The 56,383-nt window shown below is 66.3% G+C and carries 48 protein-coding genes, 1 tRNA gene, 1 pseudogene and 1 riboswitch (1 of these 51 cut by a window edge); of the genes and pseudogenes, 17 read left to right on the plus strand and 33 right to left on the minus strand.

Annotated features, from left to right (window positions below; genetic code table 11):
- Window positions 1–1,290: 1,290 nt before the first annotated feature.
- The 4 genes from ACQR0Z_RS32350 to ACQR0Z_RS32365 all read right to left on the minus strand — a co-directional run bounded on the left by ACQR0Z_RS32350 (window position 1,291) and on the right by ACQR0Z_RS32365 (window position 5,227).
- Entirely contained in the window at window positions 1,291–2,793 is a 1,503-nt protein-coding gene (locus ACQR0Z_RS32350) for an ammonium transporter (protein WP_434857857.1), read from the minus strand.
- 39 nt (window positions 2,794–2,832) lie between these two features.
- The gene (locus tag ACQR0Z_RS32355; protein WP_006611147.1) at window positions 2,833–3,171 is read right to left on the minus strand and encodes a P-II family nitrogen regulator; all 339 of its coding nucleotides are present in this window, start codon (window positions 3,169–3,171) and stop codon (window positions 2,833–2,835) included.
- A gap of 322 nt (window positions 3,172–3,493) precedes the next feature.
- Window positions 3,494–4,804 (minus strand): ammonium transporter, encoded by a 1,311-nt coding sequence (locus ACQR0Z_RS32360; protein ID WP_434921338.1) that lies wholly within the window; start codon window positions 4,802–4,804, stop codon window positions 3,494–3,496.
- Window positions 4,805–4,888: 84 nt separating this feature from the next.
- Window positions 4,889–5,227 carry a P-II family nitrogen regulator gene (locus ACQR0Z_RS32365; protein WP_257167498.1) on the minus strand — a complete coding sequence of 113 codons (339 nt, stop codon included), beginning with the start codon at window positions 5,225–5,227 and terminating at the stop codon, window positions 4,889–4,891.
- A 217-nt stretch (window positions 5,228–5,444) separates the two neighbouring features.
- On the opposite strand from ACQR0Z_RS32365, the gene ACQR0Z_RS32370 reads away from it, so the two are divergent.
- On the plus strand, window positions 5,445–6,320 hold the full coding sequence (locus ACQR0Z_RS32370; protein ID WP_434921339.1) for a DUF4339 domain-containing protein: 876 nt from the start codon (window positions 5,445–5,447) through the stop codon (window positions 6,318–6,320).
- A 5-nt stretch (window positions 6,321–6,325) separates the two neighbouring features.
- On the opposite strand, the gene tesB is transcribed toward ACQR0Z_RS32370, so the two are convergent.
- Window positions 6,326–7,201, minus strand: a complete 876-nt coding sequence (gene tesB, locus ACQR0Z_RS32375) for an acyl-CoA thioesterase II (protein WP_434857854.1) — start codon at window positions 7,199–7,201, stop codon at window positions 6,326–6,328.
- A 107-nt stretch (window positions 7,202–7,308) separates the two neighbouring features.
- Here tesB and ACQR0Z_RS32380 point away from each other — a divergent pair.
- Window positions 7,309–8,583 (plus strand): annotated as a pseudogene (locus ACQR0Z_RS32380) (ubiquinone biosynthesis hydroxylase); the annotation flags it as partial.
- Here ACQR0Z_RS32380 and ACQR0Z_RS32385 read toward each other — a convergent pair.
- The 3 genes from ACQR0Z_RS32385 to ACQR0Z_RS32395 are packed head-to-tail and all read right to left on the minus strand — an operon-like array spanning window position 8,580 to window position 10,301.
- Window positions 8,580–9,503: an alpha/beta hydrolase gene (locus ACQR0Z_RS32385; protein ID WP_434921340.1), complete on the minus strand. Its 924-nt coding sequence runs from the start codon at window positions 9,501–9,503 to the stop codon at window positions 8,580–8,582. The pseudogene ACQR0Z_RS32380 and the gene ACQR0Z_RS32385 sit on opposite strands and share 4 nt — an antisense overlap.
- 3 nt (window positions 9,504–9,506) lie before the next feature.
- A complete protein-coding gene (locus tag ACQR0Z_RS32390; protein ID WP_434857852.1) occupies window positions 9,507–9,704 on the minus strand; it encodes a Trm112 family protein in 198 nt (65 codons plus the stop codon).
- A 54-nt stretch (window positions 9,705–9,758) separates the two neighbouring features.
- The gene (locus ACQR0Z_RS32395) at window positions 9,759–10,301 is read right to left on the minus strand and encodes a TetR/AcrR family transcriptional regulator (protein WP_434921341.1); all 543 of its coding nucleotides are present in this window, start codon (window positions 10,299–10,301) and stop codon (window positions 9,759–9,761) included.
- Between the two features lie 88 nt (window positions 10,302–10,389).
- Here ACQR0Z_RS32395 and ACQR0Z_RS32400 point away from each other — a divergent pair, with 88 nt between their 5' ends.
- The 3 genes from ACQR0Z_RS32400 (at window position 10,390) to ACQR0Z_RS32410 (ending at window position 12,223) form a co-directional block, all read left to right on the plus strand.
- Window positions 10,390–10,740 carry a hypothetical protein gene (locus tag ACQR0Z_RS32400; RefSeq protein ID WP_434921342.1) on the plus strand — a complete coding sequence of 117 codons (351 nt, stop codon included), beginning with the start codon at window positions 10,390–10,392 and terminating at the stop codon, window positions 10,738–10,740.
- Between the two features lie 286 nt (window positions 10,741–11,026).
- Complete coding sequence (locus ACQR0Z_RS32405) at window positions 11,027–11,374, plus strand: cupredoxin domain-containing protein (RefSeq protein WP_434857849.1); 348 nt, start codon at window positions 11,027–11,029, stop codon at window positions 11,372–11,374.
- Window positions 11,375–11,392: 18 nt separating this feature from the next.
- Window positions 11,393–12,223, plus strand: a complete 831-nt coding sequence (locus ACQR0Z_RS32410) for an FTR1 family iron permease (RefSeq protein ID WP_434857848.1) — start codon at window positions 11,393–11,395, stop codon at window positions 12,221–12,223.
- Here ACQR0Z_RS32410 and ACQR0Z_RS32415 read toward each other — a convergent pair whose 3' ends face one another.
- Window positions 12,224–12,898 carry an LON peptidase substrate-binding domain-containing protein gene (locus ACQR0Z_RS32415; protein ID WP_434857847.1) on the minus strand — a complete coding sequence of 225 codons (675 nt, stop codon included), beginning with the start codon at window positions 12,896–12,898 and terminating at the stop codon, window positions 12,224–12,226.
- Between the two features lie 45 nt (window positions 12,899–12,943).
- Complete coding sequence (gene trxA / locus ACQR0Z_RS32420; protein ID WP_434857846.1) at window positions 12,944–13,864, minus strand: thioredoxin; 921 nt, start codon at window positions 13,862–13,864, stop codon at window positions 12,944–12,946.
- 288 nt (window positions 13,865–14,152) lie between these two features.
- Here trxA and ACQR0Z_RS32425 point away from each other — a divergent pair.
- Window positions 14,153–14,227: transfer RNA gene (locus tag ACQR0Z_RS32425), tRNA-Gly, on the plus strand.
- 37 nt (window positions 14,228–14,264) lie between these two features.
- On the opposite strand, the gene ACQR0Z_RS32430 is transcribed toward ACQR0Z_RS32425, so the two are convergent.
- The 3 genes from ACQR0Z_RS32430 to ACQR0Z_RS32440 form a co-directional block, all read right to left on the minus strand.
- Window positions 14,265–15,698, minus strand: a complete 1,434-nt coding sequence (locus ACQR0Z_RS32430; protein ID WP_434921343.1) for a caspase family protein — start codon at window positions 15,696–15,698, stop codon at window positions 14,265–14,267.
- Between the two features lie 101 nt (window positions 15,699–15,799).
- Window positions 15,800–17,104 (minus strand): nicotinate phosphoribosyltransferase, encoded by a 1,305-nt coding sequence (pncB, locus tag ACQR0Z_RS32435; protein WP_434857844.1) that lies wholly within the window; start codon window positions 17,102–17,104, stop codon window positions 15,800–15,802.
- 97 nt (window positions 17,105–17,201) lie between these two features.
- Complete coding sequence (locus ACQR0Z_RS32440) at window positions 17,202–18,548, minus strand: amidase (RefSeq protein WP_434921344.1); 1,347 nt, start codon at window positions 18,546–18,548, stop codon at window positions 17,202–17,204.
- A gap of 332 nt (window positions 18,549–18,880) precedes the next feature.
- On the opposite strand from ACQR0Z_RS32440, the gene ACQR0Z_RS32445 reads away from it, so the two are divergent.
- Together ACQR0Z_RS32445 and ACQR0Z_RS32450 are read left to right on the plus strand one after the other, a co-directional pair.
- Window positions 18,881–20,158, plus strand: a complete 1,278-nt coding sequence (locus tag ACQR0Z_RS32445; protein WP_434921345.1) for a PQQ-dependent sugar dehydrogenase — start codon at window positions 18,881–18,883, stop codon at window positions 20,156–20,158.
- A 147-nt stretch (window positions 20,159–20,305) separates the two neighbouring features.
- Window positions 20,306–20,881, plus strand: coding sequence for a c-type cytochrome (locus ACQR0Z_RS32450; RefSeq protein ID WP_434877675.1), 576 nt, complete (start codon window positions 20,306–20,308; stop codon window positions 20,879–20,881).
- A gap of 232 nt (window positions 20,882–21,113) precedes the next feature.
- Here ACQR0Z_RS32450 and panE read toward each other — a convergent pair whose 3' ends face one another.
- The 5 genes from panE to ACQR0Z_RS32475 form a co-directional block, all read right to left on the minus strand.
- Window positions 21,114–22,037, minus strand: coding sequence for a 2-dehydropantoate 2-reductase (gene panE, locus ACQR0Z_RS32455; protein WP_434921346.1), 924 nt, complete (start codon window positions 22,035–22,037; stop codon window positions 21,114–21,116).
- Window positions 22,038–22,150: 113 nt separating this feature from the next.
- Window positions 22,151–22,888, minus strand: a complete 738-nt coding sequence (locus ACQR0Z_RS32460) for an SDR family oxidoreductase (protein ID WP_434921347.1) — start codon at window positions 22,886–22,888, stop codon at window positions 22,151–22,153.
- 112 nt (window positions 22,889–23,000) lie between these two features.
- A complete protein-coding gene (locus tag ACQR0Z_RS32465) occupies window positions 23,001–23,609 on the minus strand; it encodes a 2-hydroxychromene-2-carboxylate isomerase (protein ID WP_434921348.1) in 609 nt (202 codons plus the stop codon).
- 93 nt (window positions 23,610–23,702) lie between these two features.
- Window positions 23,703–25,049: an MATE family efflux transporter gene (locus ACQR0Z_RS32470; protein ID WP_434921349.1), complete on the minus strand. Its 1,347-nt coding sequence runs from the start codon at window positions 25,047–25,049 to the stop codon at window positions 23,703–23,705.
- A 97-nt stretch (window positions 25,050–25,146) separates the two neighbouring features.
- Complete coding sequence (locus tag ACQR0Z_RS32475) at window positions 25,147–25,731, minus strand: DUF2239 family protein (RefSeq protein WP_434921350.1); 585 nt, start codon at window positions 25,729–25,731, stop codon at window positions 25,147–25,149.
- Between the two features lie 166 nt (window positions 25,732–25,897).
- On the opposite strand from ACQR0Z_RS32475, the gene ACQR0Z_RS32480 reads away from it, so the two are divergent.
- Entirely contained in the window at window positions 25,898–26,563 is a 666-nt protein-coding gene (locus ACQR0Z_RS32480) for a glutathione S-transferase family protein (protein ID WP_434857835.1), read from the plus strand.
- Window positions 26,564–26,569: 6 nt separating this feature from the next.
- Here the strand turns inward: ACQR0Z_RS32480 and ACQR0Z_RS32485 are convergent, their stop codons facing one another.
- Together ACQR0Z_RS32485 and ggt are read right to left on the minus strand one after the other, a co-directional pair.
- A complete protein-coding gene (locus tag ACQR0Z_RS32485) occupies window positions 26,570–27,982 on the minus strand; it encodes a serine hydrolase domain-containing protein (RefSeq protein ID WP_434921351.1) in 1,413 nt (470 codons plus the stop codon).
- 180 nt (window positions 27,983–28,162) lie between these two features.
- The gene (ggt, locus tag ACQR0Z_RS32490; RefSeq protein WP_434921448.1) at window positions 28,163–29,914 is read right to left on the minus strand and encodes a gamma-glutamyltransferase; all 1,752 of its coding nucleotides are present in this window, start codon (window positions 29,912–29,914) and stop codon (window positions 28,163–28,165) included.
- A gap of 121 nt (window positions 29,915–30,035) precedes the next feature.
- On the opposite strand from ggt, the gene ACQR0Z_RS32495 reads away from it, so the two are divergent.
- Complete coding sequence (locus tag ACQR0Z_RS32495) at window positions 30,036–31,445, plus strand: MFS transporter (RefSeq protein ID WP_434921352.1); 1,410 nt, start codon at window positions 30,036–30,038, stop codon at window positions 31,443–31,445.
- 130 nt (window positions 31,446–31,575) lie between these two features.
- On the opposite strand, the gene purH is transcribed toward ACQR0Z_RS32495, so the two are convergent.
- The 3 genes from purH to ACQR0Z_RS32510 form a co-directional block, all read right to left on the minus strand.
- A complete protein-coding gene (gene purH, locus ACQR0Z_RS32500; RefSeq protein WP_434921353.1) occupies window positions 31,576–33,168 on the minus strand; it encodes a bifunctional phosphoribosylaminoimidazolecarboxamide formyltransferase/IMP cyclohydrolase in 1,593 nt (530 codons plus the stop codon).
- Window positions 33,169–33,194: 26 nt separating this feature from the next.
- Window positions 33,195–33,275: riboswitch (ZMP/ZTP riboswitch) on the minus strand.
- A 281-nt stretch (window positions 33,276–33,556) separates the two neighbouring features.
- Window positions 33,557–35,272: a heparinase II/III family protein gene (locus ACQR0Z_RS32505; RefSeq protein ID WP_434921354.1), complete on the minus strand. Its 1,716-nt coding sequence runs from the start codon at window positions 35,270–35,272 to the stop codon at window positions 33,557–33,559.
- A 241-nt stretch (window positions 35,273–35,513) separates the two neighbouring features.
- A complete protein-coding gene (locus ACQR0Z_RS32510) occupies window positions 35,514–36,866 on the minus strand; it encodes an RsmB/NOP family class I SAM-dependent RNA methyltransferase (RefSeq protein WP_434921355.1) in 1,353 nt (450 codons plus the stop codon).
- Window positions 36,867–37,062: 196 nt separating this feature from the next.
- Here ACQR0Z_RS32510 and ACQR0Z_RS32515 point away from each other — a divergent pair, with 196 nt between their 5' ends.
- Complete coding sequence (locus ACQR0Z_RS32515) at window positions 37,063–37,296, plus strand: DUF1674 domain-containing protein (RefSeq protein ID WP_434857829.1); 234 nt, start codon at window positions 37,063–37,065, stop codon at window positions 37,294–37,296.
- Window positions 37,297–37,323: 27 nt separating this feature from the next.
- Here the strand turns inward: ACQR0Z_RS32515 and cysC are convergent, their stop codons facing one another.
- The 6 genes from cysC to acs form a co-directional block, all read right to left on the minus strand.
- Complete coding sequence (gene cysC, locus ACQR0Z_RS32520) at window positions 37,324–39,219, minus strand: adenylyl-sulfate kinase (RefSeq protein WP_434921356.1); 1,896 nt, start codon at window positions 39,217–39,219, stop codon at window positions 37,324–37,326.
- Window positions 39,219–40,193: a sulfate adenylyltransferase subunit CysD gene (cysD, locus tag ACQR0Z_RS32525; protein ID WP_434921357.1), complete on the minus strand. Its 975-nt coding sequence runs from the start codon at window positions 40,191–40,193 to the stop codon at window positions 39,219–39,221. Before cysD ends, cysC begins: the two co-directional genes overlap by 1 nt.
- Entirely contained in the window at window positions 40,190–41,209 is a 1,020-nt protein-coding gene (locus tag ACQR0Z_RS32530; protein WP_434921358.1) for a sulfotransferase family protein, read from the minus strand. Before ACQR0Z_RS32530 ends, cysD begins: the two co-directional genes overlap by 4 nt.
- A gap of 97 nt (window positions 41,210–41,306) precedes the next feature.
- Window positions 41,307–43,337, minus strand: a complete 2,031-nt coding sequence (locus ACQR0Z_RS32535; RefSeq protein WP_434921359.1) for a methyl-accepting chemotaxis protein — start codon at window positions 43,335–43,337, stop codon at window positions 41,307–41,309.
- A gap of 162 nt (window positions 43,338–43,499) precedes the next feature.
- A complete protein-coding gene (locus tag ACQR0Z_RS32540; RefSeq protein ID WP_434877660.1) occupies window positions 43,500–44,024 on the minus strand; it encodes a L,D-transpeptidase in 525 nt (174 codons plus the stop codon).
- 164 nt (window positions 44,025–44,188) lie between these two features.
- Window positions 44,189–46,135 (minus strand): acetate--CoA ligase, encoded by a 1,947-nt coding sequence (gene acs / locus ACQR0Z_RS32545; RefSeq protein ID WP_434921360.1) that lies wholly within the window; start codon window positions 46,133–46,135, stop codon window positions 44,189–44,191.
- 378 nt (window positions 46,136–46,513) lie between these two features.
- Between acs and ACQR0Z_RS32550 the strand changes: the two genes are divergently transcribed.
- Window positions 46,514–47,701, plus strand: a complete 1,188-nt coding sequence (locus ACQR0Z_RS32550) for a DNA topoisomerase IB (protein ID WP_434921361.1) — start codon at window positions 46,514–46,516, stop codon at window positions 47,699–47,701.
- Between the two features lie 13 nt (window positions 47,702–47,714).
- On the opposite strand, the gene ACQR0Z_RS32555 is transcribed toward ACQR0Z_RS32550, so the two are convergent.
- Complete coding sequence (locus ACQR0Z_RS32555; protein WP_434921362.1) at window positions 47,715–48,080, minus strand: hypothetical protein; 366 nt, start codon at window positions 48,078–48,080, stop codon at window positions 47,715–47,717.
- A gap of 494 nt (window positions 48,081–48,574) precedes the next feature.
- Here ACQR0Z_RS32555 and ACQR0Z_RS32560 point away from each other — a divergent pair, with 494 nt between their 5' ends.
- The 3 genes from ACQR0Z_RS32560 (at window position 48,575) to ACQR0Z_RS32570 (ending at window position 50,755) form a co-directional block, all read left to right on the plus strand.
- The gene (locus ACQR0Z_RS32560) at window positions 48,575–49,129 is read left to right on the plus strand and encodes a fasciclin domain-containing protein (RefSeq protein ID WP_434857820.1); all 555 of its coding nucleotides are present in this window, start codon (window positions 48,575–48,577) and stop codon (window positions 49,127–49,129) included.
- A gap of 199 nt (window positions 49,130–49,328) precedes the next feature.
- Window positions 49,329–49,958 carry a cytochrome b/b6 domain-containing protein gene (locus ACQR0Z_RS32565; RefSeq protein ID WP_434921363.1) on the plus strand — a complete coding sequence of 210 codons (630 nt, stop codon included), beginning with the start codon at window positions 49,329–49,331 and terminating at the stop codon, window positions 49,956–49,958.
- 14 nt (window positions 49,959–49,972) lie between these two features.
- Window positions 49,973–50,755, plus strand: coding sequence for a molybdopterin-dependent oxidoreductase (locus ACQR0Z_RS32570; RefSeq protein ID WP_434921364.1), 783 nt, complete (start codon window positions 49,973–49,975; stop codon window positions 50,753–50,755).
- Between the two features lie 151 nt (window positions 50,756–50,906).
- Here ACQR0Z_RS32570 and ACQR0Z_RS32575 read toward each other — a convergent pair whose 3' ends face one another.
- On the minus strand, window positions 50,907–52,127 hold the full coding sequence (locus ACQR0Z_RS32575; protein WP_434921365.1) for a YbfB/YjiJ family MFS transporter: 1,221 nt from the start codon (window positions 52,125–52,127) through the stop codon (window positions 50,907–50,909).
- A 277-nt stretch (window positions 52,128–52,404) separates the two neighbouring features.
- Between ACQR0Z_RS32575 and leuB the strand changes: the two genes are divergently transcribed.
- Window positions 52,405–53,517 carry a 3-isopropylmalate dehydrogenase gene (gene leuB, locus ACQR0Z_RS32580; protein ID WP_434857816.1) on the plus strand — a complete coding sequence of 371 codons (1,113 nt, stop codon included), beginning with the start codon at window positions 52,405–52,407 and terminating at the stop codon, window positions 53,515–53,517.
- A 1,158-nt stretch (window positions 53,518–54,675) separates the two neighbouring features.
- Here the strand turns inward: leuB and ACQR0Z_RS32585 are convergent.
- Both ACQR0Z_RS32585 and ACQR0Z_RS32590 read right to left on the minus strand, forming a co-directional pair.
- Entirely contained in the window at window positions 54,676–55,056 is a 381-nt protein-coding gene (locus tag ACQR0Z_RS32585; RefSeq protein ID WP_434860411.1) for a hypothetical protein, read from the minus strand.
- Between the two features lie 228 nt (window positions 55,057–55,284).
- Window positions 55,285–56,088, minus strand: a complete 804-nt coding sequence (locus ACQR0Z_RS32590) for a hypothetical protein (protein WP_434921366.1) — start codon at window positions 56,086–56,088, stop codon at window positions 55,285–55,287.
- Between the two features lie 114 nt (window positions 56,089–56,202).
- Here ACQR0Z_RS32590 and ACQR0Z_RS32595 point away from each other — a divergent pair, with 114 nt between their 5' ends.
- Window positions 56,203–56,383, plus strand: partial view of an aspartate-semialdehyde dehydrogenase gene (locus ACQR0Z_RS32595; protein WP_434860410.1) — the start only. Its footprint extends 854 nt past the window's final position; 181 of the gene's 1,035 nt are visible here — the first part of the coding sequence; its start codon is at window positions 56,203–56,205; its stop codon lies off the right edge, out of view.

Genomic DNA, 56,383 nt, shown 5'->3' on the forward strand with positions numbered 1-56,383 from the left:
TGAAGATCTGAACAAAACGAGAATTGTGTCAACTATGTCGTCGGTCAGATCTGTCACCTATGTCCCCGGTTGCTCAGGGTGGGGGTCCACAAACTCCGCAGTTTATGAGAGTCCGACTCCTCGCTTGCTCTCAACAATGAGGTCGCCGATTTTGTTCGGACGCCCCGCAAGCCATTGACATCATCGCGCGCGGACCCCCACCCCCAACCCCTCCCCGCAAGGGGGAGGGGAGCGCACCGTCTACGCGGCGGGCATCTCGGCTCACATGATCTCTTGGCAAGATCACATCCATCGCATGCTGCTCGCCGACATCCCTTCCATGCACAGACTGCCCGTCGTGTTAGTTTGTCGCATCATCCTCGCTTGTGTCGTCGGGCAAATCACCTGCACATTTCCGCGCGTCCCTGCCGCCGCATGAGGGGCGTGTCGCGACCGTCACGAGACGTTGGCAGCGGGATGCGATGGGCGTGTGTCGACGCAGCGTGGATTTCCTGCGCGGACGAACGGCGATGCACGCACGGTCAAGTCGCGCGGTCCTGATATCCCGATGCTGATATCAAGCGGGTGACGACGCATCAGTGTGTCGTGCTCGTGATGGTGGCCAACAAGCCCGGCGCACCAGGGAGAACGCGAAGCAGCCGTTAAAACCGTTGCGCGGGGAGGGCCGGGCGTTCTCGGCCAGACCTGTGGTGACTGCCGCCTGCTTTCTTGTCTAGCAGGCGGGCCACGGGCGCGGCCAGCGCCCGGCCTTCCCCGCGCCCTCTGTTTTGAGGAGGGTGGTGACGGTGAGCATAACTCGGGCGTCGGTGCGCCGCGAGACGTTGTGTGCTCGTCCAGAATTCAGCTGACCCAAGATTGTCATGATCGCGACGAGAACAGAAGAGCACGGCGCCCACCCTCCGCTGGACCGCAAGACTGTTGCAAATGACCGTCGAAGTTTTGCACTCGTTTCTCTCCACGTCGTCATGGCCGGGCTTGTCCCGGCCATCCACGTCGGTCGGCATCCTGAGAACGACGTGGATGCCCGGGACAAGCCCGGGCATGACGGAGCAACTAATCGGCGGGAGTGTTGGCTGGAACAGGGCCCGTCTCCACATGCGATAGCCCTCTCCTCCGGTGGGAGCCCCCTACATCCGGTTTCAGACATGAGCCCCGCGTGACGGGGATGCGCACCAAAAAAGAAAGGGGCCCCAGCTTGCGCTGGAGCCCCTCAACGGTCAGGGCATTGCCGGGTATTTGCCCGAACCGAAGTTGCGGACCTGGTCGCTTACGACCAAGTCCCGGGAGAACTCAGTAGTTGTAGGCGCGCTCGCCGTGGTCGGTGATATCCAGCCCCTCGCGCTCCTGCTCGACGGTCGGGCGCAGGCCGATGATCACGTCGACGACCTTGTAGAGGATCGCCGAACCGATACCGGACCACAGCAGCGTGGCGACGACAGCCTTGATCTGCGCCAGCATCTGCGTGGCGAAGTCGTAGGTGCCGGCGTTGTTGCCGGTGACGTTGGTGTAGTCGGTGATGCCGACACCGCCGAGAGCCGGGTTGACCAGGATGCCGGTGGCCAGGGCGCCGATGATGCCGCCGATGCAGTGGACGCCGAACACGTCCAGCGCGTCGTCATAGCCGAGAGCGTTCTTCACGGTGGAGACGAAGAACAGGCAGATCGGGGAGACGATCAGGCCGAGGACCAGCGCGCCGATCGGACCGGCGAGACCGGAGGCCGGGGTGACGGCGACGAGACCGGCGACCGCGCCCGAGCAGATGCCGAGCAGCGAGGGCTTGCCCTTGACCGCCCATTCGCAGATCAGCCAGGACAGCGCCGCACCGGCGGTGGCGACCATCGTGTTGACGAAGGCCAGCGCGGTGACACCGTTCGACTCCAGGTTCGAACCGGCGTTGAAGCCGAACCAGCCGACCCACAGCAGGGCAGCGCCGATCATGGTCATGGTCAGCGAGTGCGGAGCCATCAGCTCCTTGCCGTAGCCGGTGCGCTTGCCGACGAGAACCGCACCCACGAGGCCAGCGATGCCGGCGTTGATGTGGACGACGGTGCCGCCCGCGAAGTCCAGGGCGCCGGCACCGGCGAGCCAGCCGACAGCGCCGGTGACTTCGTCGAGCTTGGCCTGGGCCGCGGTCTTGGCGGCGGCATCGGTGGCGGCGGCGACGGCCTTGGCGGCGGCGGCGACGTCATCCGGAGCGGCGATGAACCAGACCCAGTGCGCGATCGGGAAGTAGATGAAGGTGACCCAGAGCAGCACGAACAGCATCACCGCCGAGAACTTGATGCGCTCGGCGAAGGCGCCGACGATCAGGGCCGGGGTGATCATCGCGAAGGTCATCTGGAACACGAAGTAGGCGAGTTCCGGGATCACGACGCCGTTGGAGAAGGTCGGGACCACCGAGTTGGCGTCGACACCCTTCAGGAAGGCCTTGGAGAAGCCGCCGACCCACGAGGTCATGCTGCCGCCGTCGGTGAAGGCCATCGAGTAGCCGTAGAGCGTCCAGACCACGCCGACCATGGCGACGATCGCGAACACCTGGGTGAGAACCGAGGCCATGTTCTTGGTGCGGACCAGGCCGCCATAGAACAGCGCCAGGCCGGGGACCGACATCATCAGAACGAGCGCGCTGGACACGAGCATCCAGGCGACATCGCCCTTGTTGGCAACGGGGGCGGCTGCGGCAGCGGCGGCTGGCGCATCTTCAGCGAAGGCGACATCGGCGAGGCCCGCGACGCAGAGCCCTGCGACTGCGAGCGTAACCCATCCCGCGCTGGTTGGACGCTTGAACGTCATTTTCTTCTACTCCGTAAGTGTTCTGGTTTGAGCGCGAAATCAGAGAGCCGCAGCGTCCGCTTCGCCGGTGCGGATGCGCACGGCGTGGTCGAGGCTGATGACGAAAATCTTGCCGTCGCCGATCTGGCCGGTCTTGGCGGCCGAGGAGATCGCATCGATGGTCTTGTCGACCTGGTCCGAGGGGATCGCGACCTCGATCTTGATCTTGGGCAGGAAGCTCACCGCATATTCGGCGCCGCGGTAGATTTCCGTGTGGCCTTTCTGCCGGCCGTAGCCCTTCACTTCGGTCACCGTGAGACCATGAACGCCGATGGCGGTCAGGGCGTCCCGGACTTCTTCGAGCTTGAATGGCTTAATGATCGCCATAACAATTTTCATGGGTCCTATCCCCGCTTGGGCCCGGCACGGACGTTACCGAGCGCTTCTTGTCGACTGAGGTTCACCACGCGGAGAAAGCTTCACGACGCGGGCACAGCCGGGGCCCTAGAATCAAATGCCGTGCCAGACGGCTGGTCAGGGCTAACGAGCCGTGAATCCTGACCTTTTCAGCCCTCAGGGGGGATGTCCGGGGCTGCGCTATTCGGTCGCGCCCAATTCATGGGCAGTCCTGCGCAAGAACTACGCAAGACAGGCTCGGGACACAATGCTGCCCACGGCGCGGGCAGATTTCCGCGACTCAGAACGGATCAGATGCCGTCAATTACTGCAGCGCCTCGCCGTGCTGGGAGATGTCGAGCCCCTCGAGTTCCTGCTCGCGGGACACCCGCAGCGGGACGAAGGCGCTGACCAGCTTGAGAAGGCCCCAGGTCACTCCGCCGGACCACACCAGGGTGACGGCGACGCCGTAGAGTTGCGACAGCAGCTGCTTCGGATTGCCCTCGATCAGCCCGGCGGTGCCGCCGATCGCGGCGGTGGCGAACACGCCCGCCAGCACCGTGCCGGTGAGGCCGCCGATGCCATGGACGCCGAACACGTCGAGCGAATCGTCGTAATTGAAACGGTGCTTCAGCGAGGTGCAGGCCCAGTAGCAGATGATACCGGCGAGCGCGCCGATGACGAGGCCATGCCAGGGCGCGACGTAACCCGACGCCGGGGTAATGGTGCCGAGGCCGGCGACGGCACCGGAGATCATGCCGAGCACCGACGGCTTGCGCCGGGTCGACCATTCCAGCGCGCCCCAGGTGATCGCGCCGGCGCAGGCGGCGAGGTGGGTGGTCAGGATCGCCATCACGGCATGGGCATTGGCGCCGAGCGCCGAGCCGCCATTGAAGCCGAACCAGCCGACCCAGAGCAGGCCGGTGCCGACCACCGCGAGCGACAGGTCGAACGGCGACAGGTTCTCGCTGCCATAGCCCTGGCGACGTCCCATCACCAGCGCGGCCACCAGTCCGCCGGTGCCGGCGGAGAGATGCACGACGAGGCCGCCGGCGAAATCGACCACGCCGGCCTGGGCGAGGAAGCCGCCGCCCCAGATCCAATGCGCCAGCGGCACGTAGACGAACACGAACCAGGCGACGCCGAACACCAGATAGGCCGAGAAGCGCATGCGGTCGGCGACCGAGCCCGCCACCAGCGCCACCGTGATGATCGCGAACGTCATCTGGTACAGCATGAACAGCGCTTCCGGGATGGTCTTGGCGCCGGGATGCACGCTGTCCATGCCCATGCCGGCGAGGAAGGCGCGATCGAGCGTGCCGATCCAGGCGCCGTCGCCGACGAACGCCAGCGAGTAGCCGAACGCGACCCACAGGATCGAGATCAGCATCACCGCGGCGAGGCTCTGCGCCATCGTCGCCAGCACGTTCTTCTTGCGCACCATGCCCGAATAGAACAGCGCCAGTCCCGGAATGGTCATCATCAGCACCAGCGCGGTGGCGACGATCATCCAGGCGGTGTCGGCGGCTTCGATCGTGGATGGCGCGGCCGCCCGTGCCGGCGTGATCAAGGCGATGCTTCCCGCCGCAGCCAAAGCTGCAGACGCGCGCAGGCAACGAGACGCGCAGGTCCCCATGACAGTCCCCCCGGCATGTCAGATCAGATTGAGAATGGTCGCTCCGCCGCGCCGTTGCGGCGGGCGTGCAGCCGTTGCGGCTGCCTAGAGTGCGTCGCTGTCGGTCTCGCCGGTGCGGATGCGGCGGGCGTGATCGATCGGCGTCACGAAAATCTTGCCGTCGCCGATCTGGCCGGTGCGCGCATGCGTGGTGATCACCTCGACCGCCTTCTCGGCGATATCGGAGTTCACCGCGATCTCGATGCGCAGCTTGGGCAGGAAGTTCACGATATATTCGGCGCCCCGATAGATCTCGGTGTGGCCCTTCTGACGGCCGTAGCCCTTGACCTCGGTGACGGTCATGCCGTGGACGCCGATCGCGGTGAGGGCCTGGCGCACCTCGTCGAGCTTGAAGGGTTTGATGATCGCGACGACGAGCTTCATGGGCGGGCCTTGGGTTCCTCGGAGCTGAACAGCCTGTTTCGCAGGCAGCAATGGGTCGGCTGTTTTGGCCTGTTCATAGGCAAATGGCACAAAATGAGCGCAGCGTTAAGCGAAAACGTCAAGGAGTGACCGATATCACTGAACGCAAAACCGCCTCGGCCGACAGACTGAAGAAACTTTTCCTGCCTCTCCACTCAAGGACCCCCAAGGACACCCTATGTCGAATCGTTCCTGGTATTACGCGGCTCAAGGTCAGCAACAGGGCCCCATCTCGGAAGACGAGTTGCGCGACCTGATTGCCCGGGGTGTCGTGACCGCCGAAACTCTGCTCTGGAGCGACGGCATGGCCGGCTGGGAGAAGGCTGGACGCATTCCTGGGCTGATGTCGGGTGTGCCGAGCGTTGCGCCGGGCGGCCCGCCCGCGTTCGATGCCGGCGGCTCCGCGCCGTCGGGCGCGCTGTCGGTCAAGCTGGAGACCTGGCCCTATTTCGGCTGGACCGTGCTGTATGTGCTCGGCCAGTTCTTGGTCGTCATCACGCCGTGGACGGCCGTCTACCTCTACCGCTACGTCATCGAGCGGATGAACGTGCCCGGACGGCCCAATCTCGGCTTCAGCGGCCAGCCGCTGGACATCTGGTACGTCTTCATCGCGATGGGCGTCCTGACCTATGTCGGCCTCAGCGACAGCGTGATCCTCAACCTGATCTCGACCATCGCTCCCGCCTTCCTGGGCTGGATGGTGGTGCGCTGGATCGCGACCAAGCTGACCTCCAACGGCGAGCCGCTGCCGCTGCATTTCGAGGGCAGCCCGCTCGCCTATGTCGGCTGGTACCTGCTGCTGCTCGTGTCCGGCATCACCATCATCGGCTGGGCCTGGGTGCTGGCGGCGTGGATGCGCTGGATCTGCCGCAACGTTCAGGGCTCGCGCCGCGAGATCGTGTTCACCGGTTCGGGACTCGAGGTGCTGTGGCGGACGCTGGCCTTCACCTTCGGCTCGATCCTCATCATTCCGATCCCGTGGCTGCTGCGCTGGTACAGTGCCTGGTACGTGTCGCAATTCGCGCTGGTGCCGCGCGGCTCGCAGCTGGCCTGATGGGCTTACGCCCGGCGCTCGCGGATCGATCCCTCCTGCGCGACGGAGGCGACCAGCGTGCCGTCGGGCTTGAAGATCGAGCCGCGGGTCAGCCCGCGGCCGCCCTGCGCGCTCGGCGAATCCTGCGCATAGAGCAGCCATTCGTCGGCGCGGAACGGCCGGTGAAACCACATCGCGTGATCCAGCGAGGCGGGCATCATGCGCTTGTCGAACAGGGTGCGCCCGTAGCGCGCCATGACAGCGTCGAGCAGCGAAAAGTCCGACGCATAGGCCAGCGCGCACATGTGCAGCGCCGGATCGTCCGGCAGCTTCGCCGCCGTCTTGATCCAAACATGGATCCGGCCGTCGTCGATCTTCTTGCCGAAATAGCGATCGAGTTCGACCGGCCGCAGCTCGATCGGCCGGTCGGATTCGTAATAGCGGCGGATGAAGTCCGGCATGCGCTGGAAGAGCTCCGTAAACATCGGCTGCTTGGAGATCTCCTCCGCCGTCAGCTTCTCCGGCGGCGGCACGTCCGGCATCTTGTCCTGGTGGTTGAACGCGCTCTCTTCGTCGCCATGGAACGAGACCATGATCGAGAAGATCGCGTTGCCGTGCTGGATCGCGGTGACGCGTCGCGTCGCGTAGCTCTTGCCGTCGCGCAGGCGTTCGACCTGGTAGATGATCGGCACCTGCGGGTCGCCCGGCAGGATGAAATAGCAATGCAGCGAATGCGGCAGCCGGCCCTCGACGGTGCGGCATGCCGCCATCATCGCCTGGCCGATCACCTGGCCGCCGAACACGCGCTGCCAACTGGTCTTCGGGCTGTTGCCGCGGAACAGGTTCACCTCGATCGGCTCGAGGTCGAGGATCGCGATCAGATCGATCAGTCCCTTGGACATGGCGTGGTGCTTTCGCTGGCGTTGCGGTCCAATCCGGTCCCGGCCCCGTTATGGCAGGATCAGGCATCCGGAATTGACGGCTTCGGGTCGCAGCCGTTGGTTCACGGTCCTGTTTCGCCCAGCTATACTCCACCCGCAAGAGTAACCGTGAGCAGAGTGGCATGACGACACAGCGAAGCATTGTCATTTGTGGCGGGGCCTTTGCCGGCCTGGCGCTGGCGCTGGCGCTGCGGCAGGGCCTCGGGCCCGAGGTGCCGGTGGTCGTCGCCGACCCGGCGCTGGCCAACCGGCCGAGCCGCGATCCCCGCGCGTCCGCCATCGTCGCCGCCTGCCGCAAGCTGTTCGACGCCATCGGCGTCTGGGCCGACGTCGCGCCGGAGGCGCAGCCGATCCTCGACATGGTGATCACCGATTCCAAGCTCGAGGACGCCACGCGCCCTGCCTTCCTGACCTTCGCAGGCCAGGTCGAGGCCGGCGAGCCGTTCGCGCATATGGTCGAGAACCGGCTGCTGATCGATGCGCTCGTCAAGCATGCCGAGGCGGCCGGCGTCGAGCTGAAGGCCGCGCCGGTGACCGGCTTCAAGACGCGGACGGACGCCGTCACGGTGACGCTGGGCGATGGTAGCGAGATGGACGCCAGCCTGCTGGTGGCGGCCGATGGCGCGCGCTCGAAGCTGCGCGAGCGCGCCGGTATTTTGACCCATGGCTGGGACTACGACCAGTCCGGCATCGTCGTGACCGTCGGCCACGAGCGCGACCACAACGGTCGCGCCGAGGAGCATTTCCTGCCGCCGGGGCCGTTCGCGATCCTGCCGCTGACCGGCAAGCGCTCGTCGCTGGTGTGGACCGAGCGGCGCAGGGAGGCGCAGCGCCTCGTCGCGCTCAGCGCCGACGAATTCCATGCCGAGCTGGAGAAGCGCGCCGGGCTGCATCTCGGCGAGTTGAAGGTGCTGGACCAGCCGCGCGCGTTTCCGCTGTCCTATTTCGTCGCTCGCTCCTTCATCGCGCCGCGGCTGGCGCTGGTCGGCGACGCCGCGCATGTCATCCATCCGATCGCGGGGCAGGGGCTCAACATGGGCCTGAAGGATGTTGCGGCGCTGGCCGAGGTCGTGGTCGACGCGGCGCGGATGGGCATCGATCCCGGGCAGGTCGACGTGCTCGAAAGCTACCAGCGCTGGCGGCGGTTCGACACCATGGCGATGGGCGTCGCCACCAACTCGCTGAACTTCCTGTTCTCCAATAAGTCGACCCTGCTGCGCACCGTGCGCGACATCGGCCTCGGCCTCGTCGACCGCGCGCCGCCCTTGAAGGAGCTGTTCATCAAGCAGGCCGCTGGGCTCACCGGCCAGATGCCGCGGCTGCTGAAGGGCGAGGCGCTCTAGCGCGGGCCGGGGGCCGTAATGAAGCCGGCGACGGCCTCGACCATGTCGGGATCGAGCGGGCGGTCGGGGTCGTTGTAGGACGAGAGATTCTCGTCCTCGTTGGCAACGTCGACCAGCACATGGTTCATGTCCGGCAGCCACAGCGTCTTGGCGGCCGGCGCGGCGGTGGCGAGGGCAACCGCGTCGAGCCGCGGGATCTGCGAATCGCGGGCGCCGCCGACGATGAGGATCGGGATCACGATCTGCTTCAGCGGATCGATCGGATCCTCGGCGAAGGCGGAGCCGATGCCGGGCTGCATGCTCGGTGCGATCGGCAGCTCCGGCGGGGGCGGGTCCACCACTTGGCCTGCCATGATGGCATCGATCGCCTTGGCGACCGGCTCCATCTTCGTCGCCGGCAGCTTCTTCTCGAGCTGCGCCTTGAGGAGGTCGCCCTGCTTCCGCGCCGACGTTGTCAGCAGCACCAGGCGGTCGACCGGCGTGCGGCGCGCGGTGAGGATGGCGACGAGGCCGCCCTCGCTGTGGCCGACCAGGACAATGCGGGCGAACTTGCCGCGCAAATAGTCGACCAGCGACGCGCTGTCGTCGACATAGTCCTTGAAGCGGAAGTCCTCGGGCCTGCCGAACTCCGCCTTCCAGCCCCGCGCACCGCGCTTGTCGTAGCGCAGGCTGGCGATGCCGCGGGCAGCAAACTGCTCGGCGAGCTTCTTCAGGGTCGCGGGCTTCAGCTGCGGCCCATTGCCGTCCCGGTCCGTCGACCCGGACCCGGCGATGAGCAGGGCGACCGGCGGCCGCTCGATGCCGGAGGGGGTGGTCAGTACCGCGTCGAGCGGGCCGACGCGGATCGCGCTCTCCTCCGCCGACGCGGCCGAAGTGAGCAGGAGCAGCGCAAGCACGCAGCGGGCGACGGCGGACCGCATCGGTCAGTCGATCTTCCGGGCTTCCTCAGGGAGCATGATTGGAATGCCGTCCCGAATTGGATAAGCGAGCTTCGCCGAACGCGAGATCAGCTCCTGCTTGGCGGCGTCATACTCCAGCGGTCCCTTGGTCATCGGGCAGACCAGGATTTCGAGCAGCTTGGGATCGACGGAATTGGCGGGGCGTTCGAGCGGGGCGTTCATGGCATGGTCTCCGGCGGGCGCTCTGTAGCATATTCGCGATGGCGCTGTCCTCACTCAAGGCTCGTCCAGGGCGATCCTGATCAGCTCCTCGATCACCGCCTGCTGCTGCTCGGGCGGCAGTTGCCGCTCAGACAGCGCGTAGCCGAGGAACGCCCAATAGAGCACCTGGGCGCGCGCCTGTACGATCGCGGCCGGCAGGCGCTGGGCCGCGAGTAGGCCCTCGATATAGCCGAGCCGGCGCTTGTCGATGGCCTGGACGGCCTGGCGCGCCACCGGGCTGGTCGCCGCCCAGCTACGAACGGCGCGCTCCAATGTCAGCCGGGTCGCAAGCGTGCGGCGCAGGAGCACGGCGATGACCGGCTCGTCTCCCGCGCTCGCCTCCACGCCGATGATGATCTGCTCGGCCGCGATGTCGCGCCAATGCTTCAGGAGTTCGGAATGGAACGCGGCGACGTCGGCGAAATGCCAATAGAAACTGCCGCGCGAGACGCCCATGACCTTGGCCATCGGTTCGGCCTTGAGCGCGGTGAAGCCCTTGCTCGCCAGGAGCTTGAGCCCCTGGTCCAGCCAGTCCTGCGCAGAGAGTTGCTCATTCATGTCGTGCCACCTGCCGAACCATACACAAGTGTATTGACGATCGCCAGCGCGGAGTGCATGCTCCATACACAACTGCATGGAGAGGATCATGCGTGACGTGCTGTTGCAATGCGCGGGTGTGACCGCGATCGTCGTGGCCCTGATCCACGGAGTGCTCGGCGAGACCGTCGTCTTCGCGCACGCCAGCATCACGCCCGAGCGGCTGCGCACTCTGCTTCGGGTAGTCTGGCAAGCCAGCACGGTGGCCTGGATCGGTTGCGGGGTCCTGCTGATCGCCGTGCCGTGGATGGAGTCCGAGCCGGCGCGGCATTGGACCGTCATGACCGCGATTGCGGTGTTCGGCTTGGCGGCTGTCGGCAACGCGTGGGCGACACGCGCGCGGCATTTTGGTTGGATCATGCTCGCAGGTGTAGTGGCGATGGCTGCGGCGGGCTACTAGGCTCCCGCCGTCCTGCTCATGGCGTAAAAGCGCCAGCACCTTGACGCGTCGGCGGCAGGCAACGCGTCGCGACATCTCGCTCGCGTTCGGCCGCACTCCGCTCACGGCGATGCCACTGCCGCGACATATTCGGAAAGAATGGTTCCAACTTAGAAGGAGTCTCTTTGCAGACACGGCGGCGGGCCGCTTAGCTGTTCGTCGTCGCGAACGGATGCCCGGCATCGTCTTGGGTGCGGAAGCAGGACCGTTCTCCGATTTGCTTGTCTGGATAAGAGAGGACGGATCGATGTTGGTCGACGTGGTGCGGAAGTTGGTCGTGGTGGGTGGAAGTGCCGGCATGCTGCTGGTTGCAGCGCAGGCCTATGCCGGGGGGCCGAGCGAGATTTGCCTGACCTATGCCAACGGTCAGTTCGAGCCCAAGGAGCCCACCGTCCCCGCAGACGCGCCGCTCACGATCCGTGTGAAGAACATGGAAGGCAAGGCCATCGAGTTCGAGAGCGAGACCTTGAAGATCGAGAAGGTCATCGCCGCCAACAGCGAGGCCGTTCTGAACGTGCGGGCGATGAAGTCGGGCCGCTACGAGTTCTACAACGACTTCAACGAAAAGGCCCGCGGCTTCGTCAACGTCCAATAGCGCTCAGCAGGTCACGCCATGCTCGCCGCACTGATCATCGTCTTTCGCGAAGTCTTCGAAGCCGGCCTGATCGTCGGTATCGTGCTGGCCGTCACCAGTGCCGTGCCGCACCGGTTGCGCTGGATCGGCGCCGGATTGTTCGCAGGCCTGGTCGGCGCCTGCATGGTCGCGGCGTTCGCGGGCACGCTGACGCAGTTGTTCGAAGGCATGGGGCAGGAGCTGTTCAACGCGGCGATCCTGTCGACCGCCGTGATCATGCTGACGTGGCACAATGTCTGGATGGCGCGGCACGGCCGCGAGATGGCACAGGAGTTGCGGACGATGGGCCAGGCGGTGGCCGAAGGCGCCAAGCCGCTGGTGGCCTTGGCGACGGTGATCGCCATCGCGGTGCTGCGCGAAGGCAGTGAAGTCGCGCTGTTTCTCTACGGCGTCGCCGCGTCCGACGAGGGCGGCGGCCGGGCGCTGCTCGGTGGTGGCGTGTTGGGGCTGCTGCTCGGCGTCGCCGTCTGTCTGTTGACCTACTATGGCCTGATGCGCATTCCACCGCGCGCGCTGTTCCGGACCACGACCGTGCTGATCACCTTGCTGTCGGCGGGAATGGCGGCGCAGGCGGTGTTCTTCCTCGCCCGAGCCAACTGGCTGACCTCGTTCGATCAGGTGATGTGGGATTCGAGCGCGGTGCTGCCGGAGAAGGGCCTTGCCGGACGGACGCTCAAGGCGCTGATTGGCTATACGGATCAGCCGACCGCGATGCAGCTCGCCGTCTATGTCGGGGTCATCCTGGCGACGATTGCGCTGATGCGCCTCACGGCAGCGCCGGCGCCGCGGCGCGCGGTTGCCGCGGAGTGATCACTGCAGGGGTGGATCTCCCGAGGTCCGCTTCTTGGCGAGATCCATCTCGGTGACGGCGATGAGGATCTCGGTGCGCGTCTTCAGGTCCGGCGCTTCGAGCATCGCCTGCTTTTCGGCCGGCCCATAAGGTGACATCATCGCGAGCGCGTTCACGAGCGCCTCGTTGGGGGCGGCTTCGATGCCGGCCCAATCGACCTTAAGATTGTTGGCCTTGAGGAAGTCGGTCAGCACCGCGAGCAGCGCGTCGCGGTCGACCGCATCCTCACCCTTGCGCGCGGTGAAGTCGTCGAGGAACGGGAAATAATCGACTTTGCACTGGCGGTACGGCGTCAGCACGGTCATCTCCTCGACGACCTTGAAGCGGGAGACGCCGGTGAGCTCGAGGATGTAGCGGCCATCGCCGGACTCTGCGAGCTGCGTGATGCGGCCGACGCAGCCGACCTTGAACAGGACGGGGCGTTCCTCGCTGGAGGAATGCGTCACGTCGGGCTGGATCATGCCGATCAGCCGATGGCCGTCGCGGAAGGCGTCGTCGACCATCGCGAGGTAGCGCGGCTCAAAGATGTTGAGCGGCATCTGGCCGCGCGGCAGCAGCAGCGCGCCCGCCAGGGGAAACACCGGAATGATCTCCGGCAGCTCGGCGGGACCGCGATATTCGGCATTGATCGGCATGCGATACCTCGTATCCCCCAGAGAGCGCGTGGGTGCCCGCCTAGCTCACGAAAACAGGATCGTCGACAGCCGCTTGCGGCCCTCGACGGTGGCCTCGTCGGCGCCGCCCCAGGCTTCGAAGAACTGCACGAGCTGCTTGCGCGCGCCGTCCTCGTTCCATTTGCGGTCGCGCCTGACGATCTCGAGCAGATGGTCGGTGGCCTCCGTCCGCTTGCCCGCGGCGTTGAGCGCGATCGCGAGGTCGAAACGCGCCTGATGGTCCAGCGGATTGGCGGTGACCTTCTGTTCCAGTTCGCCGACGGGCCCGAGCGACTGCGCCTGCTCGGCGAGATCAATCGCGGCCTGCACTGCGGACACGGCCTGATCATTGCGCTTGGCTTCGGGCACCATGGCGAGCGTCTGCTTGGCCTGCTCGATCGCGCCGAGCTCGACCTGGCACTTCGCCAGACCTGCGATCGCCGGAATATTCGTGGCATCGAACGCCAGCACCTCGGCGTAGATCTCGGCGGCGCCGGCGGCATCACCTTCGGCCAGCACGGCCTCGGCTTCCTTGAGGATCTCGGCGATGTCGGGCTCTCCGGCGCCGGGAACGCCCTTGGTGATCTTCTCGATGAAGGCGCTGACCTGGCTCTCGGGAACGGCGCCCATGAAGCCGTCGGCCGGCCGGCCGCCGACGAAGGCGATCACGGCGGGAATCGACTGGATACCCATCTGGCCTGGAATGGCCGGATGCTCGTCGATGTTCATCTTCACCAGCTTGACCTTGCCCTTGGCGGCCTTGACGGCCTTTTCCAGGATCGGGGTCAGCTGCTTGCACGGTCCGCACCACGGAGCCCAGAAGTCGATGAGGACTGGCTGACGTTTCGATTCCTCGATCACGTCCTTCACGAAGCTCTGGGTCGTGGTGTCCTTGATCAGATCCGGCACCTGCGGCGCCGCTCCGTTGCCCTGCTCAACAATGGTCACGGGGTCCTCGTCCGAAAAAAGCTGGGATGGACAGCGTGCCGGGAACCAGCCGCCGCCGCGCCTCAATACACGGTTTCCGTCACCTTAAGTGGCGGTCGACTGGGGAAATTTCAATTGGTTCATCGCGAACGGCGCCGGTCGCCCGATTCGACCGGGTTTCGCGGTCTCGACACCCAAAATTGAGGATGATCTCGTGACGAAACCTGTCGCAGACCTGTTGCATTCGTCCGCGGCATTTGGCATAGGTTCGCCCGTCGCCGCCGGCCACAGCGCCCAGGTGACACGGATGCGGGTGTAGCTCAGTGGTAGAGCACGACCTTGCCAAGGTCGGGGTCGAGGGTTCGAACCCCTTCGCCCGCTCCAAATTTTCCGCTCCGCAGCTGATACCTCGACGGAACAATCACTTCGATGGCTGGGTCTTGTCCCAGGCCGCGAGCGCGTCGGCAAAGACGCGATCTCCGGTCGGACCTTTTCCGATCGCCAGGATGCCCCGGCGCTGATTGCCGTAGACGAGCGGAATGTCGAACCATTCACGCTGTGCGAGCAGCTCTTCGTTGCGAGCACGATCCTCTTTGACGTTCGAAAAGCCGACCAGGAAGGATCCTTCCGTCACCTTGACGGAGAGTCCGGCCAGCGGTGTCCCGCGCGCATTCTCGTTGGTCTTCATCAGGATTCCCGGCACGTTGCTGATGCCGCCGCCGGCAAAATCAGGGGCCGGCTTGAACATCAGCTCCGCCACGTGGCTGGCCGGCAGCGCGGGATCGTCATTGCGACGAAGGACCAGGCTGACCTTGAGCTTGCGATCGGGAATGTCGATGTCGCCGCGGATGACCGGCAGGGGCTGCCCCGATTGAGCGCTCTTGATGGTGTCGCTCCGCCACGTCACCGAGCCTGAATAGCGCTTGCCCTGGGGGTCCGAGAGATCCTCGTCATACAGCACGGCGAGGCCGGGGGTCCGTGCGTCCAACGGGACCGACGAAGCTGCGGGCTTCGGCGAAGGAGCGGCAGATTGGCTGGCCATCGGGCGGGCCGGCTGGGGGAAGCTCGGCCCGGCGGAGCTCAGCTGCGGGCCGCCGTCCACCAGCGTATACATGACCAGGGGCTGCTGGGCGCCGCCGGTGGCGCGCCCCACCGCCGCATTGGTCTGATTGAAGATCTCGATCAGGCGAAGTCCCGGCTGCTGCAGCGCGTCGGCGAAGGCGACAGCGAATGCGCCATGACCGCCGGGGCCGCGCTGTCCGACGGTCCCAATCTGCGCGGCAAAGGAGACCACGGTACGGGGCGGCACCCGCATCGGCAGCAGGCCGGCGGTGAGCCCGGCGATGCCGCGCGCTTCGAAGGGATTTCCACGGAAGGCGTCCAGAATGACGACGTTCTGGCGCGCACCCGGCGCGTCCAGATCGCGCATGATGCCGTTCAGGCTGCGCAGCTGGGTCTCGGCGTCGGCGGCCTTTGCCGGCGCGGCGTCCACCGGGACCAGATAATTGGCGCCGCCGAGGTTCAGCCCATAGCCGGCGTAGTAGATCAGGGCGACGTCCGCATCTGCGATCCGTCCCCTGAACTCGGCCAGCGCGCGATCGAATCCCTTCTTGTCGAGATCGACCAACGCGGCGCCGCCGCTCAACGTGAATCCGAGCTGCACCAGCCTGTCGGCCACCAGCTTTGCGTCCGCCGCCGGCTCGTCGAGCAGCGGCGCGCGCTCATGGATGGAGTTGCCGATCACCAGCGCTACGCGCTTATCGGCCTCGGCCGGTCCGGCACCCGCCAGGACCGCGATGATCACGGCCATGGCCGCAAAAAGCAGCTGTCCGCCTCGGCGCCTCGCCTCACGCATGCCCACGGTCTCCTGCTCCGATGTTCGCGCGCTGATTTTACCGCAGATCGAACAAAACCGGAACAAGAATCGTAGAGACCGCGGCGGAAATCGCGCTCAGGTCAGACCAGCACGGGCGTGCGAACCCGTCCGGCGTCGCCGAACACCCGCAGGTAACGCGCGATCTCGGCGGGGTCGCCGGTCGCCTTCTCCGGATTGTCGGACAGCTTCACCGCGGGGCGGCCGTCCACGGAGGTCACCTTGCAGACCAGCGAGATCGGGTCGAGGTCCACCGAGCCGTCCGGCGAGCAGCCGACGAAATCGTTGGTCAAATTGGTGCCCCAGCCGAACGACAGCCGCACCTGGTCGGAGAAGCGCTGGTGGATCTGTTCGATCGACTCCACGTCCATCGCGTCGGAGAACACCAGCAGCTTCTGCCGGGGATCGCGCCCCTTGGATTTCCACCAGGCGATGATCTCCTCGCCGGCCTGGATCGGCGGCGCGCTGTCGGGACGGAAGCCGGTCCAGTCGGCGACCCAGTCCGGCGCGTCGCGCAGGAAGGCCTTGGTGCCGAAGGCGTCGGGCAGGGCGATCAGCAAATTGCCGGCATAGGTCTGCCGCCACTGGTCGAGGATGCGGTAGGGCGCGAAGCGCAGATCGTCATCGTTCTTGGCGAGTGCCGCGGCGACCATCGGCAGCTCATGGGCATTGGTGCCGATGGCTTCGAGGTCGTTGTCCATCGCCAGCAGGACGTTCGAGGTGCCGGTGAACGACGAGCCCAGCCCTTCCTTCACGGCCTCGACGCACCAGCGCTGCCACAGGAAGCCGTGGCGCCGGCGGGTGCCGAAATCCGACAGCCGCAGGCCCTCGAGCTTGCGCAGCCGCTCGACCTTCGCCCACAGCTTGGCCTTGGCGCGGGCGAACAGCACGTCGAGCGCGAACCGGCCCTGGCCCTTCATCGCCTGGCGCGAGCGCAGCTCGTTGACGATGGCGAGCGCCGGAATCTCCCACATCGTGGTGTGGGTCCACGGCCCGTGGAAATGCAGCTCGTACTGGCCGTCGGCCTTGTGCAGCTCGTATTCGGGCAGGCGGAAATTGGCGAGCCAGTTCATGAAGTCCGGCGAGAACATGTGGGTCTTGCCGTAGAAGGTATTACCGGCCAGCCAGATCAGCTCCTTCTTGGTGAAGCGGATGGTGCGGGCATGATCGAGCTGGGCGCGCAATTCGCCTTCGTCGATGACGTCGGCCAGGCGCACGCGCTTGGTCCGGTTGATCACCGAGAATGTGACCTGCTGATCCGGGTAGAACTCCCGAATCATCTGCAGCATCAGGAGCTTGTAGAAATCGGTGTCGAGCAGGCTGCGCACGATCGGATCGAGGCGCCAGCCGTGATTATAGGTTCTGCTCGCGATATCGGTGACTGTCATGCGACGATTTTACAGTGCTGCGCGCGACGCCGCCACTGGGCTTGTCGCAGGGGCGCTTGCGGCTGGTGAAGGGGGGATTCCGCCCGATCTGGAGGGTCTATCGGCGGGCCAGCAACGGCAGGCCGGGATCGAACGCCGTGATGGTCTCGACCCATTTCGCGACGCGAAGGAGATGGAGGTCATTGCGGTAGGTGCCGGCGATCTGGACGCCGAGCGGCAGGCCGTTCTTGCCGAACCCGGCCGGCAGCGCCACAGCCGGCGCCCCGACGAAGGTCCACGGCGCGCAATATTCGGCATCGCCGGTCCAGTCGATGCCGTGCGGTGCCTCGCCGAAGGCCGGCAAGGTGAGCACGGCGTCGAAGCCGGCGAGTTCTCCGGCCAACGCGGTCTGCCGCGCGGCCTGCGCCGCCTTGGCGGTGAGATACTCCATCGCCGTCTTGCTGCGCCCGCTCTCGACATGCGCCTTCATCACGTCGCTGACCCGGTCCGGGAAGCGGGCGATGAGGTCGGAGAAGATCGTGGTCGCTTCGCTCAGCATGATCGTGGTGATCGCATCCCAGTTCACCGCATCGAGCGCCTTAAGCTCGATCTCCTCGATCGCGGCGCCCGCGCTGCGCAGCCTGGCGACGACCGACTCGAACACCGCCTGCTGCTCGGCTTCCGCGCGCTCCCATTTGGCGAAACGAACGACCGCGAGCCGCGGCTTCGCCAGCGGCATGAGGCCGGTCTCGATATCGACGGTAAAGCCCGGCAACGGCCGGCCGTGCAGGTCCTCGGCGCTGGAGCCGGCCAGCAAAGACAAAGCGAGCGCGACGTCGTCGACGCGGCGGGCGAAGAAGCCGACATGGTCGAGCGAGGGGCTGAGTGGATGCACGCCGGTACGCGGGATCGCGCCGAAGCTCGGCTTGAAGCCGACCACGCCGTTGAAAGCCGCGGGCCGGATCACCGAGCCGAGCGTCTGCGTCCCCAGCGCCAGTGGCACCAGCCCCGCCGCCACCGCGGCCGCCGATCCCGATGACGATCCCCCCGGCGTGTGCGCCGGGTTCCAGGGATTGACGGTCGGGCCGGGATGCCGCCAGGCGAATTCGGTCGAGACCGTCTTGCCGAAGATCGTGGCGCCGAGATCGCGCAGCCGCGCGACCACCCAGGCGTCGGCATCGGGCACATGATCGCGATAGATCGCCGAGCCGTTGGTGGTCGGCATGTCCGAGGTCGCGATGATGTCCTTGATGGCGACGGGAATTCCACCCAGAGGCCCGGACTTCGCCGCGACATCGCGTGGCAGATATTCGAACGCCTTAAGCTGCGGCTCGATCGCCTGCGTCTTTTTCAGACACTCTTCGCCATAAGCGGCGGGTGCAGACGAGTCCGCCTTGAACTGGCGCAGCAAGTCGACGACGCCGGCACCGGCTTTCGGCGTGGAGAGTGAGAGACGCTCGGACATCAACGATCCCATCGGTAGGACGCATGGTCGCGCGGTGTCAGGTCACGGCGCGGCGCGGTTGCCTCGATCCTATCGAGTGTTCCTCCGCGCGCCAACCGCCCGGCCGATCGGAGCGTATGAATACAGCGCATGACAGCGCGCTCCGCGCGAGCCGATGGCGCGAGATGAGTTGGATGGCGCATCCTGAGCCGCGCGCGCTCTCCGCAATCCGCTTCTCACCCGCGCAGGATGTGCTACCATTTTGAAGTCGACCGCCGACGTGGCGACCAAGGACGTCTTAAACAGTGTCCGAAAAATAGACGCAGCCGAACGAGCTGCAGGGGAGTGAAGCGATGACATCGGCTTTTCACCGAAGCATTCTTGCGCTTGCAACAATCAGTCTTCTCGCCGGCACCAGCATCGCCGGCGCGCAGCAGAAGCCCGACGCGGGCAAGGCTCTCAAGAAATACGAATCCGGTACCAAGGAGTTCTGGACGCATCCGCCGGACGACTGGTTCCTCGGCGACGAGACCGAGGATCAGAAGGGATTGGCGCCGCCCTCGGGACCGCCGACCGGCGCATCCGACGCCGAGCTCGCCGACCTCGTCAAGAAGGTGAAGCTGCCGCAGGGCTTCAAGATGGAGGTGTGGGCGTCGGGCGTGCTCGCCGCGCGGCAGATGGCCTGGGGCGATAGGGGCACGTTGTTCGTCGGCTCGTTCGGGCTGGGCAACGTCTATGCCATCACCGACAAGGGCGGCAAGCGCGAGGTCAAGACGGTCCTCAAGGGCCTGAACATGCCCACCGGCTTGGCCTTCCAGGACGGCAATCTCTACGTGATCGCGGTCGACAAGCTGATCAAATATGAGAACGCAGAGGCCAATGTCGACAATCTCGGCCAGGGCAAGGTCGTCTATGACGACATGCCGTCCTATGCCGCGCATGGCTGGAAATACATCGCGGTCGACAAGGAGGGCTGGTTCTATCTGCCGTTCGGCCCGCCCTTCAACATCGGCATCCCGCCGACCTCGGTGTCGCAGATCCGCCGCGTCGATCCGCGCACCGGCAATGCCGAGATCTGGGCGCTTGGCGTGCGCAACAGCGTCGGCGGCGACGTCGATCCGCGCACGGGCCGCTATTGGTTCACCGAGAACGCGCGCGACTGGATCAGCGACGATCTGCCGAGCGACAAGCTCAACATGATCTCGCGGATCGGCGAGCATTTCGGCTATCCCTATTGTCACCAGGGTGACATGCCGGATCCGAAATTCGCGATGGGCCACAAATGCTCGGAGTTCACGCCGCCGGTGCTGAACCTCGGGGCGCATGTGGCGCCGCTCGGCATGAAGTTCTACACCGGCGACCAGTTCCCCGCCGAGTACAAGAACAACATCCTGATCGCGGAGCACGGCTCCTGGAACCGCCACAAGTACCAGGGCGCGCGGATCATGCGCGTGATCGTCGGTCCCGACGGCAAGGATGCCAAGCAGGAGGTGTTCGCCTCCGGTTTCCTCGAGGGCGACCAGGGCTATCTCGGCCGTCCCAACGACATCGTGCTCGCCAAGGACGGCTCGATCCTGGTGGCCGACGACTGGGCCGGTGCGATCTACCGCATCAGCTACGACAAGAAGTGAGGCTCTGACCAAAGCAGGGGCTGCGCGCCGCCATCATGGCGGCCGCAGCCCCAACTATTTTGTGAGCCGCGCGTTGTCCGGCTATCGGCCCGCGCGCGCGGGACGACGCTGCGGTGCATAGACGCGGCGACACGGGAGGATTGAGACATGCGTCATGGAGTTGCCGGTCTGCTCGCGCTCGCGCTGCTGAGTGTTCCGGCCGAGGCGGCGGATATCGAGGCGGGAAAGGCGAAGGCAGAGGTGTGTACCGGCTGTCACGGGGAGAACGGCATCTCGCAAACCCAGAACATCCCCTCGCTCGCCGGCCAGCCTGATCAGTTCATCCAGTGGCAGCTGGTGTTCTTCCGCGCCGGCACGCGCAAGAACGAGGCGATGAAGCCGATCGTCGATCAGCTCACGAACGAGGACATCCGCAATCTCGGCGCCTATTTCGCCTCGCTGCAGCCGGCGAAGTCGCCGCCGGACGATGATCCGGATCTGTCGAAGAAAGGGGCGGAGGCAGCCGCCGGCCGCCGCTGCGCGTCATGCCATCTCGACAGCTACGCCGGCACCAAGGGCGTGGCGCGGCTCGCCGGCCAGCGCGAGGAATATCTCGTCAAGGCGCTGCACGACTACAAGAGCGGCCAGCGCGTCGGCGGCAGCCAGGCGGCGATGACGGACGTGGCGTATCCGCTGTCCGCGGAGGAGATCACCGCGCTCGCGCATTACCTCGCGCATTTGTAGCGACGGATGATGGGATCTTGCGGTCGTGCCACACCCACCGCTGTCGTCCCGGACAAGCCCGCCGACGCGAAGCGTTGGCAGGCGCCGATCCGGGACCCATAACCACCGGCCGTGGTGAGGCAGGCAACTCGCAGTCACTTCCCTCGACAGATTCCGCGGTATGGGTCCCGGATCTGCGTCCGCCGCCACTGCGCGTCGGCAGACTTGTCCGGGACGACAGCGGAGTGTTTGTCTACTTCCCTCGCTGCGCCTCGTAGACCTTCAGCTGCGTATACGAAATCCGCAGCCGCGGCACCGGGACCTTGGCGGCGTCGGCACGCGCCACCAGATCGCCGATGACGTGATCGGCTTCGACCGGCAGGCCGGCGCGGAGGTCGCGGAACATCGAGGCGGTCATCGGCGAGCCTTCGGTGGTCAGCATGCCGGACACGCGCTGGAAGAACGGACCGGCCGGCGCGTAGCCGGCGGCCGCCGCCACGGCGCTGCACTCATCGAGCATGCCGAGCAGGAAATCCTTGCCGCCGGGCGCGGTCAGGATGACGCCGACCGGCGCGCGCATCAAGGTCGTGGACGCCGCCAGTGACGACAGGAACACCCACTTCTCCCACATGTCCTGCATGATGTGGTCGCTGGCGGAGGCATTGAAATTGCCGCGCTGGAAGATCTCGAAGATCGCGCGGACGCGATCGGACGAGCCGCCGTCGCGCTCGCCGAAATTCAGCGACTGCATCGGCTGCAGCTGCACGACCTCACGGCTTTCGTTCAACGTCGCCGCGATCGCGCAGAGTCCGCCGAGCACCCGCTCGCGCCCGAACCGGGCGTCGAGGACGTCGAGATGCTTCATGCCGTTGAGCAGCGGAATGATCGCGGTGTTCGGACCCACCGCGGGCGCGAACGACGCGATCGCGTCGTCGAGGTCGAACGCCTTGCAGCTCAGCAGCACGACATCGAAATGCTGTTTCAGACTGTCGGCCTGCACGGTCGGCGGATTGGGCAGGGTGACGTCGCCGGCCGGGCTGCGGATGACGAGGCCGGCACTGGCCAGCTCGGATGCGCGCCGCGGGCGGACCAGGAAGATGACATCAGCGCCGGTCTGCAGCAGCCGGCCGCCGAAATAGCCGCCGATCGCGCCGGCGCCGACGACGAGAATTCGCATGGGTGAGGCTCCTTGAAAGAGGCCGCATCTTGCCGAAGCGAACAGGGAATGGCGAGCGGCGAATAGGGATGGGCTCCATTCCCTATCCGCGACTCCCTATTCGCCATTCGCCCCTACCACTTCTCCCCAAACGGCCGGATCTCCATCTCGAAGGTCCAGGCGCTCTTCGGCTGCTGGTAGAGCTGCCAATACGCGCCGGCGACGGACGCGGGCGGCATCAGCAGGTCGGGATTATCAAGCGCCTCCTTGCCCCAGAGCTGGGCGCGGCGCTCGCGGACCCAGGCGGTGTCGACGCCGGAATCGATGATGAGATGGGCGACATGGATGTTCTGCGGCATCAACTCGCGCGCAATCGACTGCGCCACCGCGCGCAGGCCGAACTTGGCGGAAGCGAACGCCGCGAAGCCCGAGCCGCCGCGCAGCGAGGCCGTCGCGCCGGTGAAGAAGATCTTGCCGCCGCCGCGCGGCAGCATCAGCCGCGCCGCCTCGCGGCCCGTAACGAAGCCGGCCCAGCACGCCATCTCCCAGACCTTGCGGAACACGCGGTCGGTGGTCTCCAGAATCGGGAAGTTGACGTTGGCGCCGACGTTGAAGATCACGACCTCGAGCGGCGCATGCTTGTCGGCGTCGTTGAGGAAGGCGGTCGTTTCGTCCTCCTTGCGCGCATCGAGCGAGCGCGCCACGATCCGGCCGCCGGCGGCTTCGACCTCGGCCACGAGCGGCGCGAGCTTGTCGCCGTTGCGGCGGCCAGCGAACACCGTGAAGCCTTCGGATGCGAATTTCTTGACGATCTCGGCGCCGATGTAGTCGCCTGCGCCGATCACGGCGACGGTGGCGTTGCGCTGTTGCATGCTGGGGTCTCCGTTCAAAGTCCGGCGTCATTGCGAGGAGCGAAGCGACGAAGCAATCCAGGGCTGCGCGCGTGACTCTGGATTGCTTCGCTGCGCTCGCAATGACGGGCATTTACCTGCCGAGGATGTAGTCTTCGACGTCGCGCAACTGCTCCTTGCCGAAGAACATCTCGTTACCGACGAAGAAGGTCGGAGAGCCGAACGCGCCGCGTTCGACGGCGCGTTGGGTGTTCTCGACCAGCTTGGCCTTCACCTCCGGCTCCTGGGCGCGGGCGAAAAGTTTCGCGCCGTCGAGTCCCGACGAATTGAGCGCTGAGATCGCGATCTCCGGATCGTCCATCTTCTTCGGCTCGCGCCACATGTGGTGGAACGCCGCGTCGACGTATTTCTCGAACACGCCTTCAAGCTCGGCGGCGATCGCCGCGCGCATCAGGTTGAGCGTGTTGACCGGGAAGTGCGGGTTCCACACCCAGGGCTGGACGTGAAAGCGCTTGAGGAAGCGCTGCGTCTCGACCTCGTGAAACTCGCGCTTGTTCTTGATGCCCGCATAGGTCTCGGCCGGAGACCGGTTGTTGGTCGCTTTGAAGATGCCGCCGAGCAGCACCGGCACGTAAAAGAACTGGACGCCGATGCGCTTTTCGATCGCCGGGATCGCCTCATGGCTCAGGAACGCGTTCGGGCTGCCGAAATCGAACATGAACTCCGGTGCGGGTCGGCTCATGGGCGGTCTCCTCGAAGGTTTTTCGCATTGTGGTCCAGCGCGGCTGCTGCGTCCAGGGTTTTATGATGATCATCATATTTCGGCCGGCACCGGTCAGATCATGCGCCGTACCGCCTGCTTGCGCCAGACCACGAGAAAATAGCTCATCTGCAGCAGCATCATTGCGGTGAAGGCGATGGGGTAGGCGAGCCAGACGCCGTCGAGGCCGATGCTGCGGCTGAGCCAGACTCCCGCGGGGACCTCGATCGCGGCGATCGCGAAGGCGGAGATCGCAAGCGGCATCCACACCGTGCCGGAGGCGCGCATCGCCGCCGAGAAGGTGATGGAGATGCCGAACAGCACCGAGCTCCACAACACTAGGTGCAACGAATGCTGCGCCACCTCGATCACGGCGGGATCGGTGATGAACAGCCCCATCAGCGGCCGCGAGAACAGATAGGCGATCGCGACCAGTCCGCCGGTCAGCACCAGGTTCATTTCGACTCCGGTGCGAACGATACGGCCCATCTGCTCGGGCGCGCCGCGGCCGATCGCCTGGGCGCCGAAGATCGACACCGAGATCGCGATCGAGAGCGCGGGGAATTGCACATAGCCCAGCACCTGGTTGACCGCGCCATAGGCCGCGGTCGCGTCGGAGCCGAAGCCGTTGACCAGGCCGATCAGCACCATCTCCGCCAGCGACATCACGATCATGCTCAGCGCCGCGGGAATGCCAAGCCGCAGCACGGTGCGCAGCAGCTTCGGTGCCGGCCGCATTCCGCGCAGCACCGCGACGTCGATCGCGAGCGGATGCTTGCGCCGGCGCAACTGCGCCAGCACCCAGCCCAGCGTGAGGAGCGTGGAGACGGCCGATGCCCACGCCGCGCTGGCCGCGCCCAGCTGCGGCGCGCCGAACCAGCCGCGGATGAGGATGGGCGTCAACACCAGGCCGAGCGCGGTGGACACCGCGAGCGCGATCAACGGCGTCACGGTGTCGCCGACACCGCGCATCAGCGCCGTCAGCATGATGAAGACGAAGGTCAGAGGCATCGAGATCATCATGACGCGTGCATACTCCGTCGCCGCATCGAGAATGTTGGCCGGCGTCGCCAGCGCCGTCAGGAGTTCGCGGCTGAAGAGGCCGCCCAGCGCGATCGCGAAGCCGAGCGCGAGGGTAATGGCAAAGGCCGCGCCGGCGACTGTCTTCACAGTGGCCAGCTGCTTGGCGCCCCAGGCTTGGCCGATCAGGATGCCGGCGCCGGAGGCGAGCCCCATCACGAACGACACGAAGAAGAACATCGCTGGGAAGAACGCAGAGACGGCCGCCAGCGCATCGACGCCGATCATCTGGCCGAGATAGACGTTGTTGATGGTGCCGAACAGCGATTGCAGAGTGTTGCTCAGCATCATCGGGATGACGAACAACAGGAACGTCTTGCGCAGCGAGGGAGCGGGCGTCACGGCATGATCCTTCCACCGCCCTTTGATGCCAGGCGGGTCGTGTCAGGAGGAATGGAAGGAGAGCGGCCTCGGGCGGATGCTCTCCAGATGTCGTTGATCAGCCGATCTCGGTGTCGGCGCGGTGACGATGGGCCATCGCAATGGCGTGATCGCGGATGTCGGCCGGCCACTCCGCGAGCAGCCTTGCGAAGCGGCCGAGATCACCTGCGAACAGCGCCCGCGAGGCCTCCTCGAACTGCGGCAGGTTGCTGCCGATCCCGGACATGAAATGATACGCCGCATCGCGCGCCTCGCGGGCGCGATCGCTGTCACCGCTGGCGCGACGCGCCTCGTGGACCAGCTTGCGCAGCGCGACCGAGGCCCCGCCGGGCTGGGTGCTCAGCCATTCCCAATGTTGCGGTAGCAGCGTGACCTCGCGCGCGACGACGCCGAGCTTCGGCCGGCCACGGCCGCGCGGCTCGCTGGGCAATTGCTGGGCGGCGGCGCCGGCATCCGCCGGCAACCGGGCCAAGATGTCCCGGTCGCTGCCGCGCAGGTCCAGGTCGACCGGCTGCCCGGTGCGGTCGCTGAAGATGATGACCGGCTCGGTCGCAGGCGCAGCATGCTTGAGGACCAGCGCGACCTTGGGCAAGGGCCCGGTGGCGATGCGGGTATGGCCGGCAAAAGCAGTATAGGTATCCATGTCCGTTCGTCCCGGTTGACGGGGGTAAATAAAATCCGGGTAGAAATAAAAGTCAATATTACCCGGATAAATATTTGGTCGCTGTGACCGTCCCGCCGCTCGCCGAAGGCAGCGGGCTTTGCTACGGAACAGCGCCTGCTCACTCGATCCGTCTTTCGGGGACCTCATGCTGACCGTTCACCACCTCAACAACTCCCGCTCGCAACGCGTGCTCTGGCTGCTCGAGGAACTCGGCGTCCCCTACGAGATCATCCGCTATCAGCGTCAACCGGACATGCGCGCGCCGAAGGAGCTGCGCGCGATCCATCCGCTCGGCAAGTCGCCCGTCATCACCGACAATGGCAACGTGGTCGCCGAGTCCGGCGCCATCGTCGAATATCTGGTCGAGACCTATGGCGACGGCCGGCTGATCCCGCCGCCGAAGACCCCCGAGCGGCTGCGCTATTCCTATTGGCTGCACTACGCCGAGGGCTCGGCGATGCCGCTGTTGCTGCTGAAGCTGCTGTTCAACGTCATGCCGAAGCGCGCGCCGGCGCTGCTGCGCCCCCTCGTGCGCAAGGTGTCGAGCCAGGCGCTGACCACACTGGTCAATCCGCAACTGAAGCAGCACATGGCGTTCTGGGAAAGCGAGCTGCAGAAGAGCGAGTGGTTCGCCGGCAATGAATTCACCGCCGCCGACATCCAGATGAGCTTCCCGCTGCAGGCCGCCGCCGCGCGCGGCGGGCTTGAGCAGGGCCATCCGCGCGCGATGGATTTCCTCGCGCGCATCGAGGCGCGCCCGGCCTACAAGATCGCGCTGGAAAAGGGCGGGCCGTACGAGCTCGGCCGCTGACGCGCGCTATGGCGATCGCGCGGCGGTGGCCGAGGCCTCCGTCGCCGCGATGACCTCGCGCACCAGGCGCGCTACGCCCCGGATGTCGCCATCGGGATCGACGGCATCGCCGAGCCGCACCACGACCATGCGCTGGGTTGGCATGATCACGAGCCGCTGGCCGAGCAGGCCGAAGGCGAAGAACGCATCTGGCGGAATTCCGGCGCGCGCGCGCCCCTGGGCATGAACATGCGGGCTGCGGTTGGTCCAGAGACCCGCGCCGTAGTCCGTGTCCAGCGTCGCGGTCGCCGACATCGCCACCCAGCCCTCCGGCAGAATCCGTGTGTCGCCGGCCATGCCGTCGGCGAGATAGAGCAGGCCGAGCTTCGCCCAGTCGCGCGCGCTGGCCAGCATGTTGGCGTGACCCTGATAGGTGCCAGAGCCGTCGAACTGCAACGTCGCGCTGCGCATGCCAAGCGGTCCGAACAGCTCGCGCCAGGCGAACGCGATGGTCTGCTCCGGCCCGCCGGCGGCGTCGCGGATGATACGGGCCAGGATCTGCGTCGATGCGCTCGAATAGGCCCAGCGCTGGCCCGGCGGGGCGATCAGCGGCGCATGCACCGCGAACGCTGCCATGTCGCGATGAATCTCCATCTGGCTCGACGGGTCGAAGCCGGAATTGGTCTCGTCCAGCGCCAGCCCTGACGTCATGCGCATCAACTGCTCGATGGTGATGTCGTGGCGCGGGTCGCGCGCGTCGCGCCATTCCGCGACAGGCGCCGGAATTTCAGGGCTGAGCTTGCCCTGCCGAGTCATGATCCCGAGCAGCGCATTGGTGACCGTCTTGGTCATCGAAAAGCCGATCAATGGCGTGTCGACACCGATGTCAGCCGCGTAGCGTTCGGCGATCAGCCGGCCATCCTTGACCACCACGACCGCCTTGGTGCGCCGGAACGGTGGGCTGGCCGGCTCCTCGAAGGCGTGATCGAGCGCGGCCTTCAACGCCGGATCGGCGGGTTCCACCGGGGCCGCCGCTGCAACCTCCGGCAGCGCCGGCGGCGGAACCGAAGCCCGCAGCGCGCGGACGTCGCTGTGCGGCACGTAAGGCGGCTTCTGGCCCTGCATCGACACGCAGCCGAGGCCGTCGTGATAGCTGGCGCGGCTGACATGCAGGCCGAGCAGCGACGCGTCGACGTAGCGCATGTCGGGCTCGACGCGGTAGCGCATCACGGCGCGCAGCCGGCGCAGGCCGGGACGCTCCATGGTTTCAGCGAAGGTGGTCTGGGGATCGAGGCCGGAGACGAAGGTCTTGGCGCAGATCATCTGCGCGACCGCCGTGGTGGCGGACCGCAGCGCCCGGTCCGGCCGATAGGTAAGCCAGCCCGCCACCAGCAGGGCCGCGAACACCAGGAGACCGACCGAAAATCTTCGCAAGTTCACCAGAACGCCTGAAATGGTCTTGCGGGCAAGCTTCGCCCTCGCAGTTCTTGTATCCCGGCTTCGCCAGCTCGCCAACGGACCGACGCGATGGAACAAGGCCTCGGGGCGGCGGCAAATCGTCATCCGGGACAATGACGATGCTCGCCGCCGGCCTGGTCGAGCGGGATGCCTGTACCGGCTTCAGCGCCCGGCGGCAGTGGCCCCCTTGCTGCGCGGGTCGGGAGCGCCGACCAGTCCTTCCGCCGTGACCAGGATCGAGTTCGCCGAGGTCCGTCCCATCGGCTCCTCGATCTTGTGACCACGCGTGCGGAGGTCGGCGAGCACGTCGTCGGCGAACCCCTTCTCGATTCTGACCTCGTCCGGCATCCATTGGTGATGCAGGCGCGGCGCGGTCACGGCCTGGCGGACGTCCATCTTGTAGTCGAGCACGTTGACGATCACCTGCAGCACCGTGGAGATGATGCGGCTGCCGCCCGGCGAGCCCGTCACCAGCACGGGCTTGCCGCCCCTGAGCACAATGGTCGGCGACATCGACGACAGCGGGCGCTTGCCGGGACCGGGCAGATTGGCCTCGAAGCCGACGAGGCCGAACGCGTTGGAGGCGCCCGGGGCGGCGGTGAAGTCGTCGAGCTCGTTGTTGAGCAGCACGCCGGTGCCCTCCGCGATCAGGCCGACGCCGTAGGGAAAGTTCAGCGTGTAGGTGTTGCTGACGGCATTGCCGTCATTGTCGACCACCGAGAAATGCGTGGTGTTGCTGCCTTCGCGCAACGGCTTGGTGTTGAGCACGTCGCCCGCGCTGGTGGCGCGCGCCGGATCGATGCCGTCGCGCTGGCGAGCGGCGTAATCCTTCGACAGCATCGCGCGCACCGGCGCGTCGACGAAGGCGGGGTCGCCGAGATAGCGGGCGCGATCGGCATAGGCGCGCTTCATTGCTTCGATCAGCAGGTGCAGCGAGGCCGGCGAGCCCTGCTTCAACTCGGCGAGCTTGAAGCCTTCGAGGATGTTCAGCATCTCGATCAGCACGGTGCCCCCGGACGAGGGCAGCGGCATCGAGACGACGTCGTAGCCGCGATAGGTGCCGCGCACCGGCGTGCGCAGCACCGGCTGATAGGATTTGAGATCGTCCGCGGTCATGATGCCGCCGGCTTTCTGAATCGCCTTGGCGAGCTTGTCCGCGACCGGTCCCTCGTAGAAGCCGCGCGGCCCCTGTTCGGAGACCGCGGCGAGCGTCGCGGCGAGGTCGGGCTGCACCAGCCGGTCGCCTTCCTTGAGCACGGCTCCATCCGGGCGCATGAAGATGGCAGCCGAGGACGGCCACTTCGCCAGCCGCGGCGCCATCATCGGCAGGGTGACGGCGACGTCGTCGGCCACGGGGATGCCGTCACGGGCCAGCACGATCGCCGGGTGCAGCAGCTGGGCCAGCGTGAACTTGCCCGAGCCGTATTTCTCGAGCGCCAGGGCGAGGCCGGCCACCGTTCCGGGCACGCCGATCGACAATGCCGAATCGCGCGACTTCGCAATGTCGGGCTTGCCATCGGCGCCGAGGAAGATGTCGCGCGTGATCGCGGCCGGTCCGGTCTCGCGATAGTCGATCGCGATGTCCTCGTTGGCTTTCGCGAGATGGATGACCATGAAGCCGCCGCCGCCGATATTGCCGGCGACGGGATAGGTCACAGCCATGGCGAAGCCGGTCGCGACCGCGGCATCGACGGCATTGCCGCCGAGCGCAAGAATGCGCTGGCCGACGTCGGCGGCGATCCGCTCCTGCGCCACCACCATGCCATGCGCGGGCGGTTGCGCGGGCGCGACGACGCCGGGCGGCAGCGGAATCTCGCGTCCCCCGCTGTCCAGCGCCCATGCCGGCAGGCAGCCCGCCAGCAGAATCAGCGCACCTGCGAGGAGCCGCCGTCGATCAATCGTGAACATGGTCATCGCCATTCTGCCGCTGCTGACATCCGCATGGGATCGTCAGATGTTATAGGGCGCCGTCGCCGGCGTAAAACGCGACACCGTGATCGTCGCCCTGTGCGGCGATGCTGCCAAGGGAACTGCAATGGCCGTGACCGCGATCGAGACCGCCAGCGAAGCCGACAGCCGGACGTATCCCGGCCGTGCCGCCGTCGTCAGCTGGATCTTCTTCGACTGGGCGGCGCAGCCCTATTTCACGCTGATCACGACCTTCGTCTTCGCGCCGTATTTTGCCGCCCATGTCGCGCCCGATCCTGCCAGCGGACAGGCGCTGTGGGGCTTTGCGACCGCCGCCGCGGGCATCGCCATCGCGCTGTTGTCGCCGGTGTTCGGCGCGATCGCCGATGCGACCGGTCGGCGCAAGCCGTGGATCGCCGCATTCGGCGCATTGCTGGTGATAGGCTCCTCGCTGATGTGGATCGGCCGGCCCGGCGCGCCCGAACTGATTGTGCCACTGCTCGCGGCCTATGTGCTCGCCACCATTGGGGTCGAGTTCGCCACCGTGTTCAACAATGCGATGATGCCCACGCTTGTGCCGCCTGAGCGCATCGGTCGATTGTCGGGAACGGGATGGGCGACCGGCTATGTCGGCGGCATCCTCTCGCTCGTTCTCGTGCTCGGCTTTCTCGCCGCCAATCCCGAGAGCGGCCGCACGCTGTTCGGGCTGACGCCGCTGTTCGGCCTCGATCCGGTAACGCATGAAGGCGACCGCATCTCCGGCCCGCTCACAGGCCTTTGGTTCATCGTGTTCGTGCTGCCGATGTTTCTGTTCACGCCGGATTTCCCGGCACGGCACCGGCTCGGCGCTGCCGTGCGCGAGGGCCTCGGCCAGTTGAAGGCGACGCTGCGCAGCCTGCCGCAGCAGCGCGACGTCGCGCTCTTTCTCATCGCCAACATGATCTACACCGATGGCCTCGTCTCGCTGTTCGCTTTCGGCGGCATCTATGCGGCCGGCACGTTCGGCTGGAACACGATCCAGATCGGCACCTTCGGCATCATCCTCGCCGCCGCCGGCACCTTCGGCGGCTGGCTCGGCGGCAAGCTCGATGATCGCCTCGGGCCGAAGCGGGTCATCGCCGGCAGCATGACCCTGCTCTTGCTCGCGATCATCGCGATCCTGCTCGTGAGCCGTGATTCGATCCTGTTCATTTCGGTCACGCCGGCTGCGCCGGGAGGACCGCTGTTCGCGTCGTGGCCGGAGCGCGCCTATCTGCTGCTCGGCTGCGTCCTGGGTGCCTGCGGCGCGCCGCTGCAGGCCGCGTCCCGCTCGCTTCTCATCCGCATGGTGCCGAAGGAGCGCGTCGCGCAATATTTCGGCCTGTTCGCGCTGACCGGAAAAGTCACGTCCTTCATCGGCCCGCTGCTGATCGGCATCATCACCGCGGCGACCGCGAGCCAGAAGGCCGGCATGGCCGTGCTGGTGCTGTTCTTCGTGGTGGGACTGGTGCTGCTGGCGCGGGTGAACTCAAGTCGTCGTGCGGGGCAGGGCGCCTGAAACTTGCTCCGCCGTCATTCCGGGGCGCCCGGAGGGCGAGCCCGGAATCCATACTCACGATCGTGGTTATGGATTCCGGGCCTGCGCCTTGCGGCGCATCCCGGAATGACGGCGGAGATCTTGGATAAAATCAGTGCCGGAAATGCCGGACACCCGTGAGCACCATCGCGATGCCGTGCTCGTCGGCGGCCTTGATGACCTCGTCGTCGCGGACCGAGCCGCCCGGCTGGATCACCGCGGTGGCGCCGGCCTCGATGCAGGCCAGCATGCCGTCGGCGAACGGGAAGAACGCGTCGGATGCGACCACCGAGCCCTTGGTCAGCGGCTCCGCGAGCTTCATTTCGGCAGCAGCATCGAGCGCCTTGCGTGCGGCAATGCGTGCGGAATCGACGCGGCTCATCTGGCCCGCGCCGATTCCGACGGTCGCCGAATCCTTGGCGTAGATAATGGTGTTCGACTTCACGTGCTTGGCGACGCGGAACGCGAAGCGCAGGTCGCGCAGCTCGGCATCGGTGGGTGCGCGCTTGGTGACGACCTTCAAGGTCATGTCGTCGACCACGGCGTTATCACGGCTCTGCACCAGGAGGCCGCCGGCAACAGTTTTTGCCGTGAGGCCGGCCTCGCGCGGATCGGGCAGGGCGCCGGCCAGCAGCAGCCGCAGGTTCTTGCGCGCGGCGATCACCGCGATCGCCTCCTCGGTGGCATCAGGCGCGATGATCACCTCGGTGAAGATACCGGTGATCGCGCGCGCGGTCGCGGCGTCGAGCTTCCGGTTCATCGCGATGATGCCGCCGAACGCCGAGGTCGAATCGCAGGCCAGCGCCTTCTGATAGGCGGTGATCAGGTCGGGGCCCTCGGCGACGCCGCAAGGGTTGGCGTGCTTGACGATGACGCAGGCCGCGGTGCGCGCCGGATCGAACTCGGCGATGCACTCATAGGCCGCATCGGTGTCGTTGATGTTGTTGTAGGACAGCTCTTTGCCCTGCACCTGCCGCGCGGTGGCGACGCCGGGCCGGCGGCCGGGCAGCGCGTAGAAGGCGGCATGCTGGTGCGGGTTCTCGCCATAGCGCAGCGACTGGATCAGCTTGCCGCCGAAGGCGCGATAATCCGGCGCGTCGTTCTGGATCGTGGCGGCGAACCAGTTGGAGATGGCCGCGTCATAGGCGGCGGTGCGCGCATAGGCCTTCGCGGCGAGCCGCCGGCGCAGCAGCAAGGTGGTCGAGCCCTCGTGGCGCGCGAGATCCTCGAGCACGGCCTCGTAGTCGTTGACGTCGACGACGACGGCGACATCCTCGTGGTTCTTCGACGCCGCGCGGATCATCGCGGGGCCGCCGATGTCGATGTTCTCGATGCAGTCGCTAAACGGCGCGCCGCGCTCGACGGTGGATTCGAACGGGTAGAGATTGACGACGAGCAGGTCGATCGGCGCGATGCCGTGGGTCTTCATCGCCTCGGCGTGCTCGTCATTGCCGCGGATCGCGAGCAGGCCGCCATGGACCTTCGGATGCAGCGTCTTGACGCGGCCGTCCATCATCTCGGGGAAGCCGGTGAGGTCGGAGACGTCCTGCACCTTCAGGCCGGCCTCGGTGATCGCCTTGGCGGTGCCGCCGGTGGAGATCAATTCGACGCCGCGCGCGGCGAGCGCGCGCGCGAAGTCGACCAGGCGAGTCTTGTCGGACACGGAAAGCAGGGCGCGGCGAATAGGACGAAGCTGATTGGTCATGGCGGGCAGAATCCTGTTGCAGGAGGTTCAGTTGCCCAGGCGCACGGCGGTCGATCCCGCGCTCCCCGATGGTGCTCCATCCAAAGTCGCCAGTCGCGCGAGAGCCGGGCTCATAGCAGCTTTCGGCCGGGCGGACAACGGGGACGCAGACGCGCTCGCGCCGGGTTGACCGTATTGGTTACCCTCAACTCGAGCGTTGGGACGGTACCCTTAACCTCTCCCCGCGTGCGGGGAGAGGTCGGATTGCATCGAAGATGCAATCCGGGTGAGGGGGGCTATCCACACGGTCGGTGGGTGTGGCGGCCCCTCACCCCAACCCTCTCCCCGTGAAGGACGGGGAGAGGGAGCGCACTGCCGTTGGGGCGGCGACGCGCGCCTATTCGCTTGATCAGAGCGGCAGCTCCGGCTCGCGCCGGGCATTCCGCCGCGCGTTGGTGTCGCTCGGCGAGGTTGAGGAGCGGATAAAGCTCCAGCGGATCGAGGCGGCCTGCTGGGCGTCCTGGCGGATCACCAGCTGCGTCGTGCGCCGCGGGCCGTCATTGCCGGCGAGGAACACGCTGTCCTCGAGGTCGACGCGGTCCTCGAAGGTCTCGAACGTCCAGACTTCACGGTTGGGCAGCACCAGCATCGCGCCGCGGCCGTCGCTGAGCCGGCTGGCCTTGACCGCCGGATGCAGATGGAAGCGCAGTGTGTAGTCCGAGCCGCCGCCGCGCAGCCGCGCGCCTTGCGCGGGCGTCACGGTGTCCTCGCCGTCCAGCCGCGCGCCATCCTCGGCGGCCACCAGCACGCGGCGGTGGATCAAGCCGAACTTCGACGCATAGCCGTTGTGCGAGGTCGACAGCACGGTGCCGTCGGGCACGACCTCGCGGAAATTCTCCACCCGGGTCGGCCCCGACACGATCGGCGCGCCGTGCAGCAGCCGCTTCATCGCCGACATCTCGACGAAGGTGCAGGACGAGGTGTTGTGATAGGTCAGCGTCGAATGCGCCACCGTCGAGCGCGCGAAGGTGCGCCAGTTGTCGCGCCCGGTCGACGGCATGCCGCAATTGATGACGATGCGGCTGGCGCCCGACGACAGCTCGAATGCCAGGCAGCCGGCATGCGCCTCGTGGCTCAGATGCGGCGGTGGCGGCGCGCCGGTGTCGACGATGACGGTCATCTGCCCGGCGTCGAGCCGCTGGAAGCCCGAGTGCGGCATGCTGGCCATCGGCGTGCCATGGGTGTCGTCATAGGCAAGCAGGGTGGCCAGCAGGTCGGACGGAGTGCCGCCCATGCCGTTGAACAGCGCCATGTTGCCGTCGCCGTGCCGGAAGAAGCGCAGCATCGGCATCATCCGGTCGATGGCGTTGAGGAGCGCCGGCGGCGGCGCGATGTTGCGCGCGGCGAAGGTCTGGCGCAGCGGCAGCAGGTCGATCAACAGCTCGATCAGCGCGCCCGGGTTGCGCGACACATGCCCGCCATCGGGCAGGATCTGCCGCTGCAGCTCGTCGGAGAGCTTTCGCGTCGCGCTGCGGATGTGCTTGGCCTGGTTGGCGAGGCACAGCGCCGCGTAGCACAGCGCGATCAGCACCTGGAGCCGCGGCACGCCGTCGGGAATGTCGATGGTCGAATAGCGCAGATAGCGGATCTCGCGGGTCAGGCCGCGCAAGTACCGGCGATAGAACTTGCCGTCGGAATCGGCCAGCACCAGCGGCGCCTGCGACAGCAGCGAGATCACCCGGCGCGCCAGCACGTCGGCGCGGCGGCTGAGCGGATGGCGGCCGATCTGGTTGGTGATCCAGTCGTCGACCAGGGCGCGTGCGTTGGCGCGGGTCAGGGCGGTGTCGGCTGCGCGAAGATGTCGCAGCCAGCCGAAGCCGAGCAGCGCCACTTCCCAGTCCTCCGACGGAGGCTCCAGGTCGAAGATCGAACGGCCGTGGCAGGTGACGATCTTGCCGGCGAACACGAAGCGCCCGGCGTAGATCTCGGCCGCCCGTGTGGCGTCCGAGGTGCGCAGATCATGCGGCGCAATGATGAGCCGGTCCGCGCGTCCGGGCCACAGGCCGGACACGGATACCGATACACCGCTGACATTGGACATCAGGCTGCGCGCAAAGCGGCCCATGACCAGCGTCGATATGCGTCTGCGTTGAGCGGCGGACACGCCAAGCCTTGTTCAGAGGGGATTCGGTTGCGGATCCTTCATAGATCGCAACTGCCGCCGATACACCATTTTTGGCCCCGGTGCAGCACCCACGCAGGACCAGAATCTGGTGCAAAATCAGGATTTAACGGACAGACACAACCCGCACGCCCTCAATCCGGTACCGGCATTGCGCCGGTGCACGTCATGCACGATGACACGCTCACGCGCGCCGCTCCAGCCTCGCGGCATAAAATCCGTCGAGACCGCCGAGCCGCGGGTCCCGGTGCGGCAGATGGCAGGGTAGTGTTCGCAGATCGCCCGCCGCCGTCACGAGTTCGGCAAGCCCGGCCACCTCCGCGGGGGTGATGGGGATGCGCCGCAACTCGGCGCCGCCGGCGAGGGCGCTCTCGACCACCCGCTCGCCTTCCTCGGGCTCGAGCGAACAGGTGCAATACACCAGGATTCCGCCGGGCTTTAGCAGGCTGGCGGCCCGGGTCAGGAGCCGGGCCTGCAGGCCGGACAGCGCGGTGATGTCGGCCTCGCTGCGCAGCCAGCCGACATCGGGATGCCGGCGGATGGTGCCGGTCGAGCTGCAGGGGGCATCGAGCAGCAGGCCGTCGAAGCCGGCGCCGTCGGCCGGCTGCCATTCAGCCGCGTCAGTCACGACCGTCTCGGTCGTCAGCTGCAGCCGGGTCATGTTCTCCTTGAGCCGGTTCATCCGGGCAGGCGACCGATCCACCGCGGTGACGCGGGCGCCGGCATGGGCGAGCTGGGCGGTCTTGCCGCCCGGGGCGGCGCAGAGATCGGCAATGGTCTTGCCGGCGACGTCGCCGAGCAGCCGCGCAGGCAAAGCGGCTGCCGCGTCCTGCACCCACCATTGTCCTTCGGCGAAGCCGGGCAGCACCGTGACCGAGCCATGCAGCAGGGTGCGCACGGTGCCGGTCGGCAGCACCTCGCCATGCAGGCGCGAGGCCCAAGATGCCGGGTCGGATTTGACGGTGAGATCGAGCGACGGCTCCTGGCCGAGCGCGGCCGCGATGTCCTTGGCGGTCGCCTCGCCATAATGCGCGATCCAGCGCGCGAGCAGCCAGGGCGCGATGTCCAGCGGCTGGCCCATTGTGTCGTCGAGCAGCGCGGTGCCCTCGCGCGCGCAGCGCCGCAGCACGGCGTTCACCAGCCCGGCATACTTGGCGGCGCGGCGGTCGGCCTGGACCAGTCGGACCGACAGGTCGACGGCGGCGTGATCCGGCACGTCCATCCACAGGATCTGCGCCGCGCCGATCAGCAGCGCGCTCTGGGCGCGCGGTGCATCGGTCGGAATGCCGCGATCCAACAGCCGCGACAGCACGTTTCCGAGCGTGCCGAGCCGACGCAGTGTGGTCGCCACAAGGCGTCGCATCAGCGCACGGTCACGATCGGCGAGATGCTTCAGCCCGGGATGCGCACCGGTGCCGTCGAGCTGATCATCGAGGGTACGGTGCTTGTGCAGGACCCCGTCGATGACATCGGCGGCGATGCGCCGGGCGGCAAGGCCCGGAACTTCGGAAGGGGTCGCAAAACGCGGCGGAGGCATGCCTGGAGACTACTCGCGAAAGAAGAAAGGCAGTTCCGCGACGATCGGGGTGCATGCCATCAGCTTGCGGGACCTCTGCCACGGGAATATGCCAAATGTAAGAATCGGCTCTGCTTTTTTTAGACCTGTTTTATCGAGCGTGCTCACACGATCTGATGATGTCGGCAATGATCCGGTTCAATGGTGGAATGGTACGATGAGCGATGAGTCCTCAGGTAAGCCCGCTTTGACGCTGGTGGCCAGCAATGACGCGCCGCGCAAGCCGCTGAGCCCGGCCGCGCAGCGCGCGCTCGCCGAAGCGGAGGAGCGCCGGCGCCTTGCTGCCGAGCAGGCTGAGACACCGATGCCGAAGGAGCTGCAGGGCCCGAAGGGGCCGGAGCCGACCCGCTACGGCGACTGGGAACGAAAGGGCATCATCTCGGACTTCTGAGGCCATTGCTTGGAACGTGGTCCATCGTCAGAGATAGTGCTGGTTGCGCAGATAGCGCACGATCTGATCGGCGGCCGCGTCGGCCGAGAGAGTGTCGCCATCGATCGTGATCTCCGGCCGTTCGGGTGCTTCATAGGCTTGGCCTAGTCCGGTGAAGTTCGAAAGCTCTCCGGCGCGCGCTTTCCTGTAGAGGCCTTTGGGGTCCCGCGCCTCGCACCTCGCCAGTGAGGTGGCGACATGGATCTCGACGAATTCGCCGGCATCGAAGCGACGGCGTGCCATCTCCCGGTCGGCGCGGAACGGCGAGATCAGCGACACCAGCGTGATCAGGCCGGCGTCGACGAACAGCGCGGCGATCTCGGCCACACGGCGGATGTTCTCGACCCGCGCCTCCGGCGTGAAGCCGAGATCGCGGTTGATGCCGTGGCGGAGATTGTCGCCATCGAGCAGCGCACTGTGCCGGCCGAGCTCGCACAGCCGGCGGTCGACGAGGTTGGCGATGGTCGACTTGCCGGCTCCGCTCAGGCCGGTCAGCCAGAGCACGCAGGGCTTCTGCTGCTTGAGGCGGGCGCGCACCGATTTGTCGACCGTGAGCGGGTGCCAGCTGATCTCGGCAGGCCGTCGCAACGGCGCATCGATCAGCCCAGCAGCAACCGTGCGCCGGCTGAACGGATCGATCAGGATGAAGCTGCCCAGTGCGTGGCTGTCGCGGTACGCCTCGCAGACCAGCGGCCGGTCGAGCGCGATATCGACACAGCCGATCTCGTTGGCGTCCAGCGTCGCGGCGGCCTCATGCGCCATCGTCTCGATGCAGACGCGATGTTTCATGGCAGAGACCACGGCGCCGATCGACGATGTGCCCGATTTGAGCAAATAGCCGCGGCCCTGCCGCATGGCTTCGTCATCGAACCAGATCAGATGAGCGGTGAAGTGATCCGTCACCACGGGTGACGCACCGGAGGTCAGTACGTCGCCGCGGCTCGCATCGATCTCGTCGGCGAGCAGCAGCGTCACCGATTGCCCGGATACGGCCTGCTGCAGCCGGCCGTCGGCCGTGACGATGCCGGTGACGCGGCTGCGCCGCCCCGAGGGCTGGACGACGACAGGATCTCCACAGCGCAGCGTGCCGCTGGCGACACGGCCGCTGAAGCCGCGAAACTCCGCATGCGGGCGGTTGACCCATTGCACCGGAAAGCGGAACGGCCGGTCTGCGATGCCGTCGGACACGTCGGCCTGTTCGAGATGCTCCATCACGCTCGGCCCGACATACCAGGGCATGCGCGCGCTGCCGCCGATGATGTTGTCGCCGTCGCAGGCCACCACCGGGATGCATTGCACATCGCTGATCCCAAGCTGCTCGGCCAGGCTGCGGCAGGTGGCCGAGATGGTGGCGAAGCGTTCGGAGTCGAAGCCGACGAGGTCCATCTTGTTGACGGCCACCAGCACGTGACGGACGCCGAGCAAAGCGAGGATATGGCTGTGGCGGCGGGTCTGGCCGACGACACCCTTGCGGGCGTCGACCAGGACGAGCGCAAGGTCGGCCTGCGAGGCGCCGGTCGCCATGTTGCGCGTGTATTGGACATGGCCGGGTGTATCAGCGATGACGAAGCGGCGGCGCGGCGTGGCGAAGAACCGGTAGGCGACGTCGATGGTGATGCCTTGCTCGCGCTCGGCCTGCAGCCCGTCGACCAGCAGCGCGAAGTCCAGCGGCGGTCCGGCGGTGCCGGACGCCTTGCTGTCCAAGGTCAGCGCGTCGAGCTGGTCGTCGAGCAGCATCTTCGAATCATAGAGCAGCCGTCCGACCAGCGTGCTCTTGCCGTCGTCGACGCTGCCGCAGGTGACGAGACGCAGGGTCGGCTTGTCCTGCGCGTGTGTGCTGGCGGACGCCTGCGTCCGTCCGATTGTCGCGTGGTGCCCGGCCATCAGAAATAGCCCTCCACCTTCTTGCGCTCCATCGAGGCCGCGCTGTCGCGATCGATCACGCGGCCCTGCCGCTCCGAGGTGCGGGACGCCATCATCTCGCGCACGATCGCGGCGAGGTCTGCCGCCGTCGACGGCACAGCGCCTGTCAGCGGATAGCAACCGAGCGTGCGGAAGCGGACCGACCGCCATTCCGGCGTCTCGCCCGGCCGCAGCGGCATGCGTTCGTCGTCGACCATGATCAGCGCGCCGTCGCGCTCGACCACCGGCCGCAGACTTGCGAAATACAGCGGCACGATCGGGATGTTCTCGAGGTGGATGTAGTCCCAGACGTCGAGCTCCGTCCAGTTCGAGAGCGGGAAGACGCGCATGCTCTCGCCGGGCGCAAGCAGCGTATTGTACAGGTTCCAAAGTTCCGGCCGCTGGTTCTTCGGGTCCCAGCGATGCGTGATGCTGCGATGGGAGAAGATGCGCTCCTTGGCGCGCGATTTCTCCTCGTCGCGACGCGCGCCGCCGATGGCGGCGTCGAAGCCATGCATGTCCAGGGCCTGGCGCAGCGCCTGGGTCTTCATGACGTCGGTGTAGAGCGCAGAGCCGTGGACGAACGGATTGATGCGCTGGGCGAGCCCATCCGGGTTGACGTGCACCAGAAGCTCGAGTCCGAGCTCTCGCACGCGCTGGTCCCGGAACGCGATCATGTCGCGAAACTTCCAGGTCGTGTCGATGTGCAGCAGCGGAAACGGCGGCTTGCCGGGATGGAACGCCTTCATCGCCAGATGCAGCAGCACCGAGGAGTCCTTGCCGATCGAATACAGCATCACCGGCTTGCGAAACTCGGCCGCGACCTCGCGCAGGATGGCGATGCTCTCGGCTTCGAGCCGGCGCAGATGGCTGAGGGCTTGCGGCTGCGGTTCGGTCTCCGGCGGCCGGAATCTGGATGTCGTCGTCGCGGGTGCGCGATCAATGATCCCATTCATGCCGCCACTCCCGCACGCTCGCCGAACAGGCGCGACGATGCCGCGGCATTCAGGCCGAGATCGCCAATGCAGGCTGCCACCGAGGCGCGATAGACGTCGTTGACGCCGCAGCGCTCCAGCAGCTCCAGCTGAGCACTTGTCACCGCGCCTGTCGCGCGCGGCTGGAAGCGATAGGCGCTGTCGGAGGTGTGGAGATTGGGCACCTTGTAGATTGCGGCCTCGCTCGGGAAGATGACCCGGGCATTGCTCCCATGCTCCTGTCCCGGCTGTTGCCAGCTCGTCACCGCGTCTTCTGCGAAGCTTGCGGACAGGCCGAGGCGATCGAACAGCACGCGAACCGATGCGATCGGCTCCTTGCTGACTTCGTAGACGTAGTGCGTGACGGGAACTCCCTGCTGTCTCGCGTAGCTCGACACTCTTGCCGCGCTGAGGGCGGCGATGATGTAGTGCGCCAGCAAAGTATTTTCTGAGGCTCGCGAGATCAGCTTGTCCAGCCAGGACGCGAGCGCGCTCGCTGGCTCGCGATCGAGCGCGATCAGGTGGAGCCGGTGCGGCGGATACCCCGCATCGATCAGCAGCTTGAGCGGATTGAACAGGCTCTCCGCGATGACATAGGGGCCGATCGTCTCCTTGCTGAACAGATTCGGCTGGTCGGCGGCTTGCGGAATGATCCAGGGCGTGAGCGGCTGGCCGACCATCGCATCACGCAGCATGGCTTTCAGCGGTTGATAGTAGGACGGCATCCCGGTCATGCCGAACAGGTTACTCAGCGCGGTCGATCCGACCCTGGCCTTGCCGCAGGCGAAATAGAGCATCGGGAAGGCCTGCGCCGGGCGTCGCCGGAACGCCTCGGCAAGAGACTCCGTGACCTCGCGCATCAGCGTGTGCAGCGTCACGGTCCTGTTCTGGAAGGCGCCGACGGGCGTGAGCGACATGGTGTCGAGCGAGGAGTCTTCGGTCCTGATCAGAGCGGCCATCTCTGCAATGGACGCAGCCGAGTTCGTGTCGAGAAGCATGTGTCTGCTCCTGTCCTTGAGTTTCGAAAAAAGCTTGAGAATGTGCTTCGGGATGCAATGCGTGCGGGGCGCGATCGCGGGCGACCGCGCCGGTCGATCAGGCGGCGCGCACGGTGTCGAGGAATCGCTCGACCTCCACCTTGAGATTGCTGCTCTGGAGCGTCAGCGAGCGCGCGGAGTCGAGCACTTGGCCCGAGGCCGTTCCGGTGGCGCTGGCGCCCCGGTTGACCTCGGTGATCCGCTGCGCGACCTCCGCCGTGCCCTTGGCGGCTTCGCCGACATTGCGGGCGATCTCGCGCGTCGCGGCGCCTTGTTGTTCGACGGTGGCGGCGATGGTCGCAGCGATGTCGGAGATCTGCGTGATGGTCGCGCCGATCTCCTTGATCGCGGCGACCGACTCCTGTGTCGCTGCCTGCATCCCGGCGATCTGCGTGCCGATGTCCTCGGTGGCCTTGGCGGTCTGCGCCGCGAGCGCCTTGACCTCGCTCGCGACGACCGCGAACCCGCGGCCGGACTCGCCGGCGCGCGCGGCCTCGATGGTCGCATTCAGCGCCAGCAGGTTGGTCTGCTCGGCGATCGCGGTGATCAGCTTGACCACATCGCCGATCCGGCCCGCGGCCGATTGCAGCTCGTTGATGCGGCCGTCGGTGCGCTCGGCCTGCCTGACCGCCTCATTGGCGATGCGGCTGGAATCGTGGACCTGGCGGCTGATCTCGGTGACCGAGGCGCTCATCTCCTCGGTCGCCGAGGCCACGGCGCCGACATTGGTCGAGGCTTCCTCCGAGGCTGCGGCGACCATGCTGGACAACGACTGGGTCTGGTTGGCGGTGCCCGAGAGTGTGCCCGCGGCGCCTTCGAGCTGATGCGCGGCTGACGATACGGTGGTGACGATGCCGCCGACGGCTGCCTGGAAGGCGTCCGCGAGCTTCATCATCTCCGCCTTGCGCCTCTCGGCCGCGATCTTTTCCTGGTTCTTCTGGTCCTGCTCCATCTGCTCGATGCGGATCAGATTGTCCTTGAAGGTGCGGGCCGCGCGCGCATTGTCGCCGACCTCGTCACCCCGCTGCGTGTAGGGAATTTCCACCGCCTTGTTGCCGCCGGCGAGCTCGAGCAGAACGTCGCCGACGCGCCGGATCGGACGGGCGATGGTCAGCGACGAGAACACCGCCGAGCCGATCAGGATCAGCACCACCAGCGCGCCGACCAGGATCGCGACGTTGCCGACGCGCTCCATCTCGGCTGACAGCTGGCTCTGCCGGAGCGACAGCATGTCGGTCGCGATCTTGACGCCTTCGCCGAGACGCTTCCTGATCTCCTGGTCTGTCGTGACCACTGTCTCGTCGAAGATGCGCCGGCTGGCTTCGTCGGCCTTGAAGTAGTCCAGCGCCGCCGCCTTGAACGCGGTCGCGATGCTGATGAGCTCGTCGATGCCAGCCTGGATGTCCTTGTTGTTGGTGAGCTCGCGGGACTTCCCGAGATCGGCGAGCAGCGTCTCCAGCCCCGCGGTCACGACGTCGCGCTGCGCCGGATCCGCGTTGGTCCCGTAACGCCAGCTCGCCGCGTTGATCGACGCCATGGCGGCATCGGCCGTGCGCAGCTCCGATTCGATGCTGAAATGCACGGGGGAGGCGAGCAGGCTGGGCAGGCTCGTCAGCTTGGGAAAGCTGCGCTTCCAGGCATCGAAGGCCTGGCTGCGGGCCGCGGTCTTGGCAAGCACCTCGCCGCGCGCCTTGGCGAAATCGGCTCCGGCTGCGGCGGATTTGTCGATGGCTTGGCGAATCTCCGCGTACAGCTGCTGCGCCACGGCGCGGGTCGCGCGCTGGCGGGCGGCTTCCACTTCACTGCCGGCCGCCGCGAGGTTGGTCTGCAGCGCCTGCAGGCTGCTCTGCAGCCGCTCAGGCGTTGCGGCGCGGGCGATCTCCTGCTGGTTGAGCTGCGCGCGCAGCAGCGCCGCATCGGCCCCTTGCGCGTTGGACTTGTTGGCCATGTTGATCACGGCGAGGCGAGTCAGCTCGGCGATCGATTGATTGCCGACGATTTGGTTGGCCAGCATGCCCGCGACCAGGATCACACCGATCCCCGCCGTAATCCCGAGCTTTGTCCCGATCTTGAAATGTAAGCCGAACATTCCCACTCCCCAGAGTTGTATCTGGGTAGTAGGCTCAACCAAGATTAAAGAAGATATAAATACCTCAGGCCGTACAACTACAGGTAAAAAGTTCCCGTCGGGAACCGCAGAGAGGGAACTCTATTCTACGGCTGCATATCCCCTGCATCGGCCGGGCATTCTTCAGCGCGTCACCACCACCTTGGTGCCGATCGACACCCGCTCGTAGAGGTCGGTGATATCCGTATTGAGCATGCGGATGCACCCATAGGAGACAAAGCCGCCGACCGAGCCCGGCACGTTGGTGCCGTGGATCGCGTATTCGCCGCCGGCCAGCGTCATCGCCGCGACGCCCATCGGATTCTGCGGCGAGCCGCCGGCAATGACGTCGGGAATGTTCGGCTTGTCGCGCTTGACGTCCGCCGGCGGCGCCCAGGCCGGATATTTGTATTTGCCGTCGATCTTGGTGGTGCCGGCCCATTGCCGGCCGGCCTTGCCGACGCCGACCGTGTAGCGCATGGCGTGGGTGCCATCGAGCACCAGATAGAGCTTCCGCTCGCCGGTCTTCACGACGATCGTGCCGGGCGAATAGTCGCCGGCGATGGGGACCAGTTCGGGCCGGGCCGACGCTGTCCCGATGCCCGCCATCGTGATTGCGATTGCCGCGGCGGCCATCGCGGCCGCCTGCCTGATCGTTCCAGTCCGCATTGCCATCCCCTCACCTGATCGCGTTCGGTGCGCGCTCCAGCCCGAGCGCTCGGATGGCTTGAGGAAAGGAAAACTTCGCCTGCGAGTAAATGACCTGAAAACAACACTCCCGCGGAATTTCGCCGCGGGAGCGCCACAATGTCGGTAATTGGGGTGGAGCGCGCCTACGCCTGCTTGCGGTTCTGCCGGTGCTGGACGAGGTCGTCGACCACGCCGGGATCGGCCAGCGTGGAGGTGTCACCGAGGCTGCCCGGCTCGTCCTCGGCGATCTTGCGCAGGATGCGGCGCATGATCTTGCCGGAGCGGGTCTTGGGCAGGCCCGGCGCGAACTGGATCTGGTCGGGCGAGGCGATCGGGCCGATCTCCTTGCGCACCCAGGCGACGAGCTCCTTGCGCAGCTCCTCGCTCGGCGTCTCGCCGGCCATCAGGGTGACATAGGCGTAGATGCCCTGGCCCTTGATGTCGTGGGGATAGCCGACGACGGCGGCTTCCGAGACTTTGGCATGCGCGACCAGCGCGCTCTCGACCTCGGCGGTGCCCATGCGGTGGCCGGAGACGTTGATGACGTCGTCGACGCGGCCGGTGATCCAGTAATAGCCGTCGGCATCGCGGCGGCAGCCGTCGCCGGTGAAGTATTTGCCCTTGTAGGTCGAGAAGTAGGTCATCTCGAAGCGGGCATGATCTCCATACACGGTGCGCATCTGGCCCGGCCAGGAGCGGGTGAGGCAGAGATTGCCGGTGCACTCGCCTTCGAGCGGGACGCCGTCGGCGTCGACGATCTCCGGCACCACGCCGAAGAACGGCCGCGTCGCCGAGCCCGGCTTGAGCTTGGTCGCGCCCGGCAGCGGCGTGATCAGGATGCCGCCGGTCTCGGTCTGCCACCAGGTGTCGACGATTGGGCAGCGGCTGTCGCCGACGACGCGGTGATACCACTCCCAGGCTTCCGGATTGATCGGCTCGCCGACCGAGCCGAGCAGGCGGAGCGACGCGCGCGAGGTCTTCTTCACCGGCTCGTCGCCGCCCTGCATCAGCGCGCGGATCGCGGTCGGGGCGGTGTAGAAGATGTTGACCTTGTGCTTGTCGATGACGTTCCAGAACCGCGAATTGTCCGGATAGTTCGGCACGCCTTCGAACATCAGCGTGACAGCGCCGTTGGCGAGCGGCCCATAGAGAATGTAGCTGTGGCCGGTGACCCAGCCGACATCGGCGGTGCACCAGTAGACGTCGCCGTCGTGATAGTCGAACACGTATTGATGCGTCATCGACGCATAGACCAGATAGCCGCCGGTGGTGTGCAGCACGCCCTTGGGCTGGCCGGTCGAGCCCGAGGTGTAGAGGATGAACAGCGGATCTTCCGCATTCATGTGCTCGACCGGGCACTCGGTCGTCACCATCTCCGCGGCCTCGTGGTACCAGAGGTCGCGCGTCGGGTTCATCTCGACCTTGCCGCCGGTGCGCTTGACCACCACGACCCAGTCGACATTGTCGACCTTGTTCAGCGCCGCATCGACATTGGCCTTCAGCGGCACCTTGCGGCCGCCGCGCAGGCCTTCGTCGGCGGTGATCACGACCTTGGAATCGCAATCCTTGATGCGCTGCGCCAGCGAGTCCGGCGAGAAGCCAGCGAACACGACGGAGTGGATGGCGCCGATGCGGGCGCAGGCCAGCATCGCATAGGCCGCCTCCGGAATCATCGGCAGGTAGATCGTGACGCGGTCGCCCTTCTTGACGTTGCGGTTGCGCAGGATGTTGGCCATCTTGCACACTTCGTCATGCAGCTCGCGATAGGTGATGTGCTTGGACTGCGAGGGATCGTCGCCCTCCCAGATGATCGCGGTCTGGTCGCCGCGGGTGGCGAGGTGGCGGTCGATGCAGTTGTAGGCGGCGTTGAGGACGCCGTCCTCGAACCATTTGATCGAGATGTTGCCGGGGGCGTAGGAGACGTTCTCGATCTTGGTCGGCGCATGGATCCAGTCGACGCGCTTGGCCTGCTCGGCCCAGAAGCCGTTCGGGTCCTTGATCGAGCGCGCGTACATCTCCTGGTACTTGGCGTCGTCGACAAAGGCGCGTTTCGTCCACTCGGCCGGAACGTCGTAGATCTTCTCGGACATTTCACACCCTCCGCATGCGGCCTGCCGTGGTCCAGCGCAGGCCGTCGTTGTTCCCACTATGCGTCCCCGTAACCGGCGGCGACAAGGCAGGACAAGTAGAACCTTCGGCGGGGAAGCGGTCTGCGCAGGATCAAAGATTTGTGCGCGGAGGTTGCGACAGCGTCGGCCGCACTGTTGGTGATCGTGCCAGCCGATCGTCAAGGTTACCCCGAATCGGGCACGGTTGCGGTATCAGGTAGCCGATTTGCCTGAATTTAGGGACTCGCCATCCGCGTCCTGACGCCCTAAATCGCCTGGAAGCTGTGGATAACCCGGTCGGAACCAAAACGACGGCCGGGGCATTGAGCGGATAAGACCGGCGGCAGGGCGTCTAAGACAATGATGGACCAGCAGAATTTCGAGAGCTCACGGGTCGGCCCGGCCGACGCCGAGGTCGCGCTCGCAAAGGCGCTGGGCCAGTGGCCGCCCAAGCCGGGGCGCCGCAAGCTCACGCTCAAGGACCTGGCCCACGCCAAGACCGCCAATGCGCAAGGCTCCGCCAAGACGACGGTCGAGGAACTGGCGAAACGTATCGGGCTGAAGCTCGGCGATCAGTCGGAGCTGACGATCCGCCGCATCAAGCGCGGCAAGAGCTACACCTTCATCCGCGCCAACGGCACGCAGATCCGCCACGCCGGCACGATCCGCCGGCTGCACGCGATGGCGGTTCCACCGGCCTATCGCGAGGTGCGCTACGCCGCCGATCCGAGCTCGCATCTGCAGGCGGTCGGCATCGATGCCGCCGGGCGGCTGCAATACCGCTATCACACCGATTGGGAAAAGGTGCGCGAGCATCGCAAGGCGCATCGGCTGGCCAAGCTGGTCGGCGCGCTGCCGCGCATCCGCCGCGCCGTGTCCAAGCATCTCGGCAGCGAGGAGCCGACGCGCGAGTTCGCGCTGGCTGCCGTGATCGAGCTGATCGCGCGCACCGCGATCCGCCCCGGCAGCGAGTCCTATGCGCGGCTCAACGGCACCCGCGGCGCCGCGACGCTGTTAAAGTCGAACGTTCTTCTCGAAGACGACTGCCTGGTGCTGACCTTCAAGGCCAAGGGCGGCAAGGCGGTGCGCAAGGAATGCGATGCCGCCAAGCTGGTCCGCGCCGTCCGCATCCTGCGCGGCCTGCCCGGTCGCCGCATGTTCCAGTATCGCGACGCGCAAGGCGTGGTGCGTGCCGTATCGACCACACAGGTGAACGCGTTCCTGCGCGAGATCGCCGGCATCAAGATCTCGGCCAAGGATTTCCGCACGCTGATGGCGTCAGCCGTCGCGCTGGAGACGCTGTCGCGGATCACGCCGGCGGCCAGCGCGCGCGGCCGCAAGAAGCAGATTTTGGAAGCGATCCGCGCCGCCGCCGACGAGCTCACCAACACGCCGGCGATCTGCCGCAAGAGCTATGTGCACGATACCATCGTGACCGCGTTCGAGGACGGCATTCTCGAACGCTTCGCCGCGACCATGAAGGGCCAGCGCTCGCAGACGAAGCGCGAGCAATTGCTGGCGCAGGTGGTGACGGCCGTTTCGGCCTGATCTCGCGCAGCAACTAGGCCTGGCAGCGCGGGCCGATTTTCGCCGACGCTAGGAAGCGCGCGATCGGATCGAGCTGCTTGCACGGCACGGCCGCGCTCCTGGCAACTTGAGGATTGCGCTTGGCGGGCCGCAGCACGGCCGCCTTGGCCGGCACCTTGGTTCGGCGCGTCACAGCTGCGCCGCGCCCATCGACACGCACGGACTTCGACACCAGCGGCAGACGCGCGGCGTCGTTCAGTTCGAACGGCTGGGTTTCAAAACTCCGATCGCTCTCGCTCAGCGTATCAACGCCGGGAACGGGTTCGCGGATCAGCGCCGACGTCGTCTCGCCGGCCAGGTCGCGATCGATGTCACCGGGCGTGACCGCCGCCAGCACCATCTTCGTTGCAAGCAAGCAGCAGATTATCACGAGGCAGAACCCCGCAATCCAGATCGTTCTGTTCACTGTTGGAAACCCCCGCCGATCGCGCCGGACAGTGCAGGACATCCCCTTCCCGCAGCCGGCGCCGTGACGACCAATCAACCTTAAGAAAGTCTTACTCGCAATGTTTTCGGCAGCTTCGGCCAGGCCCGGCTGGCATCGTAGTTAATGGCCGAGTCCTCGCTGTGACCATCGGCCAATGGCCGACACCGTGCTGATGAGTTCAGCGGTCTGCGACATTCCGGCGCGCGACATCTCGGTCAATGAGTCGGCGAGACGATCTCGATGCCCCGAGGTTTCACGGATCACGTTAAATTTTGCCGCGAAACTCGCATCCCGAAGCACGCGTAGCTCGGCCCGACACGACGCAAGAGCACGAAGCTCTGAACCGCATCGGTGTCGCCGTCGAACTCATCACGCGGCCCTGCCGCGCCATCTTTAGGGAGCTACCCATGTCCAAGCGCATTGCCTTCCTCGCTGCCGCCGCCTTCAGCGCGCTGTCGCTGACCTCGATCGCCATCGCGCCCGCGAGCGCCGAGGAGAAGACCGTGATGGTCGGGGGCGCGGCGATGTATCCGTCGAAGAACATCATCCAGAACGCGGTGAACTCGAAGGATCACACCACGCTGGTCGCCGCGGTGAAGGCCGCCGGCCTCGTGCAGACGCTGGAGGGCAAGGGCCCGTTCACGGTGTTCGCGCCGACCAATGCCGCCTTCGGCAAGCTGCCGGCCGGCACCGTCGACAACCTGGTCAAGCCCGAGAACAAGGCGACCCTGACCAAGATCCTCACCTATCATGTCGTGCCCGGCAAGCTCGAAGCCGCCGACCTGAAGGACGGACAGGTGCTGAAGACGGTCGAGGGCGAGCAGCTCACCGTGAAGCGTGACGGCAAGACCGTGATGATCATGGATGCGAAGGGGGGCTCCTCGACGGTCACGATCTCGAACGTCAACCAGTCGAACGGCGTGATCCACGTGATCGACACCGTGCTGCTGCCCGCGTCCTGATCGCGCGAGGAAACACCGGTCGCATCCGTTTCTTCCTCCTCCTCGCGGATGTGACCACGAGCGAGCCGGGCCCACCCCGGCTCGCTTTTTTGTGAGCGCCATCGCTCCGAAAGCATCGATTTGCCGGTTTGAGCGCGTAACGGCCGGCCTTCGTTTGGCGTATATCTGCCTGGAACCACCCCGAACCACCGAGCCCGCCATGTCCAGCATCGCCGCCACCGATCAGACGATCAGCACCGAGAAAGCCAAGGTGATCCAGCCTGCCTGGGTCCGCGTCATGCACTGGATCAACGCCGTCGCGATGATCCTGATGATCATGTCAGGCTGGCAGATCTACAACGCCTCGCCGCTGTTCGACTTCCGCTTCGACCGCAGCATCACGCTCGGCGGCTGGCTCGGCGGCGCGCTGCTGTGGCACTTCGCCGCGATGTGGCTGTTGATGCTCAACGGCCTCGCTTATCTCGTCACCGGTCTTGCCACCGGCCGGTTCCGCCGCAAGCTGCTGCCGGTCTCACCCTCCGCCGTCATCGCCGACATCAAGGCCGCGCTGACCTTCAAGCTGTCGCATGCCGATCTCACCGTCTACAACGCGGTGCAGAAGCTGCTCTACCTCGGCATCATCCTGGTCGGCATTGTCGTGGTGCTCTCGGGCCTGTCGATCTGGAAGCCGGTGCAGCTGCACTGGCTGGTCACGCTGTTCGGCGACTATCCGGCGGCGCGCTACGTTCATTTCGTCTGCATGGCGCTGATCTGCGCCTTCCTGGTCATCCACATCCTGCTCGCGCTGCTGGTGCCGAAAAGCCTGCGCGCGATGATCATCGGCCGCTAAGGGGAGACTGCATCATGGCCAAGCGTCCGTTCCTCATTCCCGGCGTCGACAAGCGGCTGCTGATCAAGGATTCGATCAAGGCGATGCCCGATCTCACCCGCCGCCGCTTCTTGACCGGCGGTGCCAGCCTCGGCGCGCTGACTCTGCTGACCGGTTGCGACGTCGTCGACGGCGACAGCGCCGAGGAGCTGCTCAAGAAGGTCTCCAAGTTCAACGACGCCGTGCAGTCCTGGATCTTCAATCCCGACGCGCTGGCGCCGACCTTCCCGGAGAGCGCAATCACAAAACCGTTCCCGTTCAACGCCTACTACACGCTCGACGAGGCGCCGGAGATCGATGCCGCCGACTGGAAGCTCGAGGTGCGCGGCCTCGTCGACAACAAGAAGTCGTGGACGCTCGAGGAACTGCACGCGCTGCCGCAGGTCAAGCAGGTGACCCGCCACATCTGCGTCGAAGGCTGGAGCGCGATCGGCTCCTGGACCGGCACGCCGCTGCGCGACTTGCTCAAGCTGGTCGGCGCCGACACCCGCGCCAAATATGTCTGGTTCAATTGCGCGGATTCCCAAGGCTACAATTCGCCGCTGGACATGCGCACCGCGCTGCATCCGCAGACCCAGATGACGTTCAAATTCGCCGACCAGATCCTGCCGCGCGCCTATGGCTACCCGATGAAGATCCGCGTCCCCACCAAGCTCGGCTTCAAGAACCCCAAATACGTCGTCGCGATGGAAGTCACCAACGACTACAAGGGCGGCTACTGGGAGGACCAGGGCTACAATTCGTTCAGCGGGAGCTGAGCGCTTTTGCCAGATAGAATCGCGATCGCCGCCACGCCCTCCGCTGTCGTCCCGGCCTTGAGCCGGGACCCAGACCCACAGGGAGTGGTTTGAGGCCGGCAGGTCATTGGCATTTTGCCCATGACATCCGCCGCGGCGTATGGGTCCCGGCTCAAGGCCGGGACGACACCGTTGGTGAGGCGCGGTATGTGGCCTTCAGCTTGCCCTGCATCGCGGCCATCACCGCGCCGAGCAGCAGCAGCGCCGCCGAGACGTTCAGCGCGTAGGTCAGGCTGCCCATCGCATCGGTGATCGCGCCGACGGCGAACGGGCCCAGGGTCTGGCCGACGCCGAACGAGATGGTCAGCGCCGCGATCGTGCGCGGCCAGGCGCTTTGCGGCAGGTTGAAGCGCACGAATGCCGTCGTTGCGGTGGTCACCGTCGAGAACGCGATGCCGAACACCGCCGCCGACAAGGTCAGCATGGCCGGCGAATGGCTGAGCGAGGGCAGGGCGGCGCCGATCGCATTCACCGTGAGGATCAGCGCCGTCGGCCAGCCGCCGCGATCCAGCGCCAGCACGCGGCGCCACACCCAGGGCGTGGTGAAACCGGCCAGCCCAATCAGGCACCAGAAGCCGGATTGCGCCGCGGCGCCGCCGCCGAGATCGCGCACATAGGCGATCATGAAGGTGAGATAGGCGATGTAGCCCGCGCCATAGAGGAAGTAGCCGAACAGGTAGATCGCCATCGGCCGCAGTGACACACGGTCGGCGCGCGTCTCCGGCATGGCGGCGTTCGATGGCAGCCGCATCAGCATCAGCGGCACGATCAGCACCACGCTGACGCCGGCGAGCACCGCCCACACGATCCACCATGAGCCCGGCCCGAAGGCCTGCAGCACGAACGGCGCGATCAGGCCGGAGACGACGATGCCGAGCGGAGGCCCGGCATAGAACAGGCTGAGCACGAAGCTCGCCTGCGCCGGCCGTGCCAGGGCGACCCGCGCCGCCAGCGCACCGCCGACGACGAGCGCCACGCCGGCGCCGATCCCCGTCACCAGGCGTGCCACGCTCAACGCGACGAAGTCGCCCGTCATGGCGCAGACCATGAGCGACGCCAGAGCCGCCACCGTGCCGCCGCGCACGGCGGCCAGCCCGCCGAACCGCCGCGCCGCCTGCGACGCGATCAGCGCGCCGATCAGGTAGCCGGCGGCATTGACCGTGTTCATGAAGCCGGCCGCCGAATACGACCATTGCAGCGTGTCGCGCATGTCCGGCAGCACCAGTGCATAGGCGAAGCGGCCGATGCCGAGACCGATGATGGGGCCGAGCGACAGCGTCAAATTGGTCAACGCCGGGTGGCCCGGAGTCGAGGCGGAGGGTGAGTTTGGCAAGAAATGCTCCGGCGCGGCGAATGTCCGGCAATTCATGCTGTCCGGCTGCCATTTCAGAGCACCGTATAGCCTGGCGCCGCGCGACAGAAGACGGGCAGCGGCAATGGTGGCTTGCCAACCACGCAGGAGGGCTTTAGCACTCCGCCGATTTTGCAACTCTCGTCGTTGCCGGGCTGCCGTCCCCGATCCATCGGGGCGAGCCGGCAATCCAGCCCAGAGATGATGGAGGCCCGGGTTCAGGCCCGGGCATGACAAAAGCCCTACGAGGACAACGACCATGGCGACCCAGAAGCTCCTGCTGCTGCCCGGCGACGGCATCGGCCCCGAAGTGATGGCCGAGGTGAAGCGGCTGATCGGCTGGCTGAACGGCAAGGGGCTGGCCTCGTTCGAGACCGAAGAGGGCCTGGTCGGTGGCTCCGCCTATGACGCGCACGGCGCCTCGATCTCCGAAGCCGACATGGACAAGGCCAAGGCGGCCGACGCCATCATCTTCGGCGCCGTCGGCGGCCCGAAGTGGGACGGCGTTCCCTATGAGGTGCGCCCCGAGGCGGGCCTGCTGCGCCTGCGCAAGGATCTCGGCCTGTTCGCCAACCTGCGTCCCGCCGTCTGCTATCCGGCGCTCGCCGACGCCTCCAGCCTGAAGCGCGAGATCGTCGAGGGTCTCGACATCATGATCGTGCGCGAGCTCACCGGCGGCGTCTATTTTGGCGAGCCGAAGACCATCACCGATCTCGGCAACGGCCAGAAGCGCGCCGTCGATACCCAGGTCTACGACACCTATGAGATCGAGCGCATCGCCCGCGTCGCCTTCGACCTCGCGCGCAAGCGCAAGAACAAGGTGACGTCGATGGAGAAGCGCAACGTCATGAAGTCGGGCGTGCTCTGGAACGAGGTCGTCACGGCCGTCCACGCGCGCGAGTACAAGGACGTCACGCTCGAGCACCAGCTCGCCGATTCCGGCGGCATGAACCTGGTGAAATATCCGAAGATGTTCGACGTCATCGTCACCGACAACCTGTTCGGCGACATGCTCTCGGACATCGCGGCGATGCTGACCGGCTCGCTCGGCATGCTGCCGTCGGCCTCGCTCGGCGAGGTCGACGCCAAGACCCACAAGCGCCGGGCGCTGTACGAGCCGGTGCACGGTTCGGCGCCGGACATTGCAGGCCGAGGCCTCGCCAACCCGATCGCGATGCTGACCTCGTTCGGCATGGCGCTGCGCTACTCCTTCGACATGGGCGCGCTCGCCGACAAGCTCGACGCCGCGATTGCCGCCGTGCTGGCGAGCGGCCTGCGCACGGCGGACATCAAGGCCGAGGGCTCGACCCCGGCTTCGACCACGCAGATGGGCGAGGCGATCATCAAGGAGCTGGAGAAGCTCACGGCGTAATCGGCCGGATGCTCATTTGAGCCGAGCTATTTCCGCGCGGACGCTCTGCTCCCCTCCCCCTTGCGGGGAGGGGTCGGGGGTGGGGGTCCCCACCCAGTGAGCTCCGCTTGGGGCAACGGCTCATCTTTCCAAATCAGTCATCGTCAGTCGTCACCTCGATGCGTTTCGTTCGCAGGCGCATCCGCGTCTCGTTCTCGCGTGGACTCATCGGCCGCATCGCCCGGAGACCCCCACCCCCGACCCCTCCCCGCAAGGGGGAGGGGAGCGCACCGTCGCTGGGAATGCAGCTCGATCAACTCATTAGCACGGGCTCGAACGCGCCTTCTTGCGAGGCGCAATGTGGGCCGCCCGCCGGGCAAATCAGGTCGTTGTTTTGCGCGATTGGCGTCGGCAAGCACGCTCGATCGCCGATTTTTCAGCTGAGAATCCGCGGCGCCGAAAAACTGATTTCGCCCGCGCCATCAATCGGCTGAGCCCGGCCGCCCCGCTGAAGCCAAAAATTCCTCTTTCGCGTTTCCAGAATTCATGTTTCTCTCCTCTCATCCCGCTTCGCCACAAGGGGCGTTTCGCGATCGTCACGAGGCGTGAGGCGGGGATGCGGTGGCCGTGAGGGCGCGCAGCATGTCCTTGAGGGATGTGCGGACGAACGAGGCTCTTGCGGACGTGAAGCTGCGTGGTCCTGGCGCCCCGATGCTGGCGTCAAGTCGCGGCGATGCCCTGGTGCATTACGCTGACGACGGTGGCTAACAGGCCGGACACCGGGGAGAGCGCAGAGTAAGCGTGAAAACCATCGCGCAGGGAGGGCCGGGTCGAATCCGGCTGTACCTGTGGTTCCTGCCGCCTGCATTGTTTTTCGCAGGCGGGCCACGGGCCTCAGCCGAGGCCCGGCCTTCCCTGCGCCCTTGTTGTCGATAGGGGCGGCGAGAGCAGCAACACTCGGACGCGATGAGCGGGTGCGAGGATGCGTTTGCTTGAATGCGTGTCCTTGATGTGTGTCCTTGAAGCGTGTCCTTGAAGCGTGTCCTTGGCCTCTCGATCGTCATGCCCGCGAAGGCGGGCATCCAGTACGCCGCGGCCCTTCGAGGGATCACGGCCGTCTCTGGAAACAAAAAAGCCGGGCGAAAGCCCGGCCTTGGTGATCGGATGATGCCTCAGCCCTCAGTAGGGGATCGGAATCCGGGTCGGATAGCCGCCGAGATCGGACGGCGCCATCAACGGCTGGCGGTCGATCGGGCGGTTGAGGTTTTCGCGGGCGAACGACGGATAGCCGATGGCCGGCGGATAGGCGTAGTCGGTGTACTTGCGCTCACCGGGCAGCACTTCGGTGCCGCCGTCGAGGAAGGAGCGGCGGGTGATGTAGATGCGGGTGCGCGGGCCGGACTGGTACGAGTAGTTCGGGCCGTTGGAATAAACCGCCGCGGCGCGGCGCTTGGCGGGAGCGGCTTCAGCGGAGGTGACGGCAACAGACGTGACGGCAAGACCGGTCGCGGCGATCACCGCCAAGGCCATGACCCGGGTCGCAGCAGAAAATTGAATCATCACGTCCTCTTCCTCGCGCCAAAAGGGGCGGGCGCTCGCCATGCGCATGATTTGGCCAGCACAATATCTGGGTCGGCTGTGGCATCACAAGGTCATTCCCGCGACCTCAGGGAAGATAAATTCCGGCTGTGGCGGGAAAGTTGCATCAAAATCCGTCACTTGGCGGCTGATGCGGTCCCTGGGGCGCGGCGCAGCAACACCCCGCAACAACAAGACGCAGGCAGCCATTCACAGCGCGCCGCGCAGCCTCGGATTGGCGGGAGACGTCACCCAGTCGCCGGCCGTGGTCGTCACCGCCGGACCATCGCAGCCGCCGCGGCGCTGATCGGGGCCCATGAACAGCTGGCTCAGCGCCCGATCCTGGTCGGAGGCCAGCAAGGTCAGCCGGTTGAGCATGCAGCCCACCATCGCGCGGCGCGCCGGCATCGTCACGCCCTGGCACGACCATCCAGAGATGCGCAGGGCCGGTTCGGCGATGGTCTTGAGGAAGCCGAGGCAGGCTCCGGCGCCTTCGGGCGCGCCGGCCTGCCGCACCAGGCTGACCGGTCCGAACCGGCTCTCGACCACGCCGGCGGTCTCGAGGTCGGACGCGGAGTTGCGTCCCATCCGGGTTGCGAGATCGGCGCGAGAATCCTGCGGCGGATCGCGCTCCGGGCCGAAACGGTAGATCTCGAGCTCGGCCGCCGGCCGATCGGCCGGCTCGCCCCAGCGCAGCACGTCCTTGCGGCCGCCCGAAGGATGGGTGAGCACGGTGTAGGTGGCGGTCTTGTCGGGCTGGTCGGTCAGGCGCAGCGAGAAGGCCGGCACCGCGCCGTCGGCCAGCGTCCAGCCGGCGCGGCCGGACGGAATGTCCTCGCCCGCCTCGAGATGGTTCCAGCCGGCCACGCCGAGCATGGCGATCAGCGCCAGAGCCCCCACATAGGCGAACAGGCGCGCGAAGGTGCCGCAGACCTCGTCCGCGAAGCTCGTGAGCCCCTGCAGGACGGATGCGGAACGCGTGGTGGCGGCTGTTCTGGCCGAATCGGGATGCATCGAATGCGAGACGTCGTGGTAACGTTGTGTCAGGGACGTTTCTCGCATAGAAGCGCTGCCGCTTCCGTTTCCGCTTGCACGCGCGATCGGCCAAATTTCTTCGGAGAGTGAACGATGGGTTACAAAGTCGCAGTGGTCGGCGCGACCGGCAATGTCGGACGGGAAATGCTCAACATTCTCGATGAGCGCCAATTCCCCGCCGACGAGGTCGTGGCGCTGGCGTCGCGCCGCAGCGTCGGCGTCGAGGTGTCCTATGGCGACCGCACCCTGAAGTGCAAGGCGCTGGAGCACTACG

Source organism: Bradyrhizobium sp. HKCCYLS3077 (assembly GCF_051167555.1).
Lineage (GTDB): Bacteria > Pseudomonadota > Alphaproteobacteria > Rhizobiales > Xanthobacteraceae > Bradyrhizobium.

Bases quoted from the DNA above. Each gene is read 5' to 3' on its own strand.
- ACQR0Z_RS32565 (WP_434921363.1), top strand. From the start codon at position 49,329: ATGTCCAGCATCGCCGCCACCGATCAGACGATCAGCACCGAGAAAGCC.
- ACQR0Z_RS32530 (WP_434921358.1), bottom strand. From the start codon at position 41,209: ATGCTTCTCGACACGAACTCGGCTGCGTCCATTGCAGAGATGGCCGCT.
- ACQR0Z_RS32400 (WP_434921342.1), top strand. From the start codon at position 10,390: ATGCGTGACGTGCTGTTGCAATGCGCGGGTGTGACCGCGATCGTCGTG.
- ACQR0Z_RS32355 (WP_006611147.1), bottom strand. From the start codon at position 3,171: ATGAAAATTGTTATGGCGATCATTAAGCCATTCAAGCTCGAAGAAGTC.
- ggt (WP_434921448.1), bottom strand. From the start codon at position 29,914: ATGACCATGTTCACGATTGATCGACGGCGGCTCCTCGCAGGTGCGCTG.
- ACQR0Z_RS32560 (WP_434857820.1), top strand. From the start codon at position 48,575: ATGTCCAAGCGCATTGCCTTCCTCGCTGCCGCCGCCTTCAGCGCGCTG.
- ACQR0Z_RS32445 (WP_434921345.1), top strand. From the start codon at position 18,881: ATGACATCGGCTTTTCACCGAAGCATTCTTGCGCTTGCAACAATCAGT.
- ACQR0Z_RS32440 (WP_434921344.1), bottom strand. From the start codon at position 18,548: ATGTCCGAGCGTCTCTCACTCTCCACGCCGAAAGCCGGTGCCGGCGTC.
- ACQR0Z_RS32430 (WP_434921343.1), bottom strand. From the start codon at position 15,698: ATGCGTGAGGCGAGGCGCCGAGGCGGACAGCTGCTTTTTGCGGCCATG.
- ACQR0Z_RS32475 (WP_434921350.1), bottom strand. From the start codon at position 25,731: ATGGATACCTATACTGCTTTTGCCGGCCATACCCGCATCGCCACCGGG.
- ACQR0Z_RS32460 (WP_434921347.1), bottom strand. From the start codon at position 22,888: ATGCAACAGCGCAACGCCACCGTCGCCGTGATCGGCGCAGGCGACTAC.
- ACQR0Z_RS32465 (WP_434921348.1), bottom strand. From the start codon at position 23,609: ATGAGCCGACCCGCACCGGAGTTCATGTTCGATTTCGGCAGCCCGAAC.
- ACQR0Z_RS32550 (WP_434921361.1), top strand. From the start codon at position 46,514: ATGATGGACCAGCAGAATTTCGAGAGCTCACGGGTCGGCCCGGCCGAC.
- tesB (WP_434857854.1), bottom strand. From the start codon at position 7,201: ATGTCCAAGGGACTGATCGATCTGATCGCGATCCTCGACCTCGAGCCG.
- ACQR0Z_RS32450 (WP_434877675.1), top strand. From the start codon at position 20,306: ATGCGTCATGGAGTTGCCGGTCTGCTCGCGCTCGCGCTGCTGAGTGTT.
- ACQR0Z_RS32555 (WP_434921362.1), bottom strand. From the start codon at position 48,080: ATGGTGCTGGCGGCGGTCACGCCCGGTGACATCGATCGCGACCTGGCC.
- cysC (WP_434921356.1), bottom strand. From the start codon at position 39,219: ATGGCCGGGCACCACGCGACAATCGGACGGACGCAGGCGTCCGCCAGC.
- ACQR0Z_RS32540 (WP_434877660.1), bottom strand. From the start codon at position 44,024: ATGCGGACTGGAACGATCAGGCAGGCGGCCGCGATGGCCGCCGCGGCA.
- ACQR0Z_RS32385 (WP_434921340.1), bottom strand. From the start codon at position 9,503: ATGCGGTCCGCCGTCGCCCGCTGCGTGCTTGCGCTGCTCCTGCTCACT.
- ACQR0Z_RS32415 (WP_434857847.1), bottom strand. From the start codon at position 12,898: ATGCCGATCAATGCCGAATATCGCGGTCCCGCCGAGCTGCCGGAGATC.
- ACQR0Z_RS32590 (WP_434921366.1), bottom strand. From the start codon at position 56,088: ATGCATCCCGATTCGGCCAGAACAGCCGCCACCACGCGTTCCGCATCC.
- leuB (WP_434857816.1), top strand. From the start codon at position 52,405: ATGGCGACCCAGAAGCTCCTGCTGCTGCCCGGCGACGGCATCGGCCCC.
- ACQR0Z_RS32370 (WP_434921339.1), top strand. From the start codon at position 5,445: ATGTCGAATCGTTCCTGGTATTACGCGGCTCAAGGTCAGCAACAGGGC.
- ACQR0Z_RS32395 (WP_434921341.1), bottom strand. From the start codon at position 10,301: ATGAATGAGCAACTCTCTGCGCAGGACTGGCTGGACCAGGGGCTCAAG.
- cysD (WP_434921357.1), bottom strand. From the start codon at position 40,193: ATGAATGGGATCATTGATCGCGCACCCGCGACGACGACATCCAGATTC.
- ACQR0Z_RS32480 (WP_434857835.1), top strand. From the start codon at position 25,898: ATGCTGACCGTTCACCACCTCAACAACTCCCGCTCGCAACGCGTGCTC.
- acs (WP_434921360.1), bottom strand. From the start codon at position 46,135: ATGTCCGAGAAGATCTACGACGTTCCGGCCGAGTGGACGAAACGCGCC.
- ACQR0Z_RS32570 (WP_434921364.1), top strand. From the start codon at position 49,973: ATGGCCAAGCGTCCGTTCCTCATTCCCGGCGTCGACAAGCGGCTGCTG.
- purH (WP_434921353.1), bottom strand. From the start codon at position 33,168: ATGACCAATCAGCTTCGTCCTATTCGCCGCGCCCTGCTTTCCGTGTCC.
- ACQR0Z_RS32410 (WP_434857848.1), top strand. From the start codon at position 11,393: ATGCTCGCCGCACTGATCATCGTCTTTCGCGAAGTCTTCGAAGCCGGC.
- ACQR0Z_RS32585 (WP_434860411.1), bottom strand. From the start codon at position 55,056: ATGATTCAATTTTCTGCTGCGACCCGGGTCATGGCCTTGGCGGTGATC.
- panE (WP_434921346.1), bottom strand. From the start codon at position 22,037: ATGCGAATTCTCGTCGTCGGCGCCGGCGCGATCGGCGGCTATTTCGGC.
- ACQR0Z_RS32365 (WP_257167498.1), bottom strand. From the start codon at position 5,227: ATGAAGCTCGTCGTCGCGATCATCAAACCCTTCAAGCTCGACGAGGTG.
- ACQR0Z_RS32390 (WP_434857852.1), bottom strand. From the start codon at position 9,704: ATGAACGCCCCGCTCGAACGCCCCGCCAATTCCGTCGATCCCAAGCTG.
- pncB (WP_434857844.1), bottom strand. From the start codon at position 17,104: ATGACAGTCACCGATATCGCGAGCAGAACCTATAATCACGGCTGGCGC.
- ACQR0Z_RS32405 (WP_434857849.1), top strand. From the start codon at position 11,027: ATGTTGGTCGACGTGGTGCGGAAGTTGGTCGTGGTGGGTGGAAGTGCC.
- ACQR0Z_RS32350 (WP_434857857.1), bottom strand. From the start codon at position 2,793: ATGACGTTCAAGCGTCCAACCAGCGCGGGATGGGTTACGCTCGCAGTC.
- ACQR0Z_RS32535 (WP_434921359.1), bottom strand. From the start codon at position 43,337: ATGTTCGGCTTACATTTCAAGATCGGGACAAAGCTCGGGATTACGGCG.
- ACQR0Z_RS32495 (WP_434921352.1), top strand. From the start codon at position 30,036: ATGGCCGTGACCGCGATCGAGACCGCCAGCGAAGCCGACAGCCGGACG.
- ACQR0Z_RS32515 (WP_434857829.1), top strand. From the start codon at position 37,063: ATGAGCGATGAGTCCTCAGGTAAGCCCGCTTTGACGCTGGTGGCCAGC.
- ACQR0Z_RS32510 (WP_434921355.1), bottom strand. From the start codon at position 36,866: ATGCCTCCGCCGCGTTTTGCGACCCCTTCCGAAGTTCCGGGCCTTGCC.
- ACQR0Z_RS32505 (WP_434921354.1), bottom strand. From the start codon at position 35,272: ATGGGCCGCTTTGCGCGCAGCCTGATGTCCAATGTCAGCGGTGTATCG.
- ACQR0Z_RS32360 (WP_434921338.1), bottom strand. From the start codon at position 4,804: ATGGGGACCTGCGCGTCTCGTTGCCTGCGCGCGTCTGCAGCTTTGGCT.